This is a genomic window from Klebsiella terrigena (genome assembly GCF_006539725.1).
GTDB classification, from domain to species: Bacteria; Pseudomonadota; Gammaproteobacteria; order Enterobacterales; family Enterobacteriaceae; genus Klebsiella; species Klebsiella terrigena.
Genome location: NZ_BJNO01000011.1, coordinates 114342 through 162393, shown reverse-complemented (window position 1 = coordinate 162393; position 48052 = coordinate 114342). Strand labels below are relative to the sequence as shown.

The window sequence follows — 48052 nt, the reverse complement described above, 5'->3', positions numbered from 1 at the left end:
TTAAAAAGCAGCCTTCGCCCAAAGCACCCTAAAAACGACCCTCAGCCCGCCGATCAGGCGACGATCTGCTCCATCGCCTGCAGGATCCGCTTATCGGAAATCGGGTACGGGGTACCCAGCTGCTGGGCAAAGAAGCTAACGCGCAGCTCCTCGATCATCCAGCGGACCTCCTGCACGTCCTCATCGTCGCGCCGCGCCGGCGGCAGCTTATTCAACCACTGCTGCCACGCCTGCTGAATGCTCTCAATCTTCAGCATCTGCGCGCGATCGCGATGGGGATCGACGGCCATTTTCTCCAGACGCTTTTCAATCGCCTGCAGATAGCGCAGCGTATCCCCCAGCCGGCGGAAGCCGTTGCCGGTGACGAATCCGCGATAGACCAGCCCGCTCATCTGCGCCTTGATATCCGACAGCCCCAGCGCCATGGTCATATCCACGCGCCCTTTCAGCCGCTTGTTGACGTTGAACACCGCGGTCAGAATCTGCTCAACCTGTTTGGCTATCTCCACCACCGTATCGTTGAGCTCGGCGCGGACCTTCTCGTGCAGCTTCGCAAAGCCCTCTTCGGTCCATACCGGCCCGCCGGCCTCGTCGATAAGCTTATCGACGCCGCAGGAGATGCAGTCGTCAATCAGATCCAGCACCTTACCGTAGGGGTTAAAATAGAGCCCCAGCTTGGCTTTATTTGGCAGCTTCTCGTGCAGATATTTAATCGGCGACGGAATGTTCAGCAGCAGCAGACGCCGCAGACCGCGCCACATCGCCTGCTGCTGCTCGAGCGGATTGTCGAACAGCTTAATGGCGACGCTGTCACGTTCGTCCACCAGCGCCGGCCAGGCCTTAACCCGATAGTTGCCGCGCTTTTGCTCATAGCTTTCCGCCAGCGTGCCGAAGCTCCAGATATGCAGCCCGCTCTGCTCGATACCGTCATCGGCCACCGCGGAGAGCGTCTCCTGCACTTTCCCCTTCAGCGCGTCCTTTAACTCCTGCAGCGAACGGCCTTCGGCGAGCTTCTTGTTCTTATCATCCACCACCCGGAAGGTGATTTTTAGGTGATCGGGCACCTGATCCCACTGCCAGGCCTCGCGGTCGATGGTCACGCCGCTCATCCGCCGCAGCTCGCGCTCCAGCGAATCCAGCAGCGGCAGCTCCAGCGGCGTCGCGCGGCCTAAAAAGGCTTCGGCGTAGTTCGGCGCCGGGACAAAGTTACGCCGCACCGGTTTCGGCAGCGACTTAATCAGGGCGATAATCAGCTCCCGGCGCAGGCCGGGGATTTGCCATTCGAAGCCGGCCTCCTCCACCTGATTGAGCAGCGGCAGCGGAATATGCACCGTCACCCCATCGGCGTCGGCGCCCGGTTCAAACTGGTAGGTCAGGCGCAGCTTGAGGTTGCCCTGATGCCAGAAGTTCGGGTAGTCCAGCTTGCTGACCTGCTCCGCGCCCTCTTTAATCAGCATGCTCTTTTCGAAGTTGAGCAGATCCGGCGTCTCGCGGCTGGCCTGTTTCCACCAGTTGTCGAAATGGCGCGCCGAGATGACGTCATGGCTGATGCGCCGATCGTAGAACTCAAACATGGTCTCGTCATCGACCAGGATGTCGCGGCGGCGCGATTTGTGCTCCAGCTCTTCGATCTCAGTTCGCAGCTTGAGGTTATCGCGGAAGAAAGTGTGCCGGGTCTGCCAGTCACCCTCCACCAGCGCGTGGCGGATAAACAGCTCGCGGCACAGCGCCGGGTCAATCTGGCTGTAGTTCACCTTGCGGGCGGCAACGATCGGCAGGCCGTAGACGGTCACTTTCTCCGTCGCCATCACCGCGCCCTGCGCCCGCTCCCAGTGCGGTTCGCTGTACGAACGTTTAATCAGATGCTGCGCCACCGGCTCCACCCATTCCGGGTCGATGCGCGCGGCAATGCGCCCCCACAGGCGGCTGGTTTCCACCAGCTCGGCAACCATGGTCCACTTCGGCGGCTTCTTAAACAGCCCGGAGCCCGGGAAGATCGAGAAGCGGGCGTTACGCGCGCCGGTAAACTCCTGCTTGTCGGTATCCTTCATGCCGATATGCGACAGCAGCCCGGTCAGCAGCGCGGTGTGAATTTCGCGGTACTCCGCCGGTTCGCTATTGACCGGCAGGCCCAGCTCTTTCACCACCTGGCGCAGCTGGGTATAGATATCCTGCCACTCGCGCACCCGCAGATAGTTAAGAAAATCAAGGCGGCACTGACGGCGGAACTGGTTCGACGACAGCGCCTTCTGCTGCTCGCCGAGGTAGTTCCACAGGTTGACGAAGGCGAGGAAGTCCGACTCTTTATCGTGGAAGCGGCGGTGCTTCTCATCCGAAGCCTGCTGCTTGTCCATCGGCCGTTCGCGCGGGTCCTGAATCGACAGCGCCGAGGTGATGATCATCGCCTCGCGCACGCAGCCGTGCTTTTGCGCTTCCAGCACCATTCGCGCCAGCCGCGGGTCAACCGGCAGCTGGCTGAGCTGGCGGCCCATCGGCGTCAGCTTATAGGCGGTCATCTGCTCGTCGGTGGTAATCGCCCCGAGCTCCTCCAGCAGGCGCACGCCGTCCTGGATGTTACGCTTGTCCGGCGCCTCAACGAACGGGAAGGCGGCGATATCGCCCAGCCCCAGCGCGGTCATCTGCAGAATAACCGACGCCAGGTTGGTGCGCAGGATTTCCGGGTCGGTAAACGCCGGGCGCGACAGGAAATCGTCTTCGGAATAGAGACGAATACAGATCCCTTCCGATACGCGACCGCAGCGGCCTTTACGCTGGTTAGCGGAGGCCTGAGAAACGGGCTCAATCGGCAGACGCTGCACCTTGGTGCGGAAGCTATAGCGGCTGATGCGCGCGGTGCCCGGGTCGATAACGTACTTAATTCCCGGCACCGTCAGCGAGGTTTCCGCGACGTTGGTCGCCAGCACGATGCGCCGCCCGCTGTGGGACTGGAAGACGCGGTTCTGCTCGCTGTTCGACAGCCGGGCGTAGAGCGGCAGCACTTCGGTATGCCGCAGGTTGAGCTTATTGAGCGCATCGGCGGTATCGCGAATCTCCCGCTCGCCGCTCATAAAGATCAGGATATCGCCGGGGCTTTCATGGCCCAGCTCATCCACGGCGTCGAAAATCGCCTGCAGCTGATCGCGTTCGGTGTCGTCGGCCTCTTCCACGATCGGCCGGTAGCGAACTTCGACCGGATAGGTGCGGCCGGAAACTTCGATAATCGGCGCGTGGTTAAAGTGGCGCGAGAAGCGTTCCGGGTCGATGGTCGCCGAGGTGATGATGATTTTGAGGTCCGGACGCTTCGGCAACAGCTCCCGCAGGTAGCCGAGCAGGAAATCGATATTGAGGCTGCGTTCGTGGGCCTCATCGATAATGATGGTGTCGTACTGCAGCAGCAGCCGGTCCTGCTGGATCTCCGCCAGCAGAATACCGTCGGTCATCAGCTTGACCATGGTGTTGTCGCTGACGTGATCGCTAAAGCGCACCTTATAGCCGATGCAGCCGCCCGGCTCGCTTTGCAGCTCCTCGGCGATGCGGTTTGCCACGGTGCGTGCCGCCAGACGACGCGGCTGGGTGTGGCCAATTAAACCTTTCACCCCGCGCCCCAGCTCCATACAGATTTTTGGCAGCTGGGTGGTTTTACCGGAGCCGGTCTCCCCCGCCACAATCACCACCTGGTGGTCGCGCACGGCTTCGAGGATCTCCTGCTTTTTCTGGCTTACCGGCAGGTTTTCCGGATAGGTGATCGCCGGCCGCGCCGCTTCACGCAGCAGGACTTTCCCTGCCGCCGCCGCAATCTCCTGCGCCATCTCCCGCAGAATAGTCTGCTGGGATTCAGGATTTTTAACCTTCTTCACGCCGTGCAGACGGCGGGAAAAGCGTGACCTGTCGCGCAGCATCAGGCCGTCAAGCTGCTGGAAGAGCTGGGGGAAGGTGAAAATTTGTTGTTCTGTCATAGCGTTATCGGGCAGTGCTCTGCCAGGAAAAATCTCTTTTGAAGTATTGCTGTAGATTACCACAGCTGATCATTTCATGCCTTGTTCAAAAAAACTGAACACGGAGTTCGATTTATTGCGCTTTCTCTGTGGCATGATTGTGAATAAAGTGTCAGCAAGCACCAGGGCATCGACCCGTCAATCTCATATAAGGAAACACCCATGAGCAAAGTATTAGTTCTCAAATCCAGTATTCTGGCAGGGTACTCGCAATCCGGTCAGCTGTCCGACTATTTTGTTGAACAATGGCGTGAAAAGCACGCTGAAGACGTTATCACCGTGCGTGACCTGGCAGCAAATCCGATTCCGGTACTGGATGGCGAACTGGTGGGTGCTCTGCGTCCGAGCGATGCGCCGCTGACTCCGCGTCAGCAGGAAGCGCTGGCGCTGTCCGACGAGCTGATCGCCGAGCTGCAGGCAAATGACGTGATTGTTATCGCCGCGCCGATGTATAACTTCAACATCCCGACTCAGCTGAAAAACTACTTCGACCTCGTGGCTCGCGCTGGCGTCACCTTCCGCTACACCGAGAAAGGGCCGGAAGGTCTGGTTACCGGTAAACGCGCTATTGTTGTTACCAGCCGCGGCGGCATCCATAAAGATACCGCGACTGACCTGGTCACGCCGTACCTGTCAACCTTCCTCGGCTTCATCGGCATCACCGACGTGAACTTCGTCTTCGCTGAAGGCATCGCTTACGGTCCGGAAGTGGCGGCCAAAGCGCAGAACGACGCCAAAGCGGCCATCGATAGCGTAGTTGCGGCATAATAGATTTCCACTCCCACCGCCCGGTGGGAGTTTTTTCTCCCCATCACCCACTTTACGAGACGCCTCGTAACATCAGCAGCTCATTCCGTCAGAAAACCATTCAACCTGTACGATAGCGCTCACGGCTTGAGGCAACCCGTCTCCGACCTGCGGGCACCCGCCTGACAGATGGCCGTAAAATTATGCATGGGTACCATGTACACATAAAAGTGTACATGGTACCTTAATAAGGAGCGTACTCATGTGCTGTGCGATTGAATTTATCGAAACACCGCTGTTTACCCGGCAGATACAACAGCTTGCTACTGACGATGAGCTTCGGGCGCTGCAGAAAGAACTCATTGGCAATCCGGATGCCGGGGATATCATCCAGAATACGGGTGGCTTACGGAAAATCAGGATGGCGACAGGCTCTCAGGGGAAAAGCGGCAGCGCGAGGGTGATCTACTTCCTCGCAACCGCTGAGATTATCTATCTGGTTTTGGCTTACCCAAAAAGCACTAAAGATAGCCTGACCGATGCTGAAAAAGCGCAGCTCAAAAAACTAGCAAAACAACTGAAAAATGAGGTGTGATATGAGTTTTTTTGATGAGCTTCAAACGTCTCTCAAAGAAGCCGTGGATATCAAAAATGGCGATAAAGCCCCGGCCCGCGTGACTCGCTATGAGATTGCTGACGTGAAGGCCATTCGAGCGCGGCTGAACGTTTCCCAGACGGAAATGGCGCAAGCGCTGGGAACCAGCGTGGATACCATTAAAAGCTGGGAATCCAGACGACGCAACCCAACGGGGCTGGCGGCAAAAGTGCTGGCGGCGATTCAGGCGAACCCGGCGCTCTTTCAGGAGCTGGCTAAATATTAGCCCTCCATGCCGGAGGGCTATGGTTCAGGATGATGATTTCGGCCGCAGGCTTTCGTCAAACTCCAGGCGCTTTCTCTGCGGTTCCACCTCTTTCAGCGGCTCCACCTGATGCAGCGTTTGCTGGCAGCGTTCGACCAGCACCTGATACTCCCGCGTCCCCTGCTTTTTCCACGCGATCTCCTGCTCGCTCAGGGTGCGAATCGCCTTCGCCGGGCTGCCGACGATCAGATGGTTGGCCGGCATCTCGGCTTTGGCCTTAACGAACGCCGAGGCGCCAACGATGCTGTTTTCGCCAATCGTCGCGCCGTCGATAATCACCGCGCTCATCCCCACCAGCGCGTTGCGGCCGATGACGCAGCCGTGGAGGATCGCCCCGTGGCCGATATGCCCGTCCTCTTCGACCACCGTATCCTGGCCGGGAAAGCCGTGCATCACGCAGTTATCCTGAATGTTCGCGCCGTCTTTCACCACAATACGCCCGAAATCACCGCGCAGGCTGGCGTTGGGCCCGACGTACACGCCTTTCCCGAGGATCACGTCGCCAATCAGCACTGCCGTGGGGTGAACGTAGCTTTCATCGGGGACCACCGGGGTCATTCCGTCTATCTGATAAATCGGCATCGGCTCTCCTTAAGCGGCGGTCAGGCCGCCAAAACGTTGAAAATAGAGCGGCCCCGGCGCCGGCAGTTCGCCGACCGAGCTCTCCCCGTGCTCGCTCACGAAGGCCAGCGCGCCGGGGGCGACGCGTTGATAAATATTGATGCACAGCTGGCGCGCGGTCTGCCCCAGCCAGTGCGCCGGCAGCAGCTCCTCCGGCAGGAGCGGATCTTTGAGCACCACCCGACGATAAAAATGGATTAACAGCAGCTGGATCTGGAAGCAGCGCTCGGCGGTCAGCTCCGCGCTATCGACGTCGCGCAGCAGCGGCAGCAGCGGGCGAAACAGCGAAATAAAGGTTTCGTACATCGCGTTTTGCTCGGTCAGATGCCAGCACTCCTCGACGCGCGCGCGCAGCGCCGCCCGGGAGAGCGCCAGCGGAGAGTGCGCTTCAAAACAGATGACGTTCTCCGCCACTCCCGCCTCATGCAGCAGCGACTGGACGTCCGCCAGCTTCTGCGACGGCGAGGCGAGCAGGCTCGGCGCGAGCGCGCCAAAGCCCTGCCACAGAAGCTGCTTTTTCACTTCCGCCAGGGTGTTTTTTTCCAGCCCCTCGGAGAGCAGCAGCAGCCAGGTGCCGTCCCACTCCGGGGCGCCGGCGCGATAAATTTTGTGCTCCGCGCGGCGGGTCAGGCGCAGCCCCTTGTCGCTCAGACGATAGAAGCTGCGGCGGCCGATGCGCACCACGTCCAGCCACTCCTCCTTGTTAAGGCGAAACAGCGCCGTACGCACAAAGCGTTCGCCAAACCCCAGCCCTTCGAGCAGGGCCGCCACGCTGCCGAGCCACACTTCGCCCCCGCGCTGCAGCAGCGAATCGCCGTACAACGAGGCGATCAGCGAGGTCCCGCTAATCGGCATCGCCGTTACCGCCTGTTGAATAAAATTATCAAGCCTGCTCATCTGATTCATTCCGTTGCTGTTATTAGTCCATGACGAATCATAGCACAGGGAGCTCCCGGCAGGCGCGCGGCGTCCCGCTGGGATTTCATCGCCCGGCCGGGCTGTGATGCGCGGGCCGGGAGGCGCTGACCTAGCCGTTAGCGGCAACCTTGCGCAGGTCGAACACCCGGCAGGCTTTGCCTTCTGAACGCGGGATGCTGCCGCAGTTGACGATGCTGATATCGGTGGAGATCCCGACCATCGACTTGATGCGGTGACGCAGCTGATGGCAGATCTGGCAGCGCTGCTCGTGGGTCAGCGACAGGCTGCTCTCTTTCAGCTCCACGCGTACCGAAAGTGAATCAAGATGGCCACGGCGATTGACCTCCAGCTGATAGTGCGGCGCCAGATGCTCCACCTTGAGGATCTCCTCCTCCAGCTGCGACGGGAAGACGTTGACGCCGCGAATGATCAGCATGTCGTCGCTGCGTCCGCTGATGCGATCCATCCGCCGCATGCTGCGCGCGGTGCCCGGCAGCAGGCGGGTCAGATCGCGGGTGCGGTAGCGGATCACCGGTAGCGCCTCTTTGGTCAGGGTGGTGAACAGCAGCTCGCCGTGTTCGCCATCCGCCAGCGGCGTGCCGTCGTGCGGGTTGACCACCTCTGGATAGAAATGATCTTCCCAGATGGTCGGGCCGTCGGCGGTTTCCAGACACTCCATCGCCACCCCCGGCCCCATGACTTCCGAAAGTCCGTAGATATCCAGGGCGGTGATCCCGAGACGGCGCTCGATTTCCGCCCGCATTGCCAGCGTCCACGGCTCGGCGCCGAATACGCCAACCCGCAGGGAGCAGCGGCTGGCATCGCCGCCCATCTGCCGCTCGAGCTCTTCAATCAGGTTCAGGCAGTACGAGGGCGTAACCATAATCATATCCGGCTGAAAATCGCGGATCAGCTGCGCCTGTTTTTCCGTCTGGCCGCCGGACATCGGGATCACCGTGGCCCCCAGACGCTCCGCGCCGTAGTGCGCGCCAAGGCCGCCGGTGAACAGGCCGTAGCCGTAGGCAACGTGGATTTTATCCTTCGCCGTGCCGCCCGCCGCGCGCAGGGAGCGGGCGACGATGTTGGCCCAGGTATCAATATCGTTTTGCGTGTAGCCGACCACCGTCGGCTTGCCGGTAGTTCCCGACGAGGCGTGGATGCGCACAATCTGCTCCATCGGCACCGCAAAGGTATCGAACGGGTAGTTATCGCGCAGATCCTGCTTGGTGGTGCACGGGAACTTGCTCAGGTCGCTCAGCTCATGGAAGTCGTCAGGATGCACCCCCGCCGCGTCAAACTTGCGGCGGTACATCGGAACATTGTCGTAAGCGTGTTTCAGCGTCCACTTCAGACGCTGGGTTTGCAGAGCCTGTAATTCGTCACGAGAAGCGTTTTCAATCGGATCTAATTTTGTATTAGTTATCATTTTAGGGTACTCGCAGGTAAATTAGCTCACACTCGCTCGAGGATCATGGCAATGCCCTGACCCACGCCAATACACATCGTACACAGGGCGTAGCGCCCGCCGCGGCGCTGCAGCTCCAGGCTCGCGCTCAGCGCCAGCCGGGCGCCGCTCATTCCCAGCGGGTGGCCGAGAGCGATGGCGCCGCCGTTGGGGTTAACGTGCGCGGCATCGTCCGCCACGCCCAGCTGTCTGAGCACCCCCAGCGCCTGGGCCGCGAAGGCTTCGTTCAGTTCAATGACGTCCATATCGTTAATGTTCAGCCCCGCGCGCTCCAGCACCTTGCGCACGGCGGGCACCGGCCCGAGCCCCATCAGCCGTGGTTCAACCCCCGCCGTGGCCATCGCCACGATGCGCGCCCGCGGCGTCAGCCCCTGGGCCAGCGCCTGCTGTTCGCTGGCGATAATCAGCGCCGCGGCGCCGTCGTTAACTCCGGAGGCGTTTCCGGCGGTGACCACGCCGCCCTTGCGGAACGGGGTTTTTAGCTGTGAAAGCTGCTCCAGGGTGGTCTCCGCCCGCGGATGTTCGTCCTCGCGAACGGCGCTGACCGCCCCTTTCTTGCCGATAATCTGTACCGGTACGATCTCCTGCGCCAGGATGCCGTTACGCTGGGCTTTCGCCGTCAGCTGCTGGCTGCGCAGGGCGAAGGCGTCCTGATCGGCGCGGCTAATATTTAACAACTCGGCTACATTCTCCGCCGTTTCTGGCATGCTGTCAGTGCCAAATTGCTGCTGCATGAGCGGGTTCACAAAACGCCAGCCGATGGTGGTATCAAACAGCTCCGCCTGACGCTGGTAAGGCGCGCTGGCCTTGCCCATCACAAACGGTGCCCGCGACATCGACTCTACCCCGCCGGCAATCATCAGGTCGGCGTCCCCGGCCCTGATGGCGCGGGCGGCAAAGCCAATTGCGTCCAGTCCGGAGCCGCACAGGCGGTTGATGGTGGTGCCGGAGACGCTCTGCGGGTAGCCCGCCAGCAGCGTCGCCATATGCGCCACGTTGCGGTTATCTTCTCCGGCCTGGTTGGCGCAGCCGAAAATCACGTCGTCAATGCAGCCGGGATCGAGGCGCGGGTTGCGGCTCAGCAGCTCGCGCAGCGGAATGGCGGCCAAATCGTCGGCCCGCACGCTGGCGAGCGCCCCGCCGTAACGGCCGATCGGCGTACGAATGCCGTCACAAATAAAGGCGTCGCGCATCAAACTTCTCCTGTGATTGTGCCGCCGATGCGGTGCGATTTACCGCGAAACAGGGCGACAATTTTCTGTTGTTGGTTAACGATGTCGATGTCGTAGACGCCGGTCAGTTTGCCCTGCTGCCTGACCCGTGCGGTGGCGACCAGCCGGTCGCCGGCGAAGGCCGGGCGCAGAAAGTCGATGCTCGCCGCCGAGGCTACCGCCGCCAGCCCCTGGCTGTTGCAGGCGTAGGCAAAAGCGGTATCGGCGAGAGAAAAGAGCTGCCCGCCGTGGCAGGTTTGATGGCCGTTAAGCATGTTCGGCGCGACGGTCATGGTCATCTGCGCGTAGCCTTCGTCCATCTCAATAATGTCGATCCCCAGCGTTTGGGCGCAGGTATCGAGTTCGTACATCGCGCGCGCGTTGCACCAGGCCTTATCGTTCATGACGCATCTCCAGCAGCGCCTTCTGGCGCAGTAGCGAACAGGGGCGATAGCGCTCCTCGCCGTAGTGCTGCTGGAGGTTTTCCAGCAGGTGCAGCACGCGGTTCCAGCCCAGTCGGGCGCCCCACGCCAGCGGACCGTGCGGATAGTTCACCCCGAGGCGCATCGCGGTGTCGATATCCGCCGGTTCGGCCACCCCTTTCTGCACCGCATCCAGCGCTTCATTTACCAGCATCGCCACCGTGCGCCACACCAGCAGCCCCGGATAGTCGGCAATCTGCAGTACTTTTTTGCCCTGCTGCTGAAAATAGTGCACCGCTTTATCGGTGGCCGACTGCGGATTAGACTCCGCGCTCGCCAGCACCACCGTCTCCCCGGCGCTGTGGTCATAGACCACTACCGGACGGCCGTACTGGGCGCTCAGGGCCTCGGCGGTTTGGCCTTCGGTCTCCATCAGCAGCAGTTCGTCAAGTTCAGTGACGGCGTCACTTTTACGGCGAATTTTCAACGCGCCTGCCGGGTTGGGCACCGCGCTGAGGGTCAGTTCCGTCTGGGCATCCAGCGGCCAGCGGTAGACGCCCTGCCCGCTCTTTTTGCCCAGACGCCCGGCCAGCGCCAGCTCCTGCTGCAGCAGCGAGGGAAGAAAGCGCCGGTCCTGCCAGAAGGCGTTGAACACCGAACAGGTCACCGCGAAGTTGACGTCCTGGCCGATCAAATCGGTCAGCGCCAGCGGCCCCATCGGGAAACCGCCGCCGTCGCGCAGCGCCGCGTCAATGACCTGCGCGGGAGCGACCAGCTCCTCCAGCGCGCGCCAGGCTTCGGCATAGAACGGGCGCGCGACGCGATTGACGATAAACCCGGGCGTTGAGCGGCAGCGTACCGGCTGCTTGCCCCACGCGGTGACGCATCGGCACAGCTGTTCGACCACCTCCGGCGAGGTGGCCAGGCCGCTGACCACTTCCACCAGCTTCATCACCGGCGCCGGATTAAAGAAGTGCAGCCCGGCAACGCGCTCCGGGTGCTTAACGTCGGCGGCAATCGCGGTAATCGAAATCGAGGAGGTGTTGCTGGTGAGCAGCGCGGAGGGCGAGCAGATCTCCGCCAGCTGGCTGAACAGCGCTTTTTTGACCTCAGGACGTTCGGAAGCCGCTTCAATCACCAGCTGCGCCGGCGCCAGCGCGGCCAGCTCCGTCGTCGGCACGATACGGGCCAGCAGCGCCTCGGCCTGCTCTGCGGTCAGCCTGCCACGCGCGACGCGCGAGGCCAGCCGCTGGCGAATACCGTCCACCGCGCGGGTTAGCGCATCGGCGGCGATATCGTAAAGCAGCACCTGATGTCCGGCACCGGCGGCAACTTCCGCAATCCCTGAGCCCATGGTGCCGCCGCCGATCACGGCGACGAGATGCAGTGTTGTGCTCATAGGCTATTTCCCGCTGAACTGTGGAGGACGCTTGGCGAGGAAAGCGCTTACGCCTTCGCGGTAGTCGGCGCTGCGTCCGGCCATGCGCTGGTAGTCGCGTTCCAGGTCAAGCTGGGCATCGAGGCCGTTGGTTTCCGCGGCCAGCAGGGCTTGCTTAATCAGGCCGAGACCAAAGGTCGGCTGCGCCGCCAGATGGCGGGCCAGCTGCAGGCTGGTGTCCGCCAGCTCGGCGTCTTCCACCAGCTGCCAGATCATCCCCCACTGGGCGGCCTGTTCGGCGCTGAGCTTCTCGCCCAGCAGCGCCAGCCCCATCGCCCTGGCGCGTCCGGCAACCCGCGGCAGGAACCAGCTGCCGCCGCAGTCGGGCACCAGCCCGAGCCTGCTGAAGGCCATCACGAAGCTGGCGGATCGCGCGGCGAGCACCATGTCGCAGCCCAGCGCCAGCGTTGCCCCGGCCCCGGCCGCCACGCCGTTAACCGCCGCAATCACCGGCTTCGGCAGCGCCGCCAGGCGGCGCACCAGCGGGTTATAGAAACGCTCCACCGACAGCCCCAGATCCGGCGCCGGGCCGCTGGGGTCAACGTTGCGATCGTTAAGATCCTGGCCGGCGCAAAATCCGCGTCCGGCACCGGTGATCAGCAGGCAGCGCACGCTGTCGTCGCGCTCGGCCTGGGTCAGAGACTCGGCGAGCTGCTGATGCATCAGGTCATTAAAGCTGTTCAGGCGATCCGGACGGTTAAGGGTAATCGTCATCACGCCCTGTTCTACGGTGCTGAGAATAAAAGCTTCCACCATTAGCGTCCTTTAAATTGCGGGGTACGTTTTTGTAAAAAGGCGTCGATGCCTTCGCGCCGATCTTCCGTCGCGCTGAGCAGCGTAAACAGCTGGCGCTCCTGCTGGAGCCCGGCCTGCAGCCCCACCTCCTGCGACTGACGCAGCGCCTGCTTCGCCGCCCGCAGCGCCAGCGGCGAGTGGAGGGCTACGGTGGCGGCCAGCCTGAGGGCATATTCATTGGTTAAGGCCGGCGGATAGATATCGCTCACCAGCCCGGCCTGCTGCGCTCGCCGGGCGTCGATGGCTTCGCCGCTCAGCACCATGCGGCTGGCCAGCGCCTTGCCGACGCAGCGGATCAGCCGCTGGGTGCCGCCCGCGCCTGGCATCATGCCGAGGGTGATTTCCGGCACCCCGAAGCGGGCATTATCCCCCGCGACCACCAGGTCGCAGAGCAGCGCCAGCTCGCAGCCCGCGCCGAGGGCGTAGCCGTTTACTGCCGCAATCAGCGGTTTCGGGAAGGCGTCAATTCGCGCCCACAGGCGGGGGCGAAGATCATCGAACGTGGCCGGAAGATCTTTTTCCGCCATTTCGTTCAGGTCGGCGCCGGCGGCAAAGAAGCGCTGGCCGCCGCTAATCACGCAGGCGCTCACGCCCGGATCGGCCGCCGCGGCTTCCAGCGCCTCGGCAAGCAGCGTCAGCAGCGCATTATTGAGCGCATTGCGCGCCTGCGGCCGGTTGAGGGTCAGATGCAGCACCCGCTCGTGGCGGCTCATCAGCAGTTCGCTCATGCCATCCCCCTGGCGTCAAAATCCACCACCACGTCGCCGCTGGTCGGCAGCGCCTGGCAGCTGAGCACGTATCCGGCCGCCAGCTCCTCCGCTTCGAGGCTGTAGTTTGCCGCCATCGCCACTTCCCCGCGCAGCACCTTGCATTTGCAGGTGGCGCAGACGCCGCCTTTACAGGCGAACGGCAGATCCGCCCCCTGGCGCAGCGCCGCGTCGAGAATGCTGTCATCCTCCGCGCTGAGGGCCACCAGCCGGTCACGGCCGTCCTGACGAATGGTCACGGTTCGGCCCTCGGCCTGCACCCCGGTGGCGCGCTTAACGCTGCTGCCTGGGGTATTAAAACGTTCAAGATGAATGCTGTTCGCCGCCATTCCCAGCTCCCCCAGCGCGGCTTCCGCGTCATCCATCATCGCCGCCGGGCCGCAAATAAAGGCCTCGTCGAAGCGGCTGAAGTCCAGCAGCCGGCCGGAGAGCGCGCGCAGCTTATCGCCGTCGATGCGTCCCTGCAGCAGGTCGCTGTCCATCGACTCCTGGCTAAACAGGTGCACCACCTGCAGCCGCTGCGGATAGCGGTCTTTCAGGTCCGCCAGCGCCTGGCGAAACATCATGCTGTGGCTGCTGCGGTTGCCGTAGATCAGGGTGAAGCGGCTTTGCGCTTCGGTGGCGAGCGTGGCGCCAATAATCGCCATCATCGGCGTTATGCCGGAGCCGGCGGCAATCGCCAGGTATTCGCCGCGCCGTTCGGCCTGCGGCTGGTAGCCGAAATGGCCCTGCGGAACCATCACCTCCAGGGCCATGCCCTGGTGGATATCGTTCTGCGCATAGCGGGAGAAGCGGCCGCCGTCGATGGCCTTTACCGCCACGCTGATTTCGGCCGGGGAGCGGCTGCGGCAGATGGAGTAGCAGCGCCGCAGCTCTTCCCCGCCGAGGCGGGTTTTCACGGTCAGATGCTGGCCGGGACGGAAGGCGTACTCGGTCTGCAGCGCGTCGGGGATAGCAAAGGTAATGGTCACCGCATCGCGGGTTTCCGGCTCCACTCTCGCGACGGTAAGCGAATGAAACGTCGTCATGGCAACCTCAAATACATTTAAAGTAATCAAAGGGTTCGCGGCAGCTGTCGCAGCGGTAGAGCGCTTTGCAGGCCGTGGAACCGAATTCGCTAATCAGCGAGGTGTGGACGCTGCCGCAGCGCGGGCAAACCACCTCCTGCGGCATATCGGCGTGGCAGGCGTGCCCCTGCGGCGGGCTGATCCCGTACTGGCGCAGGCGCTCGCGGGCCGCCTGATTCATCCAGTCGGTGGTCCACGGCGGGTCAAGCTGCAGGACAATATGCACCGGCGTGTAGCCGTGGCGGGCCATCGCCGCGCGGATCTCGCCCAGCAGATGCTCCGTTGCCGGGCAGCCAGAGTAGGTCGGCGTAAAGCCAATCACCCAGCCCTCGCCGCGCGGCGCCACGCTGCGCACCATCCCGAGGTCGGTAATGGTCAGCACCGGCACTTCCGGGTCGGGGATCTCGCTGAGCAGGGCCCAGATAGCGTGCACGTCGGCGGGGGCGATCGCGGTCAGTCGTTGCATAGCCACCTCCTGCTACCACTGCTGGCCGGGATAGGCGCGCTGCAGATACTGCATCTCCGCGAGCATCGGTCCGAGGTGTTCGCTGTGCAAACCCTGCTTGCCGCCGCTGCGAAACGCCGCTTCCTGCGGGATCTGCAGACCCGACTCCAGCAGCGCGGTATGCACCGTGCTCTGCCACGCCCCCTGAAGCTCGCGCGGGTCGACGGCAATTCCCTGCTCAACCAGGCTCAGCTCCAGCGCGTCGGCCATAAACAGCTCGCCGGTAAAGCGCCACAGGCCATCGACCGCCTGCTGCATTTTTTGCGCGGAGAGCGGCGTGCCGTTGCCCAGACGTTCGAGCCAGCCGCGGCTAAAGCGCAGGTGGTAGCGCACCTCCTTCAGCCCCTTGGCGGCGATCGCGGCAATTTGCGCATCGCGGCTCTCCACCAGGCGGGTGAACAGCGCTACGTGCCAGGCGTCGATAAAGAACTGGCGGACAAGGGTGTCGGCGAAGCTGCCGTTCGGCTGCTCCACCAGCAGCAGGTTGTGAAACTGGCGCTCGTCGCGGCCAAAGGCGAGAGTGTCTTCGTCCCCGCTTCCCGCCAGCTCCGCCGCGTAGGTAAGGAAGTTACGCGCCTGGCCGAGCAGGTCGAGGCCGATATTGGCCAGCGCCAGATCAATCTCCAGCTCCGGCGCGTGGCCGCACCACGCCCCCAGGCGCTGGGCCAGCACCAGGCCGTTATCGCCCAGACGCAGGGCATAGGTTGCAACGGGATTCAGGTTATTCATCGCTGCCTCACATATGTTCCATGCCGTCCGGCACGCTGTAGAAAGTAGGATGGCGGTAGATTTTGCTCTCCGCCGGGTCAAAGAATTCGCCGCGCTCTTCCGGCTGCGAAGCGATAATTTCGCTGGCCTTGACCACCCACAGCGAGCAGCCTTCGCTGCGGCGGGTGTAGACATCGCGGGCGTTTTCCAGCGCCATCTGGTCGTCGGCGGCGTGCAGGCTGCCGACGTGGCGGTGCGAAAGTCCCTGTTTGCTGCGAACAAAAACCTCATATAACGGCCAGTAAACGTTGCTCATGGTGGTGCTCCTTACGCCGCGTCGCGGGAGTGTTGTTTTTGCGCGTGGGCCAGCGCGGCTTCCCGCACCCATGCCCCCTCTTCCCAGGCTTTACGCTTGGCGGCCAGCCGTTCGTGGTTGCAGATCCCGCGGCCGCTAATGACCTCGTTCAGCTCCTGCCAGTCAATCTCGCCGAAACGGTAGCGGCCGCTGGCCTCGTCGAAGCGCAGCTCGGCGTCCGGGACGGTCATCCCGAGCAGCTCGACCTGCGGCACGGTGTTGTCGACAAAGCGCTGGCGCAGCTCATCGTTGGAGTGCAGCTTGATCTTCCACGCCATGCTGCGCGCGCTGTTGGGCGAGCTGTCATCGCTGGGGCCAAACATCATCAGCGCCGGCCACCAGAAGCGGTCGATCGCGTCCTGCAGCATCCGCCGCTGTTCGTCGCTGCCCTGGGCCAGCACCATGCAGGCTTCAAATCCCTGGCGCTGGTGGAAGCTCTCTTCCTTGCAGATTTTGACCATCGCCCTGGCGTACGGGCCGTAAGAGGTGCGGCACAGAGCCACCTGATTGACGATGGCGGCACCGTCCACCAGCCAGCCGATCACGCCGATATCCGCCCAGCTCAGCGTCGGGTAGTTAAAAATAGAGGAGTACTTCATCCGCCCGTCGAGCATCTTCTGATAGAGATCTTCCCGGGCGCAGCCGAGGGTTTCCGCCGCGCTGTACAGATAGAGGCCGTGGCCGGCCTCATCCTGCACTTTAGCCAGCAGGATCGCCTTGCGGCGCAGCGTCGGGGCGCGGGTGATCCAGTTCCCTTCCGGCAGCATGCCGACAATTTCCGAGTGCGCATGCTGGCCAATCTGGCGGATCAGCGTCTGGCGGTAGGCGTCGGGCATCCAGTCCTGCGGTTCGATGGCCGTATCCTGCGCGATGCGCTGGTCAAAGCGTTGTTCTTCTGTCACGTCATCACCTTTATGATTCCTATAAATTCAACAAATCAATTTTTGTGAATCACTTTGTTTTATAAAAGTTACACTCTGGTTAAATAAAACCACAAATTTTGTTTGTCTTTTTTGTGACGATCGCCGCAAAACATTCCACTAACAGCGTAAATACAACAACATACGGCACGAACTCACGACATCATCGATCACAATGTTAATAAATTATTAAATATAGGCTTGCATTTAATGATTCATAAAATAACTATTTATAGATATTTCACGTAACAAATCTGGAGATTCGCGATGCAGCAGTTAGCCAGCTACTTATCCGGCGCCTGGCAGACCGGCCGGGGCCGCACCCGTACTATTCACCACGCCATCAGCGGCGAAGCGCTGTGGGAAGTCACCAGCGAAGGGCTGGATATGGCGCAGGCGCGCCGCTTTGCCATCGAGCGCGGCGGCAAAGCGCTGCAGGCCATGACCTTTATTGAGCGCAGCGCGATGCTCAAGGCGGTGGCCAAACACCTGCTGGAGCACAAGGCCGACTTCTATGCCATTTCGGCGCAAACCGGGGCGACCCGCGCCGATAGCTGGGTCGATATCGAAGGCGGCATCGGCACGCTGTTTACCTATGCGGGACTGGGCAGCCGGGAGCTGCCGGACGATAATCTGTGGCCGGAAGATGAGCCGATCCCGCTGTCAAAACAGGGAGGCTTCGCCGCCCGCCACGTGCTGACCTCAAAGTCCGGCGTGGTGGTGCATATCAACGCCTTCAACTTCCCCTGCTGGGGGATGCTGGAGAAACTGGCGCCAACCTGGCTGGCCGGGATGCCGGCGATCGTCAAGCCGGCTACCGCCACCGCCCAGCTGACCCAGGCGATGGTGCAATCCATCGTTGACAGCGGCCTGGTGCCGGAAGGCGCCCTCAGCCTGATTTGCGGCGGCGCGGGGGATCTGCTCGAGCATCTCGATAGCCAGGACGTGGTGACCTTCACCGGCTCCGCCGCCACCGGCCAGCAGCTGCGCGTGCACCCGAACCTGGTGGCGAAATCCATCCCCTTCACCATGGAAGCCGACTCGCTGAACTGCTGCGTGCTGGGGGATGACGTCACGCCAGAGCAGCCGGAGTTCGCGCTGTTTATTCGCGAAGTGGTGCGCGAAATGACCGCGAAAGCCGGGCAGAAATGTACCGCAATCCGCCGGATTATCGTGCCGCAGGCGCAGGTCAGCGCGGTGAGCGAGGCGCTGATCGCCCGGCTGGAGAAGGTGCTGGTGGGCGATCCGGCGCAGGAAGGGGTCAAAATGGGCGCGCTGGTGAATAACGACCAGCGCCGGGACGTGCAGGAGAACGTCAATAAGCTGATTGCGGCCGGCTGCGAAATCCGCCTCGGCGGCCGGGCGGACCTCAGCGCCGCCGGGGCCTTTTTCCCGCCAACGCTGCTGTTCTGCCCGCAGCCGGATGAAACCCCGGCGGTGCACGCCATCGAAGCCTTCGGCCCGGTAGCGACCCTGATGCCGTACCAAAACCGCGAGCACGCCCTGACCCTCGCCCGGGCGGGCGAAGGCAGCCTGGTGGGGACGCTGGTCACCGCCAGCGGCGAGCTGGCACGATCGTTTATTCTCGGCGCCGCCCGCTGCCACGGGCGTATTCAGATCCTCAACGAAGAGTCGTCCGCCGAGTCTACCGGCCACGGCTCTCCGCTGCCGCAGCTGGTTCACGGCGGCCCGGGACGCGCCGGAGGCGGCGAAGAGCTCGGCGGCCTGCGGTCGGTGAAGCACTATATGCAGCGCACGGCGGTTCAGGGCAGCCCGACCATGCTGGCCGCCATCTCCAGACAGTGGGTTCGCGGCGCGCAGGTGGCCGAAGACCGCGTTCACCCATTCCGCAAATATTTCGAAGAGATCCAGCCCGGCGACAGCCTGCTGACGCCGCGCCGCACGCTGACCGAGGCGGATATCGTCAATTTTGCCTGCCTGAGCGGCGACCACTTCTACGCCCACATGGATAAGATTGCCGCCGCCGAGTCGATTTTCGGCGAACGGGTGGTGCACGGTTACTTCCTGATCTCCGCGGCCGCCGGGCTGTTCGTCGATGCCGGCGTCGGGCCGGTTATCGCCAACTACGGCATGGAAAATCTGCGCTTTATCGAGCCGGTGAAGCCGGGAGACACTATCCAGGTACGCCTGACCTGCAAGCGTAAAACGGTCAAACGCCAGCGCACGGCGGAAGAGAAAGCCACCGGCGTCGTCGAGTGGGCGGTAGAGATATTTAACCAGCACCAGCAGCCGGTGGCGCTCTACTCCATTCTGACCCTCGTTGCCCGCCAGCACGGCGACTTCCCGGCCTGACGGCAAAACGCCCTCCCCATCGCCCCGGAACATAGCCGCAACGTCCTTCCGGGGCATAACTGGCAAATCTGACAAACAACCTGGCAAGAGCAAACAAACGCCTGATGGCCCGGCGCTGATAGCTTAGTGCTACTGAAGCCGACTTTCGCAGCGGCAAGGCACAACACAACAATAAGACGAGGTCACAATGGCAAACGGCTCGATCCTTTCCCCGCGTAAGACGGCTTTGGCGCTGGCTGTCGCCCTGTTTTGCGCCTGGCAGACGCCGGTACTGGCGCACGGTAGCGAAGCGCATATGGTCCCGATGGACAAGACGCTGCAGGAGTTTGGCGCCGACGTGCAGTGGGACGACTATGCCCAGATGTTTACGCTGATCAAAGACGGCGCCTATGTCAAAGTGAAGCCCGGCGCCAAAACGGCCATCGTCAACGGCAAGCCGCTGAACCTGCAGGTTCCGGTGGTGATGAAAGAGGGTAAAGCCTGGGTTTCCGAGACCTTTATCAACGACGTGTTCCAGTCCGGCCTCGATCAAACCTTCCAGGTTGAAAAGCGCCCCCACCCGCTCAACTCCTTAACCTCGGCGGAAATCAGCGAAGCGGTCACCATCGTCAAAGCGGCGCCGGAGTTCCGGGCGAATACGCGCTTCACCGAAATCTCCCTCCACGAGCCGGATAAGGCGGCGGTGTGGGCCTTTGCGCTGAACGGTACCGCCGTGGACGCCCCGCGTACCGCCGACGTGGTGATGCTCGACGGTAAGCACGTTATCGAAAGCGTGGTCGATTTACAGAACAAGAAGATCCTCTCCTGGAAAGCGATCAAAGACGCCCACGGCATGGTGCTGATCGACGATTTCGTCAGCGTGCAAAATATCATCAACGCCAGCGATGAGTTTGCCGCGGTGCTGAAAAAGCACGGCATCACCGATACCAAAAAGGTGATCACCACCCCGCTGACCGTCGGCTACTTTGACGGCAAAGATGGCCTGAAGCAGGACGCGCGACTGCTGAAGGTAGTGAGCTATCTGGATACCGGCGACGGCAACTACTGGGCGCACCCGATTGAGAACCTGGTGGCGGTGGTCGATCTCGAGCAGAAGAAAATCATCAAGATTGAGGAAGGTCCGGTGATCCCGGTGCCGATGGAGTCCCGCCCTTACGACGGCCGCGACCGCGTGAAGCCGGCGGTGAAGCCGCTGGATATCACCGAACCGGAAGGCAAAAACTACACCATCACCGGCGATATGATCCACTGGCAGAACTGGGATTTCCACCTGCGCCTGAACTCGCGCGTCGGGCCGATTTTGTCCACCGTGACCTACAACGACAACGGTAAAAAGCGCCAGGTGATGTACGAAGGCTCCCTCGGCGGGATGATTGTGCCGTACGGCGATCCGGACGTCGGCTGGTACTTTAAGGCCTATCTCGACTCCGGCGACTACGGCATGGGCACCCTGACCTCGCCTATCGTGCGCGGCAAGGACGCGCCGGCCAACTCGGTGCTGCTGGATGAAACCATCGCCGACTACACCGGCACGCCGACCACCATTCCGCGCGCCGTGGCGATCTTTGAACGCTATGCCGGGCCGGAGTACAAGCATCAGGAGATGGGCCAGCCCAACGTCAGCACCGAGCGTCGCGAGCTGGTGGTACGCTGGATAAGCACCGTCGGCAACTACGACTACATCTTTGACTGGGTCTTCCACGAGAACGGCACCATCGGCATCGACGCCGGCGCCACCGGCATTGAGGCGGTGAAGGGCGTGTTGGCGAAGACCATGCACGATCCGAGCGCCAAAGAGGATACCCGCTACGGGACGCTGATCGACCATAACATCGTTGGCACCACCCATCAGCATATCTACAACTTCCGCCTCGATCTCGACGTTGACGGCGAGAACAACAGCCTGGTGGCGATGGACCCGGAAGTGAAGCCGAATACCGCTGGCGGCCCGCGTACCAGCACCATGCAGATTAACCAGTACGCCATCGATACGGAACAGAAAGCGGCGCAGAAATTTGACCCGGGCACCATCCGCCTGCTGAGCAACACCACGAAAGAAAACCGGATGGGTAACCCGGTGTCGTACCAGATAATCCCTTACGCCGGCGGGACGCATCCGGTGGCAACCGGCGCCAAATTTGCCCCCGATGAGTGGATCTATCACCGCCTGAGCTTTATGGATAAGCAGCTGTGGGTCACCCGCTATCATCAGGAAGAGCGCTACCCGGAAGGCAAATATCCGAACCGTTCGATTCACGATACCGGCCTTGGTCAGTACGCAAAAGATAACGAGTCGCTGGACAACCACGATGACGTGGTGTGGATAACCACCGGCACCACCCACGTGGCGCGCGCCGAAGAGTGGCCGATTATGCCTACCGAATGGGCCCACGCGCTGCTGAAGCCGTGGAATTTCTTCGATGAAACCCCAACCCTGGGGGAGAAGAAGAAGTAGCCGCTGCCCTGCTGAAGCAAGACGAGCTAACGCCGCCGGAGCCCTCTCCGGCGGCGTTTTTTATTATCAGGCTCCGCCGCTGTTCCAAAACTGAACCTTGGCAGCCCACTCTTTACAGAGATCAAGCCGCCCGGCGGCACATCCCCCGCTTTATTTGCGGGCAACCCGCCGAGATGTCGCTAAACGCAGCCCGCCACTCGCCGACGTCGAGCAAGCTGGCGCAGGGTGATGCGGCGGCCCGTAACGGTGGGAGCAGATGGCGTGGTTGAGCATATTCAGCACCGCACGATAAAAGCAGGATGATAGCCGAGTTTGCGCACTGGCCTACCCGTCAAGAGTGTGGCGAGCGGGGACGACAAAATCAGCGGCAATCAGATCCTTAATACGATTCAGGCGCGGGTTCTCTTTTCTGCGATGCCAGACGAGGTAGAGATGGCTGCCGGGTGAAACCTCCGGCGGCGTTGGCGAAACCAGCCGTCCTTGCGCTAACGCCTCTGCGCAGTGATAGTCCGGCAAGACGCTCCAGCCCTGCCCCTCAATCACCATCTGGCGAATAATTCGCATATCTGCCACCGTTAACGCGGCCTGAACCGACGGTTGCGTCTGAAACATCTGATGCCATAGCGTTCTTATCAACGGCAGCTCTTCATCAAAGGCGATTAACGGCAGCTGGCTCAGCGCTTGCGCCGTCGGGTTACGGCCAATCTGCTCGCTTAACGCCGGGCTGTGAACCAGCAGCATTCTTTCGCTGTGCAGCAGAAAATAGCGATAGTTTTTCTCATCGGGGATGCTGGCGGTGATCGCAAAATCGACGCTTTCATCCTCCAGCATCGCGTAAATTCGCGACCTGTCGCCAATGGTAAAACGCACCTGATACCCCGCCTGAATCAAGCGGGACAGGGTAGATGAAAAGCGATAGTAGACAAAGTCCGAAGAGCCGACAAAAAAGACCGTACCACCAGCATCAGCCTGCGGACGATAGCCGGCAATTTTGGCCTCTATGCCATCAATAAAGGGCGCCACCGAGCGTGCCAGCTCCTCGGCCGCAGCCGTCGCCACCACACCCCGTGCCTGGCGAACAAAAAGCGGTTTGCCGACCAGAGATTCCAGCGCCTGTATGTGCTGTGAAGCCGCGGGCTGGGTTATTCCCAACGCCTCGGCGGCGCGTGAAAAGGAGCCGCTGCGGTATGCTTCAAGAAATGTCCTCAGGTGGGTCAGGTGGCTCATACAGATTTGCTCTCAGACTATCGGGCCTTCAGGCTACCGCATCCCTGGCTGAACCGCCAAGGCGGCGACGGCTAATTTGCCACAGCAGCAGGCCTAATCCCAACAGCGACAGCATCGCTCCGGCTATCCCCACATAGCTAATTCCGACGCGGGCAATGGTCACACCGCCTAATACGGAGCCAAGCGCAATTCCTGAATTAAAGCCGGCAATGTTCAGCCCGGCGGCCACCCCGTGCGCATGCGGCGCATGCAGCTGCGCCACGCCGATCAGCCGTGCATGCAGCGCCGGAACGGCGGCGAACGTGAGCATGCCGAGCAGCGCAATCAGCACACCCATTATCCACGGCGATGAGCTGAACAGCCAGACTCCTGCGGTCACAATAACGATCCCCAGCACAATACACCCCGAAGCCCAATTAACCCCCAGCGTATCGGTCATTTTGCCGCCGAGGATATTGCCTAACGCCGCCATCACGCCGTAAATCAGCAGAAACAGGCTAATCGTCGCCGTTGTGACGCCGGTAAGAGAGGTCAGCACCGGGGCAATATAGGTGTAGGCCGTAAACGAGCCGCCGTAGGCCAGCGCGGTGACCAGCGCGCCCGATAGCAGAACCGGGTTCACCAGCGCCGCAAGGCTCGCGAAAACCGTCGCTCCCCGATCGTTTTTGGCCGTAGCAAGCGCATTCTTCATGCCGAACAACAGGCCGAAGAAGCCGATTGCGCCGAAGAGACCGATTGCCGCCATAACGTAACGCCACGACACGTGCTCAGCCAGAACGGTACTCAGCGGCACGCCTATCGCCATCGCCAGCGTAAAGCCACCGAAAACCACGGCCACCGCCCCTCCCGCTTTTTGTGGCCCTGCTAAACGCGCGGCGGTGCTGGACGCCACGGCAAGAAAGAGACCATGCCCGAGTCCCGCTACGAACCGGGCGCTCAGCAACCACGCGAGATTCCCGGCAAAGGCGGCAACCACGCTGCCGAGCGTAAATACCACGGCGGTCGCCAGCATAACGTTTTTTCGGCTCCAGGACGCCGTGAGCGCGGTGAGTATTGGCGCGGCAACGGTCGCGCCCAGCGCATAGGTCGTTACCGCCCCGCCGCTCTGTTCGACGCTGACGCCCAGACCGTGGGCCATCACGTTCGTCAGGCCAATTGGCACAAATTCAGCTAACCCCAGCGCGAACGCGCTAATGGTAAAGATATAGATAACGAGTGGCATAAACGCCTCCAGTAAGAGAGAGGCGTTCACCTTAATTGGCGTGCACATATAAATGAAATTATCTATTTTATGCAATATATAATCTATTTTATATGAACCGTATCGTTAGCCGACCGCTGCGGCGGCCGGGTATTTATCAGCCCGGCCCGTCGCTGGCGGCGGCCAGCAGCGGTACGATAAGATCGCTCAGCGGCGTCGGGATACCGTGCCGGCGAGCGCGTCGCTGCACCACGCCGTTGCGAATATCCCACTCCAGCGGCAGCCCGGCCTCGCGGTCGATAAGAATGGAAGTGCTCAGATCGGCGGGCGCGCGGTGAAAGACTTCAACGATCTCCTGCGGCACGCTATCGCTCAGTTTTGCGCCCTCGGCGCGCGCGACGCTCAGGCACTCGCGCAAATAGGCTAAGGCCACGGCGGTAATATCCTCCCGGGCAAACATGCCGGCGCGACGCCCCGCCAGCACCATCAGGCCGGCGACGGCATTCTGCAGCAGCTTGCGCCACGCAACGGTCGTGAAATCATCGGCCAGATCCACGGCGCAGCGGGTCCCGCGCAGCGCGTCCTGCACCCGTTTGGCCTGCGCGGTGTCGGGTATCGTCAGCCTCGGGGCCGCGCGCAGCCAGACGGAGGCGTCGGCTTCCCGCAGCGCCGGGAACCACACCACCGCAGGCAGCACCGTGGCGCCCGCAACCCTGGCAGCGAACTGCTCCTGCTGTTCAACGCCGTTTTGCAGCACGCAAACCAGGGTATTTTTATCGCACAGCGCCGTCAGCCATGCGCTAATGCCGTCAATTTGCGTCGCCTTCACCGCCACGAAAACCAGGTCGAACGGGCGCGTAACGGTCGCGGGGTCGGTCAGTACCGGACCGGGAACGGTGATCTGTCCGCCGTCAAAGCGCAGCGATAGCTGCGGATGAGCGGTACGCCCGCAGACCGTCGGCGTACGACCGACCTCGTGCAGCGCTGCCGCGATGGTGGTTCCGATGGCGCCGGGGCCTATCAGCGCAACTGCAGGTTCTTTCGACATAACGATCGCCTCCTGTTGAGTCAGTTCCCACCCTGGCGGCGGGAAGGAAAACAAACAGTAGCGATAAATCATCGCTTTCGGCAAGCCCTACCGGTCGGAAAACGCTTATTGGCGGCCCGCGGTCGGTTTAGCGGCTGACGGTCAGGGCGACGCTGCCGCGATTGTTATCGTACATCTGCCAGGCGTCGTTGGCATAAGCGTATAGATAGCCGCTTCTGGCCGGCGTAAAACGGCATCCGCTGCCAATGACGAAGATCTGATGCAGCTGCTGAGGGACGGCGGGAGCGGCGCCGGCGCCGTTGGCGACCACGCCGATCAGCGCGAACCACGGCGCCGTGCCAACCCGCCTGCTCAGCCAAAAATCGACGTCCTGGTTTTTGGTCGCCCCCTTCCACAGCATCTCCAGCTTATCGGCCACGGAAGCCAGAATCTGCGCCGCCTCGCCGGGGTAAAACTTCCCGTCATCGGTGCCGTCGGCATCGCAGGGAATCGAGCTGTCCATCCATTTTCCCGAGGCGCTGAACCGATACTCGACGCCCGCCTCCAGCCAAACCCCGGTTTCGTTCCAGCGCTCACGAGAAAAGACGTCGAACGTTACCGGATGCGCTGGCGTCAGCGCCCTGAGGCGTCGGTAGCCGCCGTGGAGCAGCGACGGCTGGCTTTGACGCTGCAGGACGCTGTTATCAACGTCGGCGCTGCCCGCCACAATCTGCGGCACCCCGCGCGGGCAGGTGTGCAGCAGCTTAAACACCCCGGTCACCGAGTCGTGCAGCAGAGCCTGGGGATCGGGCTTGAGCTGGGTAGCGATATCCGGATGCAGCTCAAGGCCGAGATCGCGCGCTTCGGACATCATCCACCGCAGCGGGATATCCGATAGGCCGCACTGCGCGTAGCCGCCGCCAACGTCGGAGTGCACGCCGACGAACCAGCGCTGCTTCACCCGCGGGTTTGCCGCCACGTTATCCCACAGCGTCGGGATAAAGCTTTGCCGCTGCTCGTCCAGCGCCAGCGCGTGGCGGGCGTTTTTGACGATCGGGCTCAAGGAGGTATCGTGGAACGCGTACTTTTGCGGGTCGTCCAGCAGGTTGGCTAAGGCCAGGTCGTCAGGGATCCCCAGCGACCCCACGGTTTCCCAGACGCCAATAAAATAGACAGGCACGCTCTCTTTGGTGGGATTTCCCGTGGCGACCTCATAGAAAGGCCGCCCGACGCTGGCTATCACCGCCGGCGCGCTGGCCGCCGGCTGGCGATAAAGGCTGAACAGCGCGTTGATGTCCTCCCAAACTTTATCGTCGCCGGTTCCGGCTCCGCCGGCATTTAATAAACCGCAGCGCGAGATCATTCCGCCAAGGCTTCTCACCGTATAAGCCCCGCGGCTAAAGCCAAATAACCATATTTTATCGCCGGGTCGATAGTTGGTGGCGAGCCAGTAATAGGCGCTAATAATATTTTTATCCAGACCGTCGCCTATGCCACCGCCAATATAACGATCGACAACCCCGCCGTCGGTGCCGACGCCGGGGTGATAATAGACGCGCTGGCCGCTATTTTCCGCCACGGCGTTGCGCAGTTTGACCACGTTCGTCGGCGCGGGTTTGCCATCATCAAGCTGCTGGGGGGTGTTCCAGGTACCGTCACAAAAGACCAGTAAGTTCATATGAACCTCATCGACAGGCCGCATTAAGAGAGGGGTGTTTGACAAATTAAAAATAGCAGACGTTTATCGAGCAGGGGCATCGGAAAAGAAGTAGATCGGAGGGAAGCGTTGCGCCATGCGGCGCCCGAAATTCGCGGCCAGGTAAGCGGCCGAACCTCAGGCGCCGGGTCAGCGGCTAATAGCGCACGCAGACCGATTTGGTTTCACACCAGTCGTCCAGCCAGTCCGGGCCGAAGTCGCGCCCGGTGCCGGACTGCTTCATGCCGCCAAACGGCAGGTTAGCGTCGATAAGCGTATGGCTGTTGACCCATACCGTGCCCGCCTGCAGGCGCTCGGTGTAGCTCAGCGCCTGGCTCAAATCGCCGGTCCAGACGCTGGCCGTCAGGCCAAAGTCGCTGTCGTTGGCGAGACGCAGCGCCTCTTCGCCATCGGCAACGCGCACCAGGTTCACTACCGGGCCAAAGACCTCCTCTCTGCTGAGCCGCAGCCCGGCATCGGGGTTAATCACCAGCGTCGGCGCAATGTAGTAGCCCTTGCCGTCCGGCCCGCTGCTGCCGGTAATCAGCTCGGCGTTCTGCTGCCGCGCCTGATCGAGATAGGCGGCGACCTTGTCGCAGTGCGCCCGGGAAACGACCGGGTTAATGTGGGTTGATTCCTGCATGCCTGGGCCGACCTGCAGCGACTTCACCGCCTGCTCAAAGCCGCTCACCAGGGTATCGAACAGCGGCGCTTCGATATAGATCCGCGAGCTAGCGGCGCACACCTGCCCCTGATTGAGGAAGCTGCCGGTCATTAGCCCTTCAATGACCCACTCCGGGTTGGCGTCTTTCAGCACAATCGCCGGGTTTTTGCCGCCCAGCTCAAGGGTCACGCGGGTCAGCCGGTCGGCGGCCACGCGGGCAATCTGTTTGCCGGTTGCCGTCGAGCCGGTAAAGCTCACCTTTGCCACCTGCGGATGCGAGGTTAACGCCGCCCCACACTCCGCACCGCTGCCGGTGACCACGTTAAATACGCCGTCCGGCACGCCGGCTTCGCTCGCCAGCTCCGCCACGCGCAGCAGGGTCAGCGGCGTGGTCTCCGAGGGCTTAATCACGATGGAGCAGCCCGCCGCCAGCGCCGGCATCACCTTCCACATGCCGATCATCAGCGGGAAGTTCCACGGTACGATCCCCGCCACCACGCCGACCGGCTCCTTGCGGGTCCACGCCTGGTAACGCGCGCCCTGCGGAAACGGAATCGACACGTCCAGCGTGCGGCCGCTGATTTTGGTGGTCAGCCCGGCGGTGTAGCGCATCCAGTTCAGCGTACAGCCGACTTCAAAGGCGCGGGAGATATTAATCGATTTGCCCTGCTCGAGGGTCTCCAGCTGCGCCAGCTCCTCGCCGTGCTGCTCAACCAGGTCGGCAAAGCGCAGCAGAATACGTTCCCGATCGGCCGGCGTGCGGCCGGCCCAGCTGCGGGAGACAAACGCGCGCCACGCCGACATCACGGCGCGGTCGACGTCCGCGGCGCCGGCGTCCGCCGTGCTGGCTATCGCCTCCCCGGTCGCCGGGTTCCAGACGGTCAGCCGCTTTTCGCTCTGCGCCGCCTGCTGGGCGCCATCGATATACACGCCATGCTGTCTGTCTAAAAACTGCTGTACGCTGGCAAGCAGCGCTACCTGTGCTGTGGACATATCGCTTCCTTATTCCTTACGGATCGTGAATTCAGTCTACGACGCGCTCAGGCTTCGCGCTTTTTTCTCTGTGACATTCGTTTTTGCCGCTGTGACAGCCGCCGCAATTAGGCATATTGCGCGGGCAAAAATGTGCCTCAGGTAATAGTTCTTTCATATACTCCGCGCTTCGCTCTTGTTTGGCGCAGCGTAAATGCAACAATGCGAAAACATTATTATTACAAGAGACGAGCTATGGCGGCGGCAGATAACGGACAGGACTACCAGCGCTGGTTGGCGAAAATCAATCAGGTCTGCGGAAACTTTGCCGCACGTCCGCTGGACAGCGATTTTCACGGGGAGATTGACGCCAGCTATGCCGGCAATCTCAAGGTCAGCACCGTCACCGCGCGCGGCGTCAACCTGTACCGCACCCGCAACGAAATCAGGCGCGATAACGATGCCTGGTTTTATACCGTATTCCAGCTCTCCGGCCAGGCGGCCATTGAGCAGGACGATCGTCAGGTGGTGCTGGAAGCCGGCGATATCACGCTGATCGATGCCTCCCGCCCCTGCTCTATCTTCTGGCAGCAAACCTCGCGCCAGGCGTCGCTGCTGCTGCCCCGCCAGCTGCTGGAACAGCAGCTGCGCGGGAGCGAAATCAGCATCGCCACCCGACTGGGCAAGTCCCTGCCGATGGTACAGCTGAGCCAACGCCTGCTGCACGAAAGCATGAGCAGCCCGGCGCTTTCGCAGAGCGAGAGCGAGGCCGCGCTGGAGGCCATCGTCTGCCTGCTACGCCCGATGCTGCACCATCACGACGCCCAGCCGTCGCGGCGGGAGAAGCAGTTTCAGAAAATTATGGCTTTGATTGATGAGTCGATTCAGGCGGAACATCTGCGCCCGGAGTGGCTGGCCGGTGAAACGGGGATGTCGGTGCGCAGCCTCTACCGGCTGTTCGCCGATAAGGGGCTGGTGGTGGCCCAGTATATTAAGAACCGCCGTCTGGATCTGTGCGCGCGGGCGCTGAGCAACGCCCACGATGATGAAAAGCTGGCGGGGATCGGCTACAGCTGGGGCTTTAGCGACCACAGCCACTTCTCGACCGCCTTTAAGCAGCGCTTCGGCGTTTCACCGGGAGAGTACCGCAAGCGCTGCCGCTGATTACTTACGCAGCCATTTGCCGTTCAGGCCCTGGACGTATTCACCCGGCTGCGCCCGCGTCACCAGCTTCTGACCGGCCATTTTCGCCACCTCATCAACCGGCAGATTGTTATCATCCGCCAGCCGCTGATAGCCTTCGCTGCGCGCGGCGTTGATCTGCTTCACCAGATCCAGCGTTTCCCGGTCCTGGCGCAGCGGGGCAAGGTAGCCGCTCTGCGTTTCGCCAACTCGTCCCTGCTCCCGCGCCTCGCTGAGCGTCAGGGCCATCGCCGAGGTGCTAAAGAGCGCCAGCGCCAGGCCGGCCGTTAACAGTCGTTTTCTCATCGCCACCTCAGAACAGGTCGCTACGCGACTTGAGCAAATCCTCGACGTCCTTATCCACTTTGATATGAATCTCATGTTCAATTTTGACATTCATATTGATGGTGATCGGCTCCTTCGATGCCGCAATCTCAATCCTCGGCGTACAGCCCGTCAGCAGTATCGTCGTTGCCAGCAGCATCGTTAGCAGTTTTATCATCGTTGTTCCTTAGAGCCTGTCCCAACAGGCGTACAGTGTTGCTTATCCTTACAGCGCTGAGCGGGAAGCACCGCATTTTGTTCAAGCCAGGCCTGCAGGTTGTCGCCAAAGCGCAGGCTGCGCCACAGGTCAAAAATGTTCTCTTGATGAGAGTAGTTGAGATGCACCGTATTACTTCTCTCCCCGACGCGGCTGGTGCCGCTAATCGTCGCCTGCAGCGTCAGGACGCCGAGATTATCGAGATTAATGCGCGTCCACGAGCGGGCGATCTCCATATAGCGCAGCCAGTTGATCGCCGCACCCGCTGAAATATTGTCCTTCACCATCGCATCGGCCATATCCGGGTCAAGGCGCAAGGTCATCGGGCCGGGGTTACTCAACCAGCCATCCTTGACTATCCATTTTTCGTTATCCAGCCACAGCGGCAGCGCGCCGTTAAACGCGCCGGACATGGCGAACTGTTTGATATTCACCGCGCTCACCAGCTCGCTGCTGGAGATGTGCCGCAGGCGCAGCAGCGCCGGGTCGTGCTGCGGCATGCGCAGCTGCTGCATGGTCAGCTGGCCGCCGAGAATATCGACGCTGACGTTGCTGAGCTGCAGCGGACTGCTTTCGCTCCAGGGATACGAGCCCTGCAGGTCGGCGGTGAGATTCCGCGCCGTCACCTGGTTAACTATCTCGCCGATACGCAGCGAAACCGGCCGCCGGGTGCCGAGCTGCCAGGTCCCCTGGCTGAAGCGAAACGGCAGCACAAAATCGACGCCGTTGATCTGATTATCCGGCATCCAGGCGCTCCCGCCTTTCAGCACCCCATGCCCGCCGGCCTCAAAGCCCTGCTCGGCGGCGGCGGAGAAGGCCACCTGGGCGTACAGCGACCCTTCGCGCAGGTTCATTTTCCACTCCGGCGGCAGCAGCGGCTGGAAGACGGACAACGACTGCTTCGGCCACCACGCCTGGCCGCGCAGGCGCTCGCCGTCCCAGCGGCCGGTCAGCCGCACGGGGCCGATTTTATTGGCGTGCAGCGACCCGTTAAACTGGAACCAGGTCGGGTCGCGCCCGTCGAGGCTAAACTTCAGCGTGGAGGGCGGCAGTTCGCTGCCGCTGCTAAAGCTGGTTTTGCCGGCATCCAGCGACAGCGCGCCGGTCAGCTTCGGATGCTGTTCGTCGCGCAGCCAGCGAATCGGCTGTTCCAGCGTCAGCCGCGGGGTGCTGACCAGCATGGTGCCGTACTGCAGCTTATCGAAGCCGGTCGACAGGCTGTTCAGGACGATAGCGCTGTCCACCCACTCTCCCGCGCCCTTCACGTCCCAACGCGCCTGCATCGGCGTGAAGTGCCCCTCTCCCCAGTAGCGCCACTGCCAGCGCCCGCGGTCGGGCATAAAGTTGTCGGCCTTGCCGTCAAGATGCAGAACGAAGTCGCCCATCTCCTGCTCGTGGGCGCGCAGAATCGCCTGCAGCCGGCCGTCGACGCCCTGCTGGGTGACCTTGACCCCCGCCAGCGGCAGGCGTATTTCATCGATATTGAGAGAGTCAATCACTCGCCCGCGCGAGCGCAGCAGCGCGCCGGGATGGAAACTCAGCTCCGGGGTGGTCAGCGGCCCGCTCAGCCTGGCCGGCAGCGCGGCGTAGACGATAAGATCCCCGAGCTTCGCCTCGCCGGTGAGCCGCAGCGGCATATCGCTGCTATCCATACTCAGCTTACCGGGCCCGACGTTCAGAACCGCGTTGCCTTTTCCGGCCTCCCCCTGGGTCAGCACGTTCAGGCGCCCGCTGACCTGCATATTCTCGGTTCCCTGCTGCCAGTCGTCCACCGACAGCGCCACGCGGCCGCTCAGCGGATAGCCGGCATATTCGGTACTCCAGCGACCGTCGCTGATCGCAATGCGTTCGGAGGTAATTTCCCACGGCAGGTCGAGCATCGGCTGCACCTCACCCCGCGGCGTCACCAGCAGCTGCCCGCGGTTTTTCTGCCACTCCAGCTCGGCGTCAACCAGCCCCGGCTCCTGTGGAAATTCGAAGGTGCTCAGCAGATGGCCGTCAACCGGGAAACCGTCAGGCACCAGCGGCATATTGAACTCACCGACCAGCCTGACCGGCGCCTGGCCTTCAACCAGCCGCGCGGAGAAGTCGCTGACGGTCAGCGCCTGGCCGCGCAGGCGGGCCTGCACGGTGACCTCCGGCCCGCTGTAGCCGATATCCTGCTGCGTCGGCGTGAGCGACATCACCAGCCGCCCCTGCCATCTTTCCCACGGCGACAGGCGCAGATTCTCGATGGTCAGCCAGCTATAGGGCAGCATCGACTGCCACTCCGCCAGGGTGCGCGGCGCGCCGGGGGCGGGTTCACTCTCCGGGAGTTTGCTCAGGCAGACGCTGTTGATATCCAGCTCATCGAGATGCAGGCGCCAGCGGCTGGGGTGGGAAAGCTGGGCGTTGGTGACCTTTGCCAGCTCGCAGTCGCCAACCATATAGCGTAAATCGGGGATACGCAGCGCGGTGCGCGTCAGGCGCGGGCTGTCGTTTAGCGAGATCCGCGTCCCCGCCGGCAGCCAGATCCCGGCGAGCGTCGGCACCCAGTGGGTTAGCGTCGACAGCAGCGCCAGGGGGAGCAAAAGGAGTGCTAACACCAGCGCGATAGCGGCTTTATATTTACCCTTCATGGGCGCTTAATATCCTGAATCAACAAAAGTATATGCCGAATGTAGCGCGTATTGTGGCACGTTCGACCAGTGAGTTAAAGTTTGCGTCCTGCCTAAGAATAGCCGCTGCGCCGCCATCGTTGCGGCGATTTTTGACCCACCGCTGATTTAGCCTTCATTTAGCCAACCCCTGTCACACTGGCTAATCATCATCAGAGCAGGCCGGAGGGGAAGCGTGGCGTTTATCTACTCGCTGATTGAGTCGGCGCAGGACCACTATGCGCTGCTGTTGCTGCTGGTGTTCCTGCTGACGTTCAGTAAATCCTGCGCGATCGTCTCGCTGCTGGTGCCCGGCACCTCAGGTCTGCTGCTGCTCGGTACCTTCGCCTCCGCCAGCCTCGGGCATTTCTTGCTAATGTGGCTCAGCGCCGGGCTTGGGGCAATCGGCGGATTCTGGCTCTCCTGGCGGGTGGGAAGGCGCTATCAACACCATCTTCACCGCCTGCGCTGGCTTAGCGCCGAGCGCCTCGCCCGCAGCCGGCTGTTTTTACGCCGCCACGGGGCCTGGGCGGTATTTTTCAGCCGCTTTCTCTCTCCGCTGCGCGCCACCCTTCCGCTCGCCAGCGGGGCCAGCGGCGCCTCTTTCTGGCGCTTTCAGCTCGCCAACGTCAGCTCCGGTCTGCTGTGGCCGCTGATCCTGCTGGCGCCAGGCGCCTTTAGCTTCAGCCTGTGGTAAAAACGCATTATGTTTTAAAGCGATACCTCCACGCAGAGATATACTCTAGAATTATGATTATAACCTGTTATTTAAACTAATTTTTAAGAATTGTACGATTATTTTAAATATGCTACCGTGACGGTATAATCACTGGAGAAAAGTCTTATGAAAATCGCTGTTTATAGTACAAAGCAGTACGATAAAAAGTACCTTCAGCATGTTAATGATACATATGGCTTTGAACTCGAGTTCTTCGATTTCCTGTTAACCGAAAAAACCGCCAAAACGGCCAACGGCTGCGAGGCGGTGTGCATTTTCGTTAACGACGACGGCAGCCGCCCGGTGCTGGAAGAGCTGAAGTCGCACGGCGTGAAGTACATCGCCCTGCGCTGCGCCGGCTTTAATAACGTCGATCTGGACGCGGTCAAAGAGCTGGGTCTGCGGGTGGTGCGCGTACCGGCCTATTCGCCGGAAGCCGTCGCCGAGCACGCCGTCGGCATGATGATGTCGCTGAACCGACGCATTCACCGCGCCTATCAGCGCACCCGCGATGCCAACTTCTCCCTTGAAGGCCTAACCGGCTTCACCATGCACGGTAAAACCGCGGGCGTTATCGGCACCGGGAAAATCGGCGTGGCAACCCTGCGGATCCTCAAAGGCTTCGGCATGCGCCTGCTGGCGTTCGATCCTTACCCAAGCGCCGCCGCGCTGGATCTCGGCGTCGAGTACGTTGACCTGCCGACGCTGTACGCGCAGTCGGACGTTATCTCATTGCACTGTCCGCTGACCGATGAGAACTATCATCTGCTGAACCATGCGGCGTTCGATCAGATGAAGGATGGCGTGATGGTGATCAACACCAGCCGCGGCGCCCTGATTGATTCACAGGCGGCAATCGACGCCCTGAAGCACCAGAAAATCGGCGCGCTGGGGATGGACGTCTATGAGAACGAGCGCGATCTGTTCTTCGAAGATAAATCCAACGACGTGATTCAGGATGACGTGTTCCGCCGCCTGTCGGCCTGCCATAACGTGCTGTTCACCGGGCATCAGGCGTTCCTCACCGCCGAGGCGTTAATCAGTATTTCGCAAACCACCCTCGATAACCTGCGCCAGGTTGACGCCGGTGAAGCGTGCGCCAACGCGCTGGCCTGATATCCTTCCCCTTTTGTGCCCTCCCCCTGCGGGGGGCACATTCAGATAAGCCCCACAGAATTTGCCTGCAGTACAGTTACACTCCGCTTACCTAAAAGATGTGAAATATTTCTGGAGAAAAAATGAATAAGTTTGCTGCACTGCTGGCGGCAGGAATGCTGCTTTCCGGCTGCGTATATAACAGCAAGGTGTCCACCAGCGCGGAGCAGCTTCAGCACCATCGGTTTGTCCTGACCAGCGTCAACGGTCAGCCGCTCAAGGAGGGCGCGAAGCCGCTGGAACTGAGCTTTGGCGAGAAGACGTTCGTCTCAGGCAATATGTGCAACCGCTTTAGCGGCGAAGGCAAGGTGTCGGACGGCGAGCTGAAGGTCAAAGAGCTGGCGATGACCCGGATGCTGTGCGCTGACCCGCAGCTTAACGAACTGGACGCCACGCTCGGCAAAATGCTGCGCGATGGGGCGCAGGTCGATTTAACCGAAAATCAGCTGACGCTGGCGACCGCCGATCGCACGCTGGTGTATAAGCTCGCCGATCTGGTTAACTGATTCCCCCGTCCGGCTGGCGCCCAACGGTGCCTCAACGCAGCGGGCACGAGGGTCGCTCACGGCGCCCGCAGAGGCAGGAGTGATGCTTAGTAGTTACCGCAACTGCCGCCGGCCAGAGCCTGCTCGCTGCAGCGCTTGCCGTTAGGCAGCGCGCACATCCCTATCGCCGAGCCGTCCAGCTGACGCGCCACCGACAGCGAGCCGCCGATCATCGCGCAGTTTGCCTGCCCGGTGCTGCTCATCGCAGCGCGCATGCCCGGTGATACGTGGGCCGCCGTCGCCTGCTGAACGGGTTCACTACTGCAGGCCGACAGTAATAACGCGGCACACCCAACTAAAAACGCAGCTCGCATCGTCTCTCCCCTCGGAAACATCTTAAAATAAACAAACCCAAGAATAATAGGCAGCCCGGCGGCCGACGTCGAGAGGCGAAACCGCTATTTATGCGCTCCATTAACATTTTCTAGCAAATTTCCCGCCGAACAGCCGATTCCCGGCAAGATATTCCCTCACTCCCCCGCAGATGAATAACCTCAGCGTCTCCCGGCGGATAAAATTGTTGTGAGATCGATCATGTTTTAAAACATGCGGGTTGACTTAACGGGCGGCTGAAAATAGCTTACCGAACTATGATATCGTTTCCATAAAAATTCTATGGCCACCATAAAAGACGTAGCAGAAAAAGCCGGGCTTTCCGTCACCACGGTCTCCCGCTTCCTGAATAATCATCCCTATATCTCTGATGATAAAAAAGAGAAGATTCTGGCGGCGATGAAGGCGCTTGATTACGAGCCAAGCACCGTTGCCCAGCAGATGCGCGGCGTCAAAACGTACCGTATTGGGGTGCTTATCTCGCGCATTACCAACCCCTTCTTCGCAAGCCTGGTCGATGCCCTGGAAGTCACCGCGCGCAAAAATGGCTACTCGGTGCTGATTGTGCAAAACCACGACAGCGCCGGGGAGGAGAAAAACTGCCTCGACCTGCTGAAGAAAAAAATCATCGATGGCCTGATTTTGTGCGCGGTCGAGAGCAATAAGAACGTGCTGGAGAAGTACCAGCAATACGGTCCGATCCTGCTGTGTAATACCAGCCTCGAAGCCACCAGCCTGCCGGTGGTCAAAGTTGACGATCGCCGGGCGACCTATAACGCCGTGACCTACTTGATCAGCAAAGGCTATAAAAATATCGCCTATTCTACCGGCGGCACCTTCGAGCAGAAAGGCCACGGCAGCCGCAGAAACCAGGGCTTTATCGACGCCATGCAGGCCGGAAAGCGGGATATCAATCCCGCGCTGATTTTCCGCCAGATGCATACCTATAAAGACGGGCAAGTCCTCGCCGCCAAAATGCTGCAGATGGCCGCCAGCGAGCGCCCCGACGCGATTTTTGCCGGCAGCGATGAGGTCGCCTGCGGCCTGATTGCCGGCCTCACCGCCGGCGGCGTTAACGTACCGGCAGATCTTGCGGTGGTGGGCTTCGATAATTTGCCGGTGGCGGAGATGATCAACGTCCCTCTCACCACCGTCAGCCAGCCGATTGAGCAGCTGGGCAGAATTTCCGTTGAACGCCTGCTCGCGCTCATTAGCGGCACCCGCTATCAGTATGACGAGCAGGATCTGCACTCTGAATTGATTATCAGAGCGTCCGCTTAATTTTTTTATTTCAATATGGTATCGATATCATATCAAGGAGAAGTGATGAACACACCCCAGCAGCGCGCATGGTGGAAGGAATCCGTCGTCTATCAGATTTACCCAAAGAGCTTTTATGACAGCAACAACGACGGGACCGGCGATATTCGCGGCATCATTGCGAAACTCCCCTATCTCAAGACCCTGGGGATTACCCTTATTTGGGTATCACCGTTTTATCAGTCGCCGATGGCGGATAACGGCTATGACATCGCCGATTACTTCGCGGTGAATCCTGATTTTGGCGATATGCAGGACGTGGACGACCTGATAGCGCAGGCCGGAGAGATGGGGATAAAAGTGATGATTGATCTGGTGGTCAATCATACCAGCGACGAGCACCGCTGGTTCCGCCAGGCGCTGGCGAACCCGGACTCCCGCTACCGCGATTACTACATTTTTAAACCGGCGGTTAACGGTGCGGCCCCCAACAACTGGCGCTCTATTTTCGGCGGCAGCGTGTGGGAAAAAGTACCCGGCGAAGAGACTTACTATCTCCACGTGTTTCATAAAAAACAGCCCGACCTGAACTGGGAAAACCCGGCGCTGCGCGAAGAAATTTACGCAATGATTAACTGGTGGCTGGCAAAAGGGATCGCCGGGTTCCGCATCGACGCCATTACCTTTATCAAAAAGGATCAGGACTTCAGCCCGCTGCCGCCAGACGGTATCGACGGTCTGGTCTCCGTCAAAAGCAAGGCCCGCAACCGGCCGGGGATTGAGCTTTTCCTCAACGAACTGAAGCAAAAGACCTTTAAAAAATTCAGCTGCGTGACCGTCGGTGAAGCCCCCGGCGTACCGCTGGAAGAGTATGAGCGCTTTATCGGACCGGAAGGTTATTTCGACATGATATTTGACTTCCACGCCGCCGATATCGACGTTGAAAATGGTTCAGAGTGGTTCAGGGAATGCGACTGGAGCGTCAAGGCATTCAGGGAAACCCTGTTTGCCAGCCAGCTGGCCTTTACCCGCGCGGGATGGGGCACCACTTTTATTGAGAATCACGACCAGCCTCGCGCCCTGTCGAAACTGGTGCGCGACGCTGACTATCAGAACGAGATCGGCGCCACGGCCCTTGCAGCCATGTACTTTTTCATGCACGGCACGCCGTTTATCTATCAGGGGCAGGAGCTGGGAATGAAAAACTTCTGCCGCAGCGAGATCAGCGAATTTAACGATATCTCAAGCCTCGATAACTACGACCGTTCGCTGGCGGAAGGCTTTAGCGCCGAGGAGGCCATGGGCTTTGTTAACCGCCGCTCAAGAGATAATTCGCGCACGCCGTTCCCGTGGTCCGACGGCGTCAACGCGGGGTTTAACAACGGCGCTACGCCGTGGCTGGCGCTGTCCACTGACGATACCTCGCTGAACGCGCAAAGCCAGCTGGCGCGAGCCGACTCGGTATTCTCTTTCTACAAAAAGATGATTGCCCTGAGAAATATCGACTTCCCTGAAACGCTGATTTACGGCACCTTCACCCCTCTGGAGGAGGCTGCAGAGAGCGTTATCGCCTATGCAAGAAGCTCGGCAACCGAGCGCCTTATTTCCATCACCAACCTCAGCGCCAAAGAGCAGCCGTTTACCCTGCCTGACGGGGAAATCGTGCTCAGTAATTACAGCAACGTGACTTCTACCCTCAAACCCTACCAGACCATTCTCATTAAGGGATGCGTTAAAAATGAACAAATATAAAAATATCGCGGTTGATATTGTTAATACGATTGGCAAGGACAACATTGCATCGGCCACCCATTGCGCGACGCGTTTGCGCTTACAGGTGAAGGATCGCGAAGCCATTGATGACGAAAAAATTCGCCAGATCGGCGAAGTGAAAGGCGTATTTTATAATTCAGGTCAGTATCAGATCATTCTCGGCACCGGTATCGTCAACAAGGTTTACCTGGCCTTTGTGGAAGAGTTCCAGGTGGCCGAAGTCAGCAAAGACGAGATGAGCCGGCAGAGCACAGGCAGGCTGCAGCGGGGCATCAGAAACCTCTCTGACGTGTTCGTGCCGATCGTCCCGGTGCTCGGCGCTACCGGCCTGTTTCTCGGCCTGAAGGGGGTTATTTTTAACGATACGGTACTGGGCTGGTTTGGCAGCAACGTGCAGGATATCCCGGTTTACCTGCAGACGTTAACCACCGTCCTTTGCGATACCGCCTTTGCCTTCCTCGCGGCGTTTATCTGCTGGTCGGCATTTAAAAAGTTTGGCGGCACGCCGATTATCGGCTTTTTAATTGGCCTGATGCTGGTTTCACCGGCGCTGCCCAACGCCTACGATGTGGCATATGGCAACGCCGCGCCAATATATATATTTAGCTTTATTCCGCTGGTCGGCTATCAGGGTTCGATCCTCACCGCGCTTATTACCGGAATTATCGGTGCGAAGCTCGAGATCTATTTCCGCAGAGTCATGCCGAACTCGATGGACCTTATTTTCACGCCCTTTATCGTCATCCTGATCGCGATCGCTATTGCCCTGCTGGTATTAGGCCCGCTGGTGCACGGATTCGAACATTATGCGGTGATGGCGATTGGGCAGTTCCTCGCCCTGCCGGCAGGAATTGGCGGCCTGCTGATCGGTTTTATTTATCCCATCGCCGTGATGACCGGGATGCACCATATGTTCATCATGATTGAAACGTCGCTGATTGCCGGCACTGGCTTTAATCCGCTGATTACGGTCTGCGCGATGTACGGTTTTGCCAACGCCGCCGTGTGTCTGGCTATTTCGCTGAAATCAAAGAACGTGGCCTTTAAGACCGCCGGCATCTCCGCCACTATCACGCAGCTGCTGGGGGTCTCAGAGCCGGCCCTGTTCGGGATTGTGATGCAGTCGGGGATCCGCGCCATTGTTGTGATGCTCACCAGCTCCGCGCTGGGCGGCATGGTGCTCTCGCTGATGGCGATCAAGGCTAACTCTTATGGCCTGGCGGTGCTGCTCTCTCCGCTGATGTACCTCTATGACCGCTACCAGTTTATTAGCTATATCACCGTCGGCATCGCGGTATTTATTTTTGCCTTTATTGCCACGACTCTTTTTGTTAATACCAATAAACCCGTGGCCAAAAAATGATAACCCGCAGCTAGCCGCCACCTGACGGCTTAATCACCGCAACATAATTTTTGCTGGCACACACTTCCGTGCTGCAGGCTTGCCTATGCCCGCAGCGCGGGAATTCTCTGCACAGGGATTAATAATGAAAGCCTATACCCTTACGCTTTGCGCGCTGGCGCTGCCGTTATCGGCGCACGCCGCCGATATTACGCTTAATGCCATCAACGCCCGTCTGGAAAAACTTGAAGCTGAATTAAAACAATCAAAAATAGATTTACGCTCCGCCGAACAAAAAATTGATAATGCGGAAAAGAGAGCCGCCGCCGCCGAGAATAACGCCAACCAGGCCCGGCAGCGCCTGCTGGCCGTTGAGCAAAAAACGGATCGCGATATTGCTTCAATAAAAAAACAGCCGCTTAACCAGGACCCGGCTGAAATTAAAATCGGCGGCTATGCCCGCACCGGGATCCTCACCGGAAAGCAAGGGTCCACCAGCACCGTCGGCCCTTCCCTGACGCCTGCCGGAAGTACCGGCGGCAGCGTCGGCCGTCTCGGCAATGAATCAGACACCTACGTCACCGCCGATATTAACTATCTGCGTCGCTATGACAATAACGCTAAGCTGCGTTATTACATGAAAATTGCCGAATGGGATAAAACCTATAATACCGACAGCGCCTTTAACGGCCAGATGAACCTGCGTCAGGCGTTTGCCGAAATGAGCGACCTTCCGGCCTTTTCCGGGGCGTTCAGGCACGCAACTCTGTGGGCAGGCAAGCGCGAGGATCGCGATAACTTCGATATTCACTGGCTCGACTCCGACATGATGAATTTAATCGGTACCGGCGCCGGTATTTATGACGTTAACCTGGCCGGCGACGTCAAAACCAATCTGGCGATTTACGGACGTAACTTTAATGATATTGATGCCATGGAGAATGTTGAATATAACAACATGACCGGGGCCGCCAATACCTATATTCAGAACTATACCCTGTCGCTCAATAATAAATTAGGCCCGTGGCAGTGGATGGTCAACGGCCTCTACTCTAAGGATAACGATAAGCGTATTAATGACGGCCTGGCGACGGATAAAGCGGCTTCCAAAGGCTTCAACACCATGCTGGCGTATCATGGCGACACGTTCTATGGGCTCCGGCCCGGACTGTCCAAAACGGTGCTGCTGTATGGCCAGGCGCTGGGAGCGGAAGTGCGCGGCCCGGGGTCGGACGGCTATCTGATCGATAACGCCTGGACCGTTAAATTTGCCTCCTACGGCATCACCTCCCTGACCGACCGGCTTAGCCTGGCGCCGCTTATCGTCGCCCAGAGCAGCAATAGCCGCTACCTGGACGGCGACCGCTACGACTGGGTCACCCTCAACGGCAGGGTTATCCAGGAGCTCAATCAGAACTTTGCCCTGCAGTACGAGGCCAGCTACCAGTATATGGATATCGACCCGAAAGGCTTTAACGGCAACCGGCCCGCCCGCGGGAGCTACTACAAGCTGACCTTTGCTCCGACCTTTAAAATGCACAACGTGACCGACTTTTTCGAGCGCCCGGAAATTCGCTTCTTCGCCACCTGGATGAACTGGGACAAAGCCCTGGATAGCTACTCCACCAGCGACACCTTTGGCAGCGCGGGCTACCACAGCGGAGGCACGCTGATCTTCGGCGCCCAGCTCGAGACCTGGTTTTAAACGGCGTCCGCGCGCCGGGCGCGGGGCTTAGCCGCCAGCGCGCCCGGCATGTTCAGACTAATGGCATAGTAATCAGCAAGATAGCAGCCACTGGTTCTCCTCGCCCGGCGCGCCGGCGGGGAGAGCCTCATGGATCAATTTGTGCACTCGAAAGCCGCATAACTTCAAGGGCATACTGAAAGCCCCTATACTCACTCCATATAATTACAGGATCCGCCGCCGTTTTGCGGGTCCCTTCTTTTTTGTTTGCGCAATGTTAGGGTCTCTTTTTATGATTACTATCGACGGTAATGGCGCGGCCGCTTCTGTCGCGTTTCGCACCAGTGAAGTTATCGCCATCTACCCCATTACCCCCAGCTCAACGATGGCCGAGCAGGCGGATGCCTGGGCGGGTAACGGGCTAAAAAATATCTGGGGCGACGTGCCTCGGGTGGTCGAAATGCAGTCGGAAGCCGGGGCTATTGGCGCCGTGCACGGGGCGTTGCAAACCGGGGCCCTTTCGACCTCCTTCACCTCCTCGCAGGGCCTGCTGCTGATGATCCCGACGCTGTACAAACTGGCCGGTCAGCTGATGCCGTTTGTCCTGCACGTCGCCGCGCGTACCGTCGCCACCCACGCGCTCTCTATTTTCGGCGATCACTCCGACGTGATGGCCGTGCGCCAGACCGGCTGCGCGATGCTCTGCGCCAGCAACGTCCAGGAGGCGCAGGATTTCGCCCTGATTTCGCACATTGCGACCCTCAAAAGCCGGGTGCCGTTTATCCATTTCTTTGACGGCTTCCGCACCTCGCACGAAATCAACAAAATCGCGCCGCTGGCGGATGACACCCTCCGCAGCCTGCTGCCGCAGGCTGAGATCGACGCGCATCGCCTGCGCGCGCTCAATCCCGAACATCCGACAATCCGCGGAACCTCGGCTAACCCAGACACCTATTTCCAGTCCCGTGAAGCCACTAACCCGTGGTACGACGCGGTCTACGACCATGTTGAAACGGCGATGGACGATTTCGCCGCCGCCACCGGCCGTCGCTATAAACCGTTCGAATTCTATGGCCATCCGCAGGCCGAACGGGTGATTGTGGTGATGGGTTCCGCCATCGGCACCTGCGAAGAGGTGGTGGATGAGCTGCTCAGCCGCGGCGAGAAGGTCGGCGTGTTGAAAGTGCGGCTCTATCGCCCCTTCTCCGCCACTCACCTGCTGGAAGCGCTGCCGGAAAGCGCGCGCGCCGTCGCCGTTCTGGACCGCACCAAAGAGCCCGGCGCCCACGCGGAGCCGCTGTACCTCGACATCATGACCGCGCTGGCGGAGGCGTTTAACCGCGGTGAACGCGAAACGCTGCCGCGCACCATCGGCGGCCGCTACGGCCTGTCGTCAAAAGAGTTCGGCCCGGAGTGCGTGCTGGCGGTGTTTAACGAGCTGAACGCGGCGAAACCGAAGCCCCGCTTTACCGTCGGTATCTATGACGACGTCACCAACCTCTCTCTGCCGCTGGGGGAAAACACCCTGCCGTCGGAGGCGAAGCTGGAGGCGCTGTTCTACGGACTGGGCAGCGACGGCAGCGTGTCGGCGACCAAGAACAACATCAAAATCATCGGCAACTCGACGCCGTGGTTCTCGCAGGGCTACTTCGTCTACGATTCGAAAAAGGCCGGCGGACTCACCGTTTCGCACCTGCGCGTCAGCGAGAAGCCGATTCGCTCCTCCTATCTTATCTCGCAGGCCGATTTCGTCGGCTGCCATCAGCTGCAGTTTATCGACAAATATCAGATGGTGGAGCGCCTGAAGCCCGGCGGGATTTTCCTGCTGAATACGCCGTATGCCGCCGATGAGGCGTGGTCGCGTCTGCCGCAGGAAGTGCAGGCGATGCTCAACCAGAGGCAGGCGCGCTTTTATATCGTCAACGCCGCCAAAATTGCCCGCGAATGCAGCCTCGGCGCGCGTATCAATACCGTGATGCAGATGGCGTTCTTCCATCTGACGCAAATTCTTCCGGGCGACAGCGCGCTGGCCGAACTCCAGGGCGCGATTGCCAAAAGCTACAGCAGCAAAGGCAAGGAGCTGGTTGAGCGTAACTGGCAGGCGCTGGCGCTGGCCCGCGAGTCGCTGGCCGAAGTGCCGCTGCAGCCGGTCAACGCCGCCAGCCCTAACCGCCCGCCGGTGGTCTCCGATGCCGCGCCAGACTTTGTCAAAACCGTCACCGCCGCCATGCTGGCCGGCCTCGGCGATGCGCTGCCGGTCTCCGCTCTGCCGCCGGACGGCACCTGGCCGATGGGCACCACCCGCTGGGAAAAACGCAATATCGCCGAAGAGATCCCTATCTGGAAAGAGGCGCTGTGCACCCAGTGTAACCACTGCGTCGCGGCCTGCCCGCACTCGGCGATCCGCGCCAAGGTTATCTCTCCTGAAGCGATGGAAGCGGCCCCGGCCAGCCTGCATTCACTGGACGTAAAATCCCGCGATATGCGCGGCCAAAAATACGTTCTGCAGGTGGCGCCGGAAGATTGCACCGGCTGTAATCTGTGCGTCGAGGTTTGCCCGGCCAAAGACCGGCAGAACCCGGAGATCAAGGCCATCAATATGATGTCGCGCCTTGAGCACGTTGAGGAGGAGAAGGTCAACTACGACTTCTTCCTCAGCCTGCCGGAGATCGACCGCAGCGCGCTGGAGCGCATTGATATTCGTACCTCTCAGCTGATAAGCCCGCTGTTTGAGTACTCCGGCGCCTGCTCCGGCTGCGGCGAAACGCCGTATATCAAGCTGCTGACCCAGCTCTACGGCGACCGGATGCTGATCGCCAACGCCACCGGCTGCTCGTCAATTTACGGCGGTAACCTGCCGTCAACGCCGTATACCACCGACGCCAACGGGCGCGGCCCGGCGTGGGCCAACTCGCTGTTTGAAGATAACGCCGAGTTTGGCCTCGGCTTCCGCCTCTCCGTGGACCAGCATCGTCAGCGCGTGATGCGCCTGCTGGGGCAGTTTGCCGACGCGATACCGGCGGAGCTCAACGATGCTCTGCACGCCGAGGCCACCCCGGACGTCCGCCGCGAGCAGGTGGCGGAGCTTCGCCGCGCGCTGGTCGGCGTTGAGGGAGCCCAGGAGCTGCTGACCGACGCCGACGCGCTGGTGGAAAAATCCATCTGGCTGATCGGCGGCGACGGCTGGGCCTACGATATCGGCTTCGGCGGCCTCGACCACGTGCTGAGCCTGACCGAAAACGTCAATATCCTGGTGCTCGACACCCAGTGTTACTCCAACACCGGCGGCCAGGCCTCGAAGGCCACGCCGCTCGGGGCGGTCACTAAATTTGGCGAGCACGGCAAGCGTAAATCGCGCAAAGACCTCGGCGTCAGCATGATGATGTACGGTCACGTCTACGTGGCGCAGATTTCGCTGGGCGCCCAGCTAAATCAGACGGTGAAAGCGATTCAGGAAGCGGAGGCCTATCCGGGACCGTCGCTGATTATCGCCTACAGCCCGTGCGAGGAGCACGGCTACGATCTGGCGCTGAGCCACGATCAGATGCGTCAGCTGACCGCCACCGGGTTCTGGCCGCTCTACCGCTTCGACCCGCGCCGGGCGGATGAAGGTAAGCTCCCGCTGGCGCTGGACTCTCGTCCGCCGTCGGACGCGCTGGCGGACACGTTGCTCAACGAGCAGCGCTTCCGTCGCCTCAACGCCCAGCAGCCGGAGGTGGCGGAGCAGCTGTGGAAGGATGCCGCAGCCGATCTGCAAAAACGCTATGAGTTCCTTGCGCAGATGGCCGGTAAAGCGGAGAAGCCCGCCGTCGAAAGCTAATTTGTACCGCGCCTGAGCGTTGCCATAAAAAAAGCCCGAATAGATATTCGGGCTTGTCATTTTACCGTTTAAATAGCCCGTAAGAGGACAGCGAGCTGCGGCAGCAAAAATGCGGCTGACAATAAACAAAGGCATATAACGCGCGAATAATATCCCATTAATTTTCCGCCGTATAATTTTTATTTTATATGTATTTCCTTGACATATTCACCAAAGCTATTGCCGTAACAACGGTATTATTTATTTTAGATTTTACTTATATCGTAACAATTGATACTTACCCGGATTTAACAGCCTTCATTTAGCATGAGTTTACTTCCTCGCAGGAAGTCAAAACAAAAACATTAAAGGAATATCTAAATGAAAAGAAAAGTACTGGCCCTCGTTATTCCGGCATTATTAGCTGCTGGCGCTGCTCACTCCGCCGAAATTTATAACAAAGACGGCAATAAGTTAGACCTCTACGGTAAAGTAGATGGTTTACATTATTTCTCCGATGATACTAACTCTGATGGCGATATGAGCTATATCCGCCTCGGCTTTAAAGGCGAAACTCAGATTAACGATCTGCTGACCGGCTACGGCCAGTGGGAATATAACGTTCAGGCCAATAATAGCGAATCCGATACCAATAACGCCTGGACCCGTCTGGCATTCGCCGGTCTGAAATTCGGCGACTACGGTTCGTTCGACTATGGCCGCAACTACGGCGTACTGTACGACATTGAAGGCTGGACCGACATGCTGCCGGAGTTCGGCGGCGACACCTGGTCGAAGGCCGACAACTTTATGACCAACCGCGCTAACGGCGTGGCAACCTATCGCAATAGCGACTTCTTCGGTCTGGTGAACGGCCTGAACTTCGCGCTGCAGTATCAGGGCGCGAACGAAAACCAGGTGTCAAACGAGCAGCAAGGCACCGGCAACGGCGGCGACCGCTCGGTTAAAAACGCCAACGGCGACGGCTTCGGTATCTCTTCGACCTACGATCTGGGCATGGGCGTCAGCTTCGGCGCGGCGTACTCCAGCTCCGACCGTACCAACGAGCAGACTCACCGCTCGACCGCCGGCGGCGATAAGGCCGACGCCTGGACCACCGGCCTGAAATATGACGCCAACAATATCTATCTGGCCACCATGTACTCTGAAACCCGCAACATGACCCCTTACGGCAACCAGAGCGGCACGATCGCCAACAAGACGCAGAACTTTGAAGTCACCGCTCAGTACCAGTTCGACTTTGGCCTGCGCCCGGCGGTCTCTTTCCTGATGTCGAAAGGGAAAGACCTGAACAACACCGACGGCGACAAGGATCTGGTGAAATATGCCGATATCGGCGCGACCTATTACTTTAACCGCAATATGTCCACCTACGTTGATTACAAAATCAACCTGCTGGACGAAGACGATAGCTTCTATGCAAACAACGGCATCGGCACCGATGACGTCGTGGCGCTAGGCCTGGTTTACCAGTTCTGATGCCGTGGCCCGCTGGCGACAGCGGGCCTGCGCCCCTCTTTCTGCCGACATTTTAACCAAATCAAAACAATATACCTGTTGCGTTAAAATAGTCGTCCAGTGGATGATATATTGCTTAAAAGACCGCTCGTAAAGGACGCCAGCAATGCATCATCATCCCGTAAAATCATCACGAATTAGCTCCGTCGCCTACGACGAAGCCTCCGGCATCCTTGAAATACGCTTTCGTGACAATAAAACGCTACAGTACTGCGACGTTCCACCGCGGGTGTTTCACAACTTTCTGCAGGTCGTTTCAAAAGGTCGTTTTTATGACGGGGTTATCAAAGGTAAATTTACCGAACGTGCCGCGGTCTGAAGCCAAAGTGTGACCCTGGTCATTGTACATATTGCCCCTGAATGTCGTACACTTTTAAAGGTTAATTAAACAGGAGGTTTTATGACCAGAATAATTCTTGTACCCATAGATATTTCTGATACAGAATTAACTCAACGCGTTATCAGCCACGTTGAAGCCGAAGCACGGATTGATGATGCCGAAGTCCACTTTCTGACCGTGATCCCCTCTCTTCCCTATTATGCCTCGCTGGGCATGGCCTATACCGCAGAGATGCCGCCGATGGATGAGTTCAAGGCGGATTCCGAAAAGCGGCTGAAAGAGGTGGTGAAGCAGTTTGCCATCCCTGAAGACCGGGTGCATTTCCATATTGCCGAAGGTTCGCCGAAGGACAACATTCTGGGGCTGGCGAAGTCGCTGCCGGCAGATCTCGTCATCATCGCCTCGCACCGCCCGGATATCACGACTTACCTGCTTGGCTCTAACGCCGCGGCAGTCGTGCGTCACGCTGAGTGCTCCGTACTGGTTGTTCGCTAACCTCGCAAGCCCGCCACCGGTGCGGGCTTTTTATCTTAATCCTTCGCCGATGAAACGCTCTTAACTGTGCTGGTGAATCCGTACCCTACACGCCACAGACTGATACTCCGACGTCAGGTGCCATAAGTGATACAGGATGAGTGACAGGCTCGCGCTTATGCGACAGAGCCTGTACAGGGTCCCTTCTGCTATCCAGCCTCTGTACTATCAGAAACTGTACTTTCCCCCTAGCGTCGCGGATGTATCGCTGTACCCCTTGTCGCCAAGCTGCTGAGCGACGTTACCCCAAAGACCAAACTGC

The 48052-nt window shown here is 60.2% G+C and carries 41 protein-coding genes (1 of these 41 running past the window's edge); 17 read left to right on the top strand and 24 right to left on the bottom strand.

Going from position 1 to position 48052, the window contains the following annotated elements:
- Positions 1–53: 53 nt before the first annotated feature.
- Positions 54–3956 (bottom strand): ATP-dependent RNA helicase HrpA, encoded by a 3903-nt coding sequence (gene hrpA / locus RTE01_RS14245; RefSeq protein ID WP_134525764.1) that lies wholly within the window; start codon positions 3954–3956, stop codon positions 54–56.
- 201 nt (positions 3957–4157) lie between these two features.
- On the opposite strand from hrpA, the gene azoR reads away from it, so the two are divergent.
- The 3 genes from azoR (at position 4158) to nadS (ending at position 5623) form a co-directional block, all read left to right on the top strand.
- A complete protein-coding gene (gene azoR / locus RTE01_RS14240; RefSeq protein WP_134525762.1) occupies positions 4158–4763 on the top strand; it encodes an FMN-dependent NADH-azoreductase in 606 nt (201 codons plus the stop codon).
- Between the two features lie 241 nt (positions 4764–5004).
- Positions 5005–5337, top strand: coding sequence for a type II toxin-antitoxin system RelE/ParE family toxin (locus RTE01_RS14235; RefSeq protein ID WP_041145277.1), 333 nt, complete (start codon positions 5005–5007; stop codon positions 5335–5337).
- 1 nt (position 5338) lies between these two features.
- Positions 5339–5623 carry a NadS family protein gene (gene nadS, locus RTE01_RS14230; protein WP_041145276.1) on the top strand — a complete coding sequence of 95 codons (285 nt, stop codon included), beginning with the start codon at positions 5339–5341 and terminating at the stop codon, positions 5621–5623.
- Between the two features lie 24 nt (positions 5624–5647).
- On the opposite strand, the gene paaY is transcribed toward nadS, so the two are convergent.
- The 13 genes from paaY to paaA form a co-directional block, all read right to left on the bottom strand.
- A complete protein-coding gene (gene paaY, locus RTE01_RS14225) occupies positions 5648–6244 on the bottom strand; it encodes a phenylacetic acid degradation protein PaaY (protein WP_041145275.1) in 597 nt (198 codons plus the stop codon).
- Between the two features lie 9 nt (positions 6245–6253).
- A complete protein-coding gene (paaX, locus tag RTE01_RS14220) occupies positions 6254–7180 on the bottom strand; it encodes a phenylacetic acid degradation operon negative regulatory protein PaaX (RefSeq protein ID WP_166793726.1) in 927 nt (308 codons plus the stop codon).
- 130 nt (positions 7181–7310) lie between these two features.
- Positions 7311–8627, bottom strand: a complete 1317-nt coding sequence (gene paaK / locus RTE01_RS14215; protein ID WP_041145273.1) for a phenylacetate--CoA ligase PaaK — start codon at positions 8625–8627, stop codon at positions 7311–7313.
- A gap of 26 nt (positions 8628–8653) precedes the next feature.
- The gene (gene pcaF, locus RTE01_RS14210; protein ID WP_041145272.1) at positions 8654–9859 is read right to left on the bottom strand and encodes a 3-oxoadipyl-CoA thiolase; all 1206 of its coding nucleotides are present in this window, start codon (positions 9857–9859) and stop codon (positions 8654–8656) included.
- Positions 9859–10281, bottom strand: coding sequence for a hydroxyphenylacetyl-CoA thioesterase PaaI (gene paaI / locus RTE01_RS14205; RefSeq protein WP_134525760.1), 423 nt, complete (start codon positions 10279–10281; stop codon positions 9859–9861). The genes pcaF and paaI overlap by 1 nt, the downstream gene beginning before the upstream one ends.
- Positions 10271–11698 carry a 3-hydroxyacyl-CoA dehydrogenase PaaH gene (paaH, locus tag RTE01_RS14200; RefSeq protein WP_134525758.1) on the bottom strand — a complete coding sequence of 476 codons (1428 nt, stop codon included), beginning with the start codon at positions 11696–11698 and terminating at the stop codon, positions 10271–10273. Before paaH ends, paaI begins: the two co-directional genes overlap by 11 nt.
- 3 nt (positions 11699–11701) lie before the next feature.
- Positions 11702–12490 carry a 2-(1,2-epoxy-1,2-dihydrophenyl)acetyl-CoA isomerase PaaG gene (gene paaG / locus RTE01_RS14195; RefSeq protein ID WP_123551494.1) on the bottom strand — a complete coding sequence of 263 codons (789 nt, stop codon included), beginning with the start codon at positions 12488–12490 and terminating at the stop codon, positions 11702–11704.
- A 2-nt stretch (positions 12491–12492) separates the two neighbouring features.
- The gene (gene paaF, locus RTE01_RS14190; protein ID WP_141335112.1) at positions 12493–13260 is read right to left on the bottom strand and encodes a 2,3-dehydroadipyl-CoA hydratase PaaF; all 768 of its coding nucleotides are present in this window, start codon (positions 13258–13260) and stop codon (positions 12493–12495) included.
- Positions 13257–14327: a 1,2-phenylacetyl-CoA epoxidase subunit PaaE gene (gene paaE, locus RTE01_RS14185; protein ID WP_134525756.1), complete on the bottom strand. Its 1071-nt coding sequence runs from the start codon at positions 14325–14327 to the stop codon at positions 13257–13259. Before paaE ends, paaF begins: the two co-directional genes overlap by 4 nt.
- A gap of 7 nt (positions 14328–14334) precedes the next feature.
- Positions 14335–14832, bottom strand: a complete 498-nt coding sequence (gene paaD / locus RTE01_RS14180) for a 1,2-phenylacetyl-CoA epoxidase subunit PaaD (protein ID WP_076945451.1) — start codon at positions 14830–14832, stop codon at positions 14335–14337.
- 12 nt (positions 14833–14844) lie between these two features.
- Positions 14845–15600: a 1,2-phenylacetyl-CoA epoxidase subunit PaaC gene (gene paaC, locus RTE01_RS14175; RefSeq protein ID WP_134525754.1), complete on the bottom strand. Its 756-nt coding sequence runs from the start codon at positions 15598–15600 to the stop codon at positions 14845–14847.
- A gap of 7 nt (positions 15601–15607) precedes the next feature.
- Positions 15608–15895, bottom strand: a complete 288-nt coding sequence (gene paaB, locus RTE01_RS14170; protein ID WP_041145265.1) for a 1,2-phenylacetyl-CoA epoxidase subunit PaaB — start codon at positions 15893–15895, stop codon at positions 15608–15610.
- An 11-nt stretch (positions 15896–15906) separates the two neighbouring features.
- Positions 15907–16836, bottom strand: a complete 930-nt coding sequence (gene paaA / locus RTE01_RS14165; RefSeq protein ID WP_041145264.1) for a 1,2-phenylacetyl-CoA epoxidase subunit PaaA — start codon at positions 16834–16836, stop codon at positions 15907–15909.
- Positions 16837–17121: 285 nt separating this feature from the next.
- On the opposite strand from paaA, the gene paaZ reads away from it, so the two are divergent.
- Together paaZ and tynA are read left to right on the top strand one after the other, a co-directional pair.
- Positions 17122–19167 carry a phenylacetic acid degradation bifunctional protein PaaZ gene (gene paaZ / locus RTE01_RS14160; protein WP_134525752.1) on the top strand — a complete coding sequence of 682 codons (2046 nt, stop codon included), beginning with the start codon at positions 17122–17124 and terminating at the stop codon, positions 19165–19167.
- 187 nt (positions 19168–19354) lie between these two features.
- Positions 19355–21622 carry a primary-amine oxidase gene (tynA, locus tag RTE01_RS14155; protein WP_041145262.1) on the top strand — a complete coding sequence of 756 codons (2268 nt, stop codon included), beginning with the start codon at positions 19355–19357 and terminating at the stop codon, positions 21620–21622.
- 324 nt (positions 21623–21946) lie between these two features.
- Here tynA and RTE01_RS14150 read toward each other — a convergent pair whose 3' ends face one another.
- The 5 genes from RTE01_RS14150 to RTE01_RS14130 form a co-directional block, all read right to left on the bottom strand.
- Positions 21947–22849: a LysR family transcriptional regulator gene (locus tag RTE01_RS14150; RefSeq protein ID WP_115192925.1), complete on the bottom strand. Its 903-nt coding sequence runs from the start codon at positions 22847–22849 to the stop codon at positions 21947–21949.
- 28 nt (positions 22850–22877) lie between these two features.
- A complete protein-coding gene (locus RTE01_RS14145) occupies positions 22878–24071 on the bottom strand; it encodes an MFS transporter (protein WP_134525750.1) in 1194 nt (397 codons plus the stop codon).
- Between the two features lie 136 nt (positions 24072–24207).
- On the bottom strand, positions 24208–25098 hold the full coding sequence (locus RTE01_RS14140; protein ID WP_041145260.1) for an oxidoreductase: 891 nt from the start codon (positions 25096–25098) through the stop codon (positions 24208–24210).
- Positions 25099–25225: 127 nt separating this feature from the next.
- The gene (locus tag RTE01_RS14135; protein WP_134525749.1) at positions 25226–26755 is read right to left on the bottom strand and encodes a DUF2235 domain-containing protein; all 1530 of its coding nucleotides are present in this window, start codon (positions 26753–26755) and stop codon (positions 25226–25228) included.
- 175 nt (positions 26756–26930) lie between these two features.
- Positions 26931–28430 carry an aldehyde dehydrogenase family protein gene (locus tag RTE01_RS14130; protein WP_076945441.1) on the bottom strand — a complete coding sequence of 500 codons (1500 nt, stop codon included), beginning with the start codon at positions 28428–28430 and terminating at the stop codon, positions 26931–26933.
- 234 nt (positions 28431–28664) lie between these two features.
- Here RTE01_RS14130 and feaR point away from each other — a divergent pair, with 234 nt between their 5' ends.
- A complete protein-coding gene (feaR, locus tag RTE01_RS14125; protein ID WP_041145257.1) occupies positions 28665–29573 on the top strand; it encodes a transcriptional regulator FeaR in 909 nt (302 codons plus the stop codon).
- Here the strand turns inward: feaR and RTE01_RS14120 are convergent, their stop codons facing one another.
- The 3 genes from RTE01_RS14120 to RTE01_RS14110 are packed head-to-tail and all read right to left on the bottom strand — an operon-like array spanning position 29574 to position 32750.
- Positions 29574–29897 (bottom strand): YdbL family probable chaperone protein, encoded by a 324-nt coding sequence (locus RTE01_RS14120; protein ID WP_041147600.1) that lies wholly within the window; start codon positions 29895–29897, stop codon positions 29574–29576.
- Positions 29898–29904: 7 nt separating this feature from the next.
- Positions 29905–30075 carry a YnbE family lipoprotein gene (locus RTE01_RS14115; RefSeq protein ID WP_370461201.1) on the bottom strand — a complete coding sequence of 57 codons (171 nt, stop codon included), beginning with the start codon at positions 30073–30075 and terminating at the stop codon, positions 29905–29907.
- Positions 30076–30089: 14 nt separating this feature from the next.
- Positions 30090–32750, bottom strand: coding sequence for a YdbH family protein (locus RTE01_RS14110; RefSeq protein ID WP_141335110.1), 2661 nt, complete (start codon positions 32748–32750; stop codon positions 30090–30092).
- A 214-nt stretch (positions 32751–32964) separates the two neighbouring features.
- On the opposite strand from RTE01_RS14110, the gene RTE01_RS14105 reads away from it, so the two are divergent.
- From RTE01_RS14105 to hslJ, 3 genes are all read left to right on the top strand, one after another.
- The gene (locus RTE01_RS14105) at positions 32965–33465 is read left to right on the top strand and encodes a DedA family protein (RefSeq protein ID WP_045855125.1); all 501 of its coding nucleotides are present in this window, start codon (positions 32965–32967) and stop codon (positions 33463–33465) included.
- Between the two features lie 147 nt (positions 33466–33612).
- Positions 33613–34602, top strand: coding sequence for a 2-hydroxyacid dehydrogenase (locus RTE01_RS14100; protein WP_134525747.1), 990 nt, complete (start codon positions 33613–33615; stop codon positions 34600–34602).
- A gap of 122 nt (positions 34603–34724) precedes the next feature.
- Positions 34725–35147: a heat shock protein HslJ gene (gene hslJ / locus RTE01_RS14095; protein ID WP_041145254.1), complete on the top strand. Its 423-nt coding sequence runs from the start codon at positions 34725–34727 to the stop codon at positions 35145–35147.
- Between the two features lie 86 nt (positions 35148–35233).
- Here the strand turns inward: hslJ and RTE01_RS14090 are convergent, their stop codons facing one another.
- On the bottom strand, positions 35234–35500 hold the full coding sequence (locus RTE01_RS14090) for a putative hemolysin (RefSeq protein ID WP_041145253.1): 267 nt from the start codon (positions 35498–35500) through the stop codon (positions 35234–35236).
- 301 nt (positions 35501–35801) lie between these two features.
- On the opposite strand from RTE01_RS14090, the gene RTE01_RS14085 reads away from it, so the two are divergent.
- The 8 genes from RTE01_RS14085 (at position 35802) to uspF (ending at position 47751) form a co-directional block, all read left to right on the top strand.
- Entirely contained in the window at positions 35802–36800 is a 999-nt protein-coding gene (locus RTE01_RS14085) for a LacI family DNA-binding transcriptional regulator (RefSeq protein ID WP_141335108.1), read from the top strand.
- Between the two features lie 45 nt (positions 36801–36845).
- Positions 36846–38531: a glycoside hydrolase family 13 protein gene (locus RTE01_RS14080; RefSeq protein WP_123551355.1), complete on the top strand. Its 1686-nt coding sequence runs from the start codon at positions 36846–36848 to the stop codon at positions 38529–38531.
- On the top strand, positions 38518–39915 hold the full coding sequence (locus RTE01_RS14075; protein ID WP_134525745.1) for a PTS transporter subunit EIIC: 1398 nt from the start codon (positions 38518–38520) through the stop codon (positions 39913–39915). The genes RTE01_RS14080 and RTE01_RS14075 overlap by 14 nt, the downstream gene beginning before the upstream one ends.
- A gap of 124 nt (positions 39916–40039) precedes the next feature.
- Positions 40040–41599 carry a carbohydrate porin gene (locus tag RTE01_RS14070; protein WP_141335106.1) on the top strand — a complete coding sequence of 520 codons (1560 nt, stop codon included), beginning with the start codon at positions 40040–40042 and terminating at the stop codon, positions 41597–41599.
- 271 nt (positions 41600–41870) lie between these two features.
- Positions 41871–45398: a pyruvate:ferredoxin (flavodoxin) oxidoreductase gene (gene nifJ / locus RTE01_RS14065; protein WP_134525743.1), complete on the top strand. Its 3528-nt coding sequence runs from the start codon at positions 41871–41873 to the stop codon at positions 45396–45398.
- A 360-nt stretch (positions 45399–45758) separates the two neighbouring features.
- On the top strand, positions 45759–46877 hold the full coding sequence (gene ompC / locus RTE01_RS14060; RefSeq protein WP_041145247.1) for a porin OmpC: 1119 nt from the start codon (positions 45759–45761) through the stop codon (positions 46875–46877).
- Positions 46878–47022: 145 nt separating this feature from the next.
- The gene (locus RTE01_RS14055; RefSeq protein WP_041145246.1) at positions 47023–47235 is read left to right on the top strand and encodes a KTSC domain-containing protein; all 213 of its coding nucleotides are present in this window, start codon (positions 47023–47025) and stop codon (positions 47233–47235) included.
- Between the two features lie 81 nt (positions 47236–47316).
- The gene (gene uspF, locus RTE01_RS14050) at positions 47317–47751 is read left to right on the top strand and encodes a universal stress protein UspF (protein WP_041145245.1); all 435 of its coding nucleotides are present in this window, start codon (positions 47317–47319) and stop codon (positions 47749–47751) included.
- Positions 47752–47958: 207 nt separating this feature from the next.
- On the opposite strand, the gene RTE01_RS14045 is transcribed toward uspF, so the two are convergent.
- Positions 47959–48052, bottom strand: the 3' end of a protein-coding gene (locus tag RTE01_RS14045; protein WP_134525741.1) for an autotransporter outer membrane beta-barrel domain-containing protein. It continues 2576 nt past the right edge of the window; the window shows 94 of its 2670 coding nt (coding positions 2577–2670); its start codon lies off the right edge, out of view — the gene reads right to left on this strand; it ends in the stop codon at positions 47959–47961.

Bases quoted from the DNA above. Each gene is read 5' to 3' on its own strand.
- feaR (WP_041145257.1), top strand. From the start codon at position 28,665: ATGGCGGCGGCAGATAACGGACAGGACTACCAGCGCTGGTTGGCGAAA.
- RTE01_RS14140 (WP_041145260.1), bottom strand. From the start codon at position 25,098: ATGTCGAAAGAACCTGCAGTTGCGCTGATAGGCCCCGGCGCCATCGGA.
- pcaF (WP_041145272.1), bottom strand. From the start codon at position 9,859: ATGCGCGACGCCTTTATTTGTGACGGCATTCGTACGCCGATCGGCCGT.
- RTE01_RS14075 (WP_134525745.1), top strand. From the start codon at position 38,518: ATGAACAAATATAAAAATATCGCGGTTGATATTGTTAATACGATTGGC.
- hrpA (WP_134525764.1), bottom strand. From the start codon at position 3,956: ATGACAGAACAACAAATTTTCACCTTCCCCCAGCTCTTCCAGCAGCTT.
- nadS (WP_041145276.1), top strand. From the start codon at position 5,339: ATGAGTTTTTTTGATGAGCTTCAAACGTCTCTCAAAGAAGCCGTGGAT.
- paaC (WP_134525754.1), bottom strand. From the start codon at position 15,600: ATGAATAACCTGAATCCCGTTGCAACCTATGCCCTGCGTCTGGGCGAT.
- RTE01_RS14120 (WP_041147600.1), bottom strand. From the start codon at position 29,897: ATGAGAAAACGACTGTTAACGGCCGGCCTGGCGCTGGCGCTCTTTAGC.
- paaZ (WP_134525752.1), top strand. From the start codon at position 17,122: ATGCAGCAGTTAGCCAGCTACTTATCCGGCGCCTGGCAGACCGGCCGG.
- paaY (WP_041145275.1), bottom strand. From the start codon at position 6,244: ATGCCGATTTATCAGATAGACGGAATGACCCCGGTGGTCCCCGATGAA.
- paaD (WP_076945451.1), bottom strand. From the start codon at position 14,832: ATGCAACGACTGACCGCGATCGCCCCCGCCGACGTGCACGCTATCTGG.
- RTE01_RS14115 (WP_370461201.1), bottom strand. From the start codon at position 30,075: ATGCTGCTGGCAACGACGATACTGCTGACGGGCTGTACGCCGAGGATT.
- paaK (WP_041145273.1), bottom strand. From the start codon at position 8,627: ATGATAACTAATACAAAATTAGATCCGATTGAAAACGCTTCTCGTGAC.
- RTE01_RS14235 (WP_041145277.1), top strand. From the start codon at position 5,005: ATGTGCTGTGCGATTGAATTTATCGAAACACCGCTGTTTACCCGGCAG.
- paaE (WP_134525756.1), bottom strand. From the start codon at position 14,327: ATGACGACGTTTCATTCGCTTACCGTCGCGAGAGTGGAGCCGGAAACC.
- RTE01_RS14150 (WP_115192925.1), bottom strand. From the start codon at position 22,849: ATGAGCCACCTGACCCACCTGAGGACATTTCTTGAAGCATACCGCAGC.
- RTE01_RS14085 (WP_141335108.1), top strand. From the start codon at position 35,802: ATGGCCACCATAAAAGACGTAGCAGAAAAAGCCGGGCTTTCCGTCACC.
- tynA (WP_041145262.1), top strand. From the start codon at position 19,355: ATGGCAAACGGCTCGATCCTTTCCCCGCGTAAGACGGCTTTGGCGCTG.
- RTE01_RS14110 (WP_141335110.1), bottom strand. From the start codon at position 32,750: ATGAAGGGTAAATATAAAGCCGCTATCGCGCTGGTGTTAGCACTCCTT.
- paaB (WP_041145265.1), bottom strand. From the start codon at position 15,895: ATGAGCAACGTTTACTGGCCGTTATATGAGGTTTTTGTTCGCAGCAAA.
- hslJ (WP_041145254.1), top strand. From the start codon at position 34,725: ATGAATAAGTTTGCTGCACTGCTGGCGGCAGGAATGCTGCTTTCCGGC.
- paaF (WP_141335112.1), bottom strand. From the start codon at position 13,260: ATGAGCGAACTGCTGATGAGCCGCCACGAGCGGGTGCTGCATCTGACC.
- paaI (WP_134525760.1), bottom strand. From the start codon at position 10,281: ATGAACGATAAGGCCTGGTGCAACGCGCGCGCGATGTACGAACTCGAT.
- nifJ (WP_134525743.1), top strand. From the start codon at position 41,871: ATGATTACTATCGACGGTAATGGCGCGGCCGCTTCTGTCGCGTTTCGC.
- RTE01_RS14135 (WP_134525749.1), bottom strand. From the start codon at position 26,755: ATGAACTTACTGGTCTTTTGTGACGGTACCTGGAACACCCCCCAGCAG.
- RTE01_RS14100 (WP_134525747.1), top strand. From the start codon at position 33,613: ATGAAAATCGCTGTTTATAGTACAAAGCAGTACGATAAAAAGTACCTT.
- RTE01_RS14090 (WP_041145253.1), bottom strand. From the start codon at position 35,500: ATGCGAGCTGCGTTTTTAGTTGGGTGTGCCGCGTTATTACTGTCGGCC.
- RTE01_RS14145 (WP_134525750.1), bottom strand. From the start codon at position 24,071: ATGCCACTCGTTATCTATATCTTTACCATTAGCGCGTTCGCGCTGGGG.
- RTE01_RS14080 (WP_123551355.1), top strand. From the start codon at position 36,846: ATGAACACACCCCAGCAGCGCGCATGGTGGAAGGAATCCGTCGTCTAT.
- paaX (WP_166793726.1), bottom strand. From the start codon at position 7,180: ATGAGCAGGCTTGATAATTTTATTCAACAGGCGGTAACGGCGATGCCG.
- uspF (WP_041145245.1), top strand. From the start codon at position 47,317: ATGACCAGAATAATTCTTGTACCCATAGATATTTCTGATACAGAATTA.
- azoR (WP_134525762.1), top strand. From the start codon at position 4,158: ATGAGCAAAGTATTAGTTCTCAAATCCAGTATTCTGGCAGGGTACTCG.
- RTE01_RS14070 (WP_141335106.1), top strand. From the start codon at position 40,040: ATGAAAGCCTATACCCTTACGCTTTGCGCGCTGGCGCTGCCGTTATCG.
- paaH (WP_134525758.1), bottom strand. From the start codon at position 11,698: ATGAGCACAACACTGCATCTCGTCGCCGTGATCGGCGGCGGCACCATG.
- RTE01_RS14055 (WP_041145246.1), top strand. From the start codon at position 47,023: ATGCATCATCATCCCGTAAAATCATCACGAATTAGCTCCGTCGCCTAC.
- ompC (WP_041145247.1), top strand. From the start codon at position 45,759: ATGAAAAGAAAAGTACTGGCCCTCGTTATTCCGGCATTATTAGCTGCT.
- RTE01_RS14130 (WP_076945441.1), bottom strand. From the start codon at position 28,430: ATGTCCACAGCACAGGTAGCGCTGCTTGCCAGCGTACAGCAGTTTTTA.